Raw genomic sequence first — 57,671 nt, 5'->3', positions numbered from 1 at the left:
ATATAATACATGTATTTTTATCTGTAACTTTACTACATTTAATCTAAAAATAATAGTTAAAAATCAAAAATCATGAGCAATTTACTTTATACAATCGCAGTAATTTTAGTACTTTTTTGGGCAATTGGTTTCTTTGCATACAGCTTAGGATCAATAATCCATATACTCCTAGTTATTGCAGTTATTGCAGTTATATTGAGAATTATACAAGGCCGAAAAATCTAATATATCTACCATTAATTGACCTACGAAAACAAATCAAATATAAATCATTAAAAACTAGAAATCATGAGCAATCTTCTTTACACAATCGCAGTTATTTTAGTCATTTTTTGGGCTATTGGATTCTTTGCATTCAACGTAGGATCAATTATACACGTACTTCTTGTTATTGCAGTCATTGCAATACTATTTAGACTTATACAAGGTAGAGGTATCTAAATCAAATAAAAAACAATAAATTATATAATTATGAAAGCAGATAAAATAATATTAGGAGTTTTAGGAGGCGTAGCCGTTGGAGCATTATTAGGAGTATTGTTTGCACCTGAAAAAGGAGACAAAACAAGAAAAAAAATCATGGATAAAAGCAATGATTATGCTGATGAATTAAAAGACAAATTAGATACTTTATTGGGAACAATAAATAAAAAGTATGAAAAAATTTGGAGCGAAGGTGAAAATTTAATCGCTGAAGGAAAATCAAAATTTAGTGATGTAAAACAAGATGGTGAAACTTTAATTGCTGAAGGAAAATCAAAATTTTATGATGCAAAAAACGAAATTAAAAATACAAATATCTAGTACGATATTCAATTATTAAAATTTCAATACAAAGTAAATTTACAATTTATATCATGGAAAACACAGCAACAACAATAGAAATGCTTTTTGAGAAAGCAGAGGATTACACTAGAACAACCGTAGAATTGGTGAAGTTACATGCAGTAGATACAACTGCTGATGTTTTATCCTCGCTTCTTTCTCGATTAACTGTTTCTATTGTTTTTGTTATGTTTGCCTTCCTTGCTAACATTGGGCTTTCCTTATGGATAGGCGAATTATTAGGTAAAGTATATTATGGTTTTTTTATAGTATCCTGTGCTTATTTAGTAATTGCAATAGTGCTATACATTTTTAAAGATCAATGGCTTAAAATGCCAATCAGCAATTTTATCGTTGTCAAAATGCTTAAAAAAAGTTAATATGAAAACCATTAACGAGACAGATACTCTTAAGAAAACGATACAATTGCTTAAAATAAAGCAAGCTAATGAATTAGTACATCTTAAAGACCAGTATCATCATAGCTATGAAAGTTTAAAACCTTTAAATATAATCAAAAATGCTTTTGGACAAATGGCTACCTCCTCTGATTTTAAAGGAAATATACTGAGTAATGTTATTGGCATTTCAACTGGCTATTTGACTAAGAAAATTTTATTAGGATCAACTCATAATCCAATCAAAAGGATATTGGGTACACTCTTGCAATTTGTGATTACTAATGTTGTTACAAAACATTCCGATACTTCAAAATCCTAACTACGGCACACTTTAGTTTTGAATTGATATATTAAAATGCAATAATTCTCTATAAATCGAAAATCCCGTATAAACTATTTATTTGTTGTTTTTAAATAAGCCCAAAAACAAAGGGTTTAATCTGGTTATGTATTTTATTTAGGATAATCTCTCTTGAAAACTAATTTGAAAGAGCATGGGAAAAAGATTTAAAAAAGAAGCGTTAATAATCGTAAACCGAGAACTTGCTTTTCAAAACTTAGAAAAGGAAAAACGTGCCGCTGAATTAATTATTGCCAATAAAGAACTTGCTTTTCAAAACTTAGAAAAGGAAAAACTTGCCGCTGAATTGATTATTGCCAATAAAGAGCTTGCGTTTCAAAATCAAGAAAAAGAAAAACGTGCCGCTGAATTGATTATTGTCAATAAAGAGCTTGCGTTTCAAAATCAAGAAAAAGAAAAACGTGCCGCTGAATTGATTATTGCCAACAAAGAACTTGCGTTTCAAAATCAAGAAAAAGAAAAACGTGCCGCTGAATTGATTATTGCCAACAAAGAACTTGTGTTTCAGAATGATCAAAAAGAAAAGCAATCAGGTGAATTGATTGTTGCAAATCAAGAACTTAAAAGAGCTGAAGAATACCAAATAGAATATATAAAAGGACTGGAAGAAATAATGTATATGACTTCTCATAAAGTGAGACAACCCATTGCTAATATATTAGGTTTATCTTATTTACTACATCATCAATCTGTAAATTCACCAGAAGAACTCAAAGAATCTTTAGATTACATCAAACAATCTGCTTTAAGTCTTGATACTTTTACAAAAGAGCTTACCCAATTCATTTTTAACTTGGGAGAAAAAGGGAAAATTATATTTAAATAAAACATTTAGGATAGTACGTTTTAGCGGCAAGCAATTTCAGAAAAATGCTCCAGTTTAAAATGCTAGGGTTTAACTTTAATTAAGAGTTAAACCCTGGCATTTTATGCTTTTTATACTATTTATGGATGTTTTGTTCTTCAAAATATTTCTGATGCAATCTGTTTCAGATTAAAATTTTTATAAATTCTCAAATATTTGAAGAAGTATCAAATAGTGCCATACCACATTTAATATCAATTAAATACAAATTGACTTACAGGATGTTTTTAAAACTTAACATTTCAAATAAGTGAATTTCACAACTTCTATTATTAATTATATAACACCTTTCGCTAACAACTAAACCATATTTGCTGGGTAGAATATTTAATCCCCTAAAATTAATAAAATGAAAACTAAAAATTTACTATTAACCTTTGCAATACTATTTATTGCATTAATTTCTGGTTGTGCTAAAGACGATTTTGAAGAAATCGAAGGCGTATGTCCAGTTGTGTTATCTACAGATCCTGATAATGGAACTATTAATGTTCCACTAGATAAATCGATTACAGTAATCTTCAATGAAGAAATGAATGCTGCCACTTTTAACCAATCGTCTTTTACTTTACAAGGAGCTACCGCAGTTGCAGGAACAGTTTCATTTAGCGGAACAACTGCTTCTTTTGTACCTACAAGTCCACTGGCGCCAAATACTACTTACACTGGCGTAATTAAAACATCCGTTAAGGATCTAATGGGTAATGCGCTACAAGCGGATTATGTTTGGACTTTTAGCACTGGTTCAACTATAACGCCTATGGTAGTATCAACAGACCCGGCTAATAATGCTACAAATGTATTCCTTAATAAAATAGTTGCTGTAAATTTTAATATGCCAATGAATCAGGCAACTGTAAGTGCAACAACTTTTACATTAAAACAAGGAACAACATCAGTAGCAGGATCAGTTTCATATAATGGAACAACTGCTTATTTTACTCCTACCGCTCTTTTAGCATCTAATACCATTTATACAGCTACTATAACAACCGGAGTCAAAAACGTTCAAGGCACAACAATCGCTAGTAATTATACATGGACTTTTACTACCGGATCTATTACAGCTCCTAACGTAACAGCTACTGATCCTACTAACAACGCTTCTGGGGTTGCCCTTAATAAAGACATTACAGCTAATTTTAGTATGGCAATGGACCCTTTGACTATTAGCGCTACTACATTTACTTTAAAAAATGGTTCAGCAATAATTACTGGAACTGTATCTTATTTAGGAACTACAGCTACATTTAATCCAAATAGTGATTTATTACCTGGAACTACCTATACTGCTACAATTAGCATGGGTGCTAAAAACCTAGCAGGTGTTTCTTTAGCGAATGACTTCGTTTGGAATTTCAGTACTAATTCAGCTGTAGTTGGAAATACCGTAAATCTTGGATCAGCGGAAAGATTTGGAATTCTAGCAGGTGTAGGAGTCAGTAATAATGCTGGTTTCAGTGTAATTAATAATATGGATGTTGGGATAAGTCCTGGAGTTCGTTCCTCAATTACAGGATTCCCTCCTGCAATTATAGTAAATGGGGCAATTTATGCTTCTGACGATATTGCGCCTGCAGGAGTAGCTGCAATGTTAACGCAAGCTAAATTAGATCTTACCAATGCCTATCTTTTTGCCGAAGGAGCTTCTTATAGCGCACCAATAACGGTATCTGGTGATCAAGGTGGAAAAACACTTGTTGCTGGTATTTATAAATCAACATCCACACTTTTAGTACAAAATGGCGATTTAACTCTTAGTGGTAGTGCAACTGACGTTTGGATTTTCCAAGTAGCATCTGCCTTCACAACTGTTGGTGGAGCTGGTGGAAGTATAAAACTTGCGGGAGGAGCACTTGCTAAAAATGTCTTTTGGCAAACAGGAAGTTCAGCAACTATTGGAAATTACACATCATTTGTAGGTAATATATTGGCCCTACAATCTATAACAATGGGAGCCTATTCAACCGCACAAGGTAGAATGCTTGCCAGAAATGGAGCAGTAGTAATGACTCATACTAACATAATCACAAAGCCTTAAAAAAATGAAAACTAAAACTAATTTTAAAAGTGGATCATGCGTTGCATGGTCCTCAAATAAACGGATCATTAAAAGTGTTGCAATAATTGCTTTAGCATGGTTAAGTAATCAAAATTCAGTTCAAGCTCAAGAAGTTCCCGCAATTAAATATGCGAAACCATCTTGGTACTTTGGTGTGGCTGGTGGAGCTAATTTCAATTTCTACGAAGGTTCTACTCAACAATTAAATGCTGGTTTTACATCTCCCGCTGCGTTTCATGATGGAAATGGCACAGGACTTTTTATTGCGCCACTTTTAGAATATCGTCCTGCGGATTCAAGATGGGGTGTAATGCTACAAGCAGGATATGATAGCCGCAAAGGTTCTTTTGACCAAATAGTAACAGCTTGTGATTGCCCAGCTGATTTATCTACCGACCTAAGTTACATCACAGTGGAACCAAGCGTACGCTTTGCGCCTTTTAAATCTAATTTTTATCTTTATGGAGGTCCACGATTGGCTTTCAACATGGACAAATCATTTAACTATCAATTAGGTATCAATCCAGCTTTCCCTGATCAAGCTCCTTCCCCTGCAGTAACCGGTGAATTTAGTGAGATTGAGAAAACTATTTTGTCAATGCAAATTGGTGCAGGATATGATATTCCGCTTTCTTCAGATAGCAACAAAACACAATTTGTATTGTCTCCTTTTGTTTCTTTCCAACCTTATTTTGGTCAAAATCCACGTGCTACAGAAACTTGGAATATAACTACAATTAGAGCAGGAGTAGCACTTAAATTCGGACAAGGAAAAGATATTCAAGAAGCAACCGATTTGTCTAAAGACCGAGAAGTTGATTTCACAGTAAATTCTCCGAGTAATGTTTCTGGAGAAAGAAGAATGACTGAAATTTTTCCACTTCGAAACTATGTTTTCTTTAATGAAGGATCAACAGAAATTCCAAATCGTTATGTTTTATTAACGAAAAATCAAGTAAAAGACTTCAAAGAAGATCAATTGGAAACATTTGCTCCAAAAAATTTATCAGATCGTTCGAAACGTCAAATGACTGTTTATTATAACGTACTGAACATCCTTGGAGATCGAATGCAAAAAAATCCTTCTGCAACGATCACTTTGGTCGGTTCATCAGAGAAAGGTCCTGCTGACGGGCTTGTTATGTCCGAGTCAATCAAGACGTATTTGGTAAGTGTATTTGCAATAAATCCAACTAGAATTACCACTAAAGGTCAAAACAAACCAAATATCCCATCAGAGCAACCAGGAGCAACATTAGAATTGGTTTTGCTACGTGAGGGAGATCGCAGAGTTTCTATCGAAAGTAACTCTCCTGATTTATTGATGGAATTTCAAAGTGGTCCTGATGCGCCATTAAAACCAGTACAGATTGTTGCTTCACAAGAAGCACCAGTTGAAAGTTATGTTACCTTTAACAATAAAGGAGCTGGTGAAGCATTATCATCTTGGTCTTTACAAATAACTGATGAGCAAGGAAAAGTACAGTCTTTTGGACCTTATACTCAAGACGAGGTAAGCATTCCTGGAAAAACAATTTTAGGTAGCCGTCCAGAAGGAGATTATAAAGTAAAAATGATTGGCCAGACTAAAAGTGGAAAAATTGTAGAAAAGGAAACTCCTGTTCACATGGTACTTTGGACTCCTGCAAAAATGGAAGAAGGTATGAGATATAGTATTATCTATGAATTCAATACCTCTAAAGCCATTTCAATGTATGAAAAATATCTAACTGAAGTAGTTACGCCGAAAATTCCTGTTGGAGCAACCGTAATTATCAAAGGTCATACGGATATTATTGGCGAAGAAGTTTACAATCAAGATTTGTCAGTCGCTCGTGCAAATGATGTGAAAAACATAATTCAAAACAGCTTAACTAAAGCGGGTAGAAACGATGTTAAATTTGATGTATCTGGTTATGGTGAAAATGAAAACAATTCTCCATTTGAAAACAAAACTCCTGAAGAACGTTTTTACAACCGTACCGTAATAATTGATATTATTCCTGCCGCTAAATAAGCCGAAATAACTGAATATCATTTAACCCATTATTAAAGAGGATAGAAACTTAAAAGTCTATCCTCTTTTTTTTTATCTAAAATTGAAAAACCATTTCCGAATGTAATCTAATGCTAATCAATCCTGAATTATTCTTGCTTTTCTTATAAGGAATAAATCATATCTAATTTTTTATATTCCTTTTTTAAAACATCATTTTTAACAAAAAAACATTATTTTTACTGATCACTTTATGTAGTTATGACCCCAAACGAAAAAAACCTCATTAAGTTCTATACCGCTTTTGCCAATGCCGATGCTACCACTATGTGTGAATGCTACCATTCTAAAATTGAGTTTCGTGATCCTGCGTTTGGTTTATTAAAAGAAAAGGATGTTTGTCAAATGTGGAAAATGCTTATTAAAAAAAGTAAAGGAAATATAAAAATTGAGTTCTCAGATATAAAAGCAGATCAATACACAGGTTCAGCACAATGGATCGCTACCTACAACTTTAGTAAAACTAATAGAAAAGTAGTAAATGTTATTCGTTCGCAATTTCAGTTTAAAGATGGATTAATAAAAAAACACACTGATGATTTCGACATCTGGAAATGGACCAAACAAGCTTTTGGAATTACTGGTTATTTATTAGGTTGGACTGGTTATTTTCAACATAAAATACAGCAACAAGCACTAGTATCATTAAAGAAATACAAACAAAATAAAAATGCTAATTGAAAGTTTAAAAACATTACTCAACCGAGATTTAAACCAACTAAAAACTGAAATTGAGTCGTATCAAAATGAAAGTGATATTTGGAAAATCCAAAAAGGGATAGCTAATTCAGCCGGAAATCTATGCTTGCATTTAGTGGGAAACCTCAATACGTACATTGGAGCCGAATTTGGGAAAACCGGATATATAAGAAATAGAGTTCTGGAATTTTCACTGAAAGATATTCCAAGAGCAGAATTAATACAAAAAATCGAAAAAACCATTGTCGTAGTTAACAATGCACTTAACACTATATCAGAAGCAGAATTAAAAATGGAATATCCTGTATTAGTTTTCAAAAACAAAACTTCAACTGAGTATATACTCATCCATTTGACTGTGCACCTAGCCTATCATTTGGGACAAATCAATTACCACAGACGATTATTGGAATCTTAAAACATTTTCAAGAATCGGCAATTTAGTAGCTAGTTACACGTTTTAGGTTCATACTTAATCGTTTATAAAGTAAGGAAGAGTAAGAAATAAAGCTTATAATACAACAATTATATGTCAGAATCTTCTAAAACACCCATTCCATTTCAATCCAACGGGAGATTTTCTGTGTTAGAAATTCTTCAGTTTATCGTATTGGCGGCTTTGATTCTATACTTTGGTAAAACATTATTTATTCCGTTAAGCTTTTCATTACTTATCAGCTTCATTCTGTACCCCATCTGTAAATGGATGGAAACAAAAGGAATTAACAAAGGACTTTCAATTATTATTTCTATTTTAGGTGTAACTCTTTTGGTAGGAGCTATAATTTATCTATTATTCGTGCAATTCTCCGAATTTCTTCAGGAATGGCAATCTTTGAGAACCAAACTAACCGAAACAGTAAACCAATTGAGCCTTTTTATTTCAGAACGATTTGATATTAGTTTGGAAAAACAAACGGAATTTATCAATAATACGCTCAACAACTCCGGTTCCCAAGCTTTTTCCATAGTACGAAACGCCGCATATTCGCTCTCTGAATCTGTGTTTTTTCTATTAATGATTCCTGTTTTTTCGGTATTGATACTTTTCCATCGCCAAATGTTATCGAATGCTTTGTATGAACTTTTCCCTCCCGAAAGAAAAAAAACCATTCACGAAATCCTTATCGAAACCATTCATGCGTATTACAATTTTATCAAAGGAATGCTACTGGTCTATTTAATAGTTGGATTATTAAACAGTATCGGACTATTGATTATCGGAGTACCACACCCATTTCTGTTTGGTTTTATAGCCTCAATCCTCACTTTTATTCCGTATGTAGGCATTATGATATCGTCGCTCTTGCCCATTGCAGTTTCCTGGATAACCTACAATTCAATTTGGTATCCGTTAGCCGTCATTGCTGTTTTTTCAGTTGTTCAAGCACTCGAAGCCTATATTATATTTCCTTTTGCGGTGGGAAGCCGTTTGAAAATAAACACACTGATCATCATTATTGTGGTAATCGTGGGAGGCATTTTATGGGGTGCTGCAGGAATGATTCTCTTCATTCCGTTCATCAGTATCATCAAATTGATTGCGGATCGCACACCAAGTTTAAAGACGCTATCCGTTTTATTGGGAGACGGTGAACAAAAGAAAACTACGAAATGATCTATTTCAAAAGAGCAAAATCAAACGCCCAATCCAAATCCTTTTTGTACCACAATTGCCCTTCTGAAACTTCCAGCGGACAGTCAAAATTATTGGCATAAAGCGCTCCGGTTCCTAATCCATGAGGCATCAAATTGTGCTGTAAAAAGGTCCATTGCGCAATGGCATTCAGTCCAATATTACTCTCTAAAGCAGAGGTAATCCACCACCCAATTTTATGCTTTTCAGCCAATGAAATCCATTCTTGTGTGCCTCGAAAACCACCGATAAAACTAGGCTTTAAAATGATGTATTGTGGCTTGATTTTTTCTAATAATTGTTCCTTTTCTATCAAAGTAAAAACACCAATCAATTCCTCATCCAAAGCAATTGGAAAAGGTGTGGTTTTGCATAGCTCTGCCATACTGTCAGTATGATTTTTTAATATTGGCTGTTCAATACTATGTAATTTAAATTCAGACAGTTGTATTAATTTATATAAAGCTAAATTTATATTAAAAGCGCCGTTTGCATCGACCCGAATTTCGACTTCTTCCGGCGTAAAATGTTCCCGAATAAACCGTAATAATTGCAATTCTTTATCGAAATCTATCGCTCCTATTTTAAGTTTAATGCAACGAAAACCCTGTGCTAATTTTTCTTCGATTTGTTGTTTCATAAACGACTCTTCGCCCATCCAAACCAAGCCATTAATGAGTATCGATTTTGTACCATTTGTAAAATCTGAAGGAAAGAGTAAAAAAGGGGTTTCACTCACTAAAGATTGGAACGCCATTTCAACTCCAAATTGTATCGAAGGAAAGGCAATCAAAGCTTCCCAAAGTTGGTCTTTTCCAAGATGGATATTGTCGCAGGTCCATTGTAATTTTTCTTCATAATCCGGTCGATCATCAATACTCAATCCACGAAGAATTCCGCATTCTCCTATTCCCTTTTTACCCTCATGCTCCAAGACGATAAACCAAGTTTCTTTTTCGGACATAACGCCGCGGGAAGTTCCTGACGGTCGTTTGAAGTTGAGGATGTATTTATGGTAGGTTGCTTTCAAAAAAATTATAAATTATGAATTATTTAAATCTGGTAACTTAAATCTATTTATCAATCAACTTCAAAACTCTTTCAAAATCATCATTTTTAATGCCGACTTTCTTAAAAGATTCGAAATCTTGTTTTATTTTTTCAGTCCAACTCAAACAATCGGTAACGTTTTGTGATTGGTATTCCTTGTAAATAGCTTTGGCCGAGGAATAGTTATCATTCAATAAATAGGCGTGTGCCAAATTCAGCTTTATCAACAACTCCGAATCATCGAGCTTCTCGCCTTCTTTTAAGAATTTAATCGCTTTACCGTATTGCTTAGTCAACACATAACTATTTCCTATAGCATTGTAATCCAATGCAACTGCTTTTCCATCATTGATAATTGTTGTCAGTTTCAGAATGGCTTCACCTTGTTTGCCTTGTTTTGCTGATACAGCAGCTTGTTTGCGCAAATCATCATAAACACTTTTTGAAAGACTGGTTTCCCCAAAACAACTGTTGCCAAAATCCTTAAACGCTTTAGCACGCTCTACAGCTAATAATTTTTGGAATTCCTTGAACTTGTATTTGGATTGTATTTTATCAAGGATACAAACGCAAAAATCATCTGAATTAGTCATTTTTTGCGCCATATTCGAGGTTTTGCATTGATCTATGATTGCTTTTCTGTTTTCAATTGTCCAACCTCGGCTGAGTTTGTTATCGACCCACGGTACGATTTCCAGGATGATTTTTTGATTCATGATCCAGTTTTTACTTTCGAAACCAAACCATAAGTTCCCCGAATTCGTTTTCATACAAGCCGATTTCTCTGTAGAAAGCCGTTTGGCATCTTTGCTAACCGGCGTATCCTGAACCAGACAAGCGTCATCAGTTTTTCCGTTTTCTTTGTATTTTAAAGCCAAATCATTGCTTGAAAAAACGGCATACTTACATTTATCATCTCCCGATATTTTAGACAATATAAAAACCGCTCCTGCTGAGCCTTGACTGATTCCTGTTGGATCTGGAATGGCTTTTAAAACCGAAACCAAACTACTTGCCATTTGCTGATTTTTATCCAAAAGTGTTATTCTATAAACGACTTCGGTGGTTCCTTCAGGCAAATCTTGCGTTTTAATAATGATCCTGTCTCTTGCGGCAACCGAAATTTCTTCAGTTGTTGCACGGGCTTTGTCCCAATAGCCGTCTTTTTGAGAAAAAACAGATTGAAATGAAATAATTGTTAATGCTATAAAAGCTATTTTTTGAATGTTCATTTTCTTGATTAACGTTTTTTAGCCCAGATTACTTCACTAAACTTTCATTTACATAGGAGTTCAGTGAACTTCGTTTGCAGTGAAAATCCTTTTTATCAGCTTTTTCGGCTGATAAAAAGATTGCAACGAATAGCTGGAGATTGCTTTGAAAAACTCGCAATGACTTTTTACAATTCGATGAAACTTCCTATTTCCAGTAGCATCAAATCTTTTCCTTTATCAAAGAATTCACGAATGGCAGCTTCATGATCGATTTCGATATAACCAAAAGTGTCGTAATGATACCCCAGAATTTTATCGCAATCCAAGAAATCAGAAGCAACAATAGCATCTTCGACATCCATAGTGAAATTATCGCCGATAGGCAAAATCGCCAAGTCAAGTTTGGTGCGCATAGGAATGAGTTTCATGTCCATGGTAAGCGCCGTATCGCCAGCAATATATATGTTTTTATGTTCGCCTTCAATGACAAAACCGCCCGGATTCCCACCGTAACTGCCGTCAGGAAAGGAACTGGAATGAATGGCATTTACATATTTTAGTTTCCCAAAGTCAAAATTCCAGCTACCACCGTGATTCATGGGATGCACTTGAAAACCTTTGGCGCCATAATGACCTGCAATTTCAGCATTAGAAACGATTACCGCATTCGTTCTTTTGGCAATGGCCTCGACATCCAGAATATGATCTCCGTGCGCGTGCGTTATCAAAATATAATCAGCTTTTAAGGTATCAATGTCAATATGAGCTGCCTTTGGATTCGCAGAAATAAAAGGATCTACAATGATGTGCTTGCCGCCAACTTCTATACCCAATGAGGCGTGACCGTAAAATGTTATTTTCATTTTTTTTAATTTAAGGTTTTAAATTGATTTTGAAATTGCCACTGATTTTTTTCAATAATTATTCACGATCAAATCCGAAAAGAAGAAAATCATACACAACGCCAGCAACACCGAAAGGGCAAAAGTACTGAGCGCCAGTTTTTTTAATTCAGGATCTAATTCCTTAGGGTTATGATTCTTATAAACGGTAATTAAATGTTTAGTTAAAGGAATATACGCCAATAAAAACAAGTATTGATCAAAGTGAAAATCATCTATGATTGCGAAAATCAACACCAAAATCATTGCGGTTACAATCAGAATATAATGGTATATTTTAGCTTTGGCTCCGCCGATTTTTACAACAATCGTATTTTTATTTGACTTTCTATCCGATGCTTCGTCACGCATATTATTCAGATTTAAAACGCCGACGCTCAATAATCCAATGGCTATTGCAGGTAAAACCAATTCAAAATCCAGTTGTTTTGAATATAAAAAATTCACTCCCAATGTACTCACCAAACCAAAAAATACAAACACAAAAACATCACCAAATCCACGGTATCCATACGCTGTATTTCCAACCGTATAGCGAATTGCTGAGACTATTGAAAGAATTCCCAACATCAAATAAAACAAGGAAAACCATAAATTTGTATCTTTAAACGCATAATAAATCAACAGCATCGCCGAAAGCAACGTCAATGCAGAGGTGATTATAATAGCGCGTTTCATGGCTTCCGGAGTAATTACACCGCTTTGTATCGCGCGTTTTGGCCCTACTCGATCTTCATTGTCTGTTCCTTTCATGCCGTCACCATAATCATTGGCAAAATTAGAGAGTATTTGCAATCCAAGTGTGGTCAATATGGCAAATCCAAATAAACGCCAGTTAAAGACTTCTGTTGGCGTTAATATATTATCTGTTGGGTGTGCCAAAGCATACATGCTTCCAACAATTATTCCCGATACAGATAAGGGTAAGGTGCGTAAACGTGCGGCTTCAATCCAATGCTTCATGTTTTTTTATTTAAAAGTTTGAAGTTTAAAACTTAAGATTTATGGTATAGAAAACTTTAAACCTTAGACTTTAAACCATTTTGTTTACATCCAATTACTATCGGAAGTTTCTATTTCGTACAACCAAAGGTTGACTTGTTGTTTTACTATTGAATAATTCCCTAACTGAAAAGTGATATTTCCTCCTGCAGTATGCAATATTATGGAACCAATATCCAACTTTTTATGCCAAAAAAGCTGCGACGTTGTAATCGCTTGGATTTTACTGGGGTCAATAATAGCATTGCTCACATCCCAAGCGCCACTTTGTTTTATTATAAAATGCTCATGGATGAATAATCGGTCATTTTTAAATTTAAAATATTGGATTAATCCAATAATAACTACATACACCGGCACTACATAACTGTATTCAAAAAATACTGGTTCAAGCCAATACCCAATCGCCAAAAATCCCAACAAAGGTACTCCTATTGAAAGAAAAACAGAAAAAACAAGTTTACGAAAATTAGGCTGAAGCATTAATCCTTTTTCAGGAATTTTATTAAACAATAATTTCAATATCGAATCTCTCTCAGTCTCATTGCATCCTGGAATTTCTATTACTGATTTTCGTTCTTCCTTTTCTCCACCGGTTGCTTGTTTGATTTTTAGTTCCAGAATTCCCATTTTCTTTTGGAAATAATTCCTTGTAACGGTCGTAATCTGAACTTTTTCAGGTTTGATGATGGTGCTTTTCGAATTCAACAACCCAAAAGACAATAGCAAAGACCCTTTTTGTCGGGTTATTTTATAATCATAATATTTGAAAACGATTCGTATTATATTTACAACTAATACAATTCCAAACAATAACAGTATCGACATTAAAATAGTTTGCAACACTAAGTTTTTATCGATGTAAGAACCTACTTTTTCTTTGTAAACATTGCTTTCGTCTCCAAAATTTTGAAAATTCTCATAAATCGTACTAAAGAAAATCACCAATAAAGCAATACTTCTACCATAATTAGAAGTTATTCCTACTTTCAGCAAACTCAAAAAACTTATTTTTATGAAAGGATGCGCAGCTTCAAATAGTTTTTGCTCAGTTTCCTCCAATGAAGTTTCTTCAGTTCCAATTGCATGCTGCGTTTCTTCATTTTCCAACAAACGGAATTTCAACTCCAAAGCCAATTCATGCGAAATCGCCTTGATAGCGCCTTCTTTTTTATTGCTTCCGGCAGTGTCTACATCCAATTCATAAACACCAATTAACTTTTGAATAAAAGACTGATTTATATTTACCTGTTGGATTTTACGCAGCTGAATCGCAGTTTTGGTTTTATTGAAAACGCCTTCTGTAATAATAAATTCCTCGTTTTCGGCATCCAAAAAGAAAGTGAAATTTAGGTATTTCAAATAGGAAACAACTCCAACACTTACAAAAACGGCTATCATTCCAAGGAAAAAATACAATTTATTAACCTCATCAAACTTAAAAATCCAAATCACAATCACAGGCCACAACGCTCTGGCATATTGCTGAAGCGTGTAAAAAAACATTACCAAAATTCCTACTGAAGATTGCCGCTGTGGCTGACTAAAATCGGCTCTCATTACAATTGTTTTTGTATTTTTCCCATCAACAATTGTTTAATATTTTCGGCTTGTTCTTTCTCAATTCCCGGAATTTCAATATCACTGGAACTACCGCCGGCAGTAAAAACTTCAATTTTGGCCAGACCAAAAAAACGCGAAATGAATCCTTCATGCAAAGCCACATGCTGTACTCTGTTATAAGGAATTACAATTGTGTTTGTAGCAATAATTCCGTGTCTAAAAAGCACATCGTGTTCCCTAAATGCAAATCCTTTTTTTTGGAATCCAATATAAGAAAATACAATAATCAAAAGTGAAAGTATCGGAATTACAATTCCTAAAATCAACCAGACTCTTCCTGAAAATAGCTCTGGCTTGAAAACAGAAATTAATACCGGAACAAGAATAAGTATTGCTATAATTATGGCAACATTCAGTAAAACCACTCTTAAATATTTAGGATGCAAATTCGTAAAAGCGACTTCCTCAAATTTAGGAAGTTGGCTGGTATTAATTGTTTCGTTTGTGAAATTTTCCATTTGTAAATTTTAGTTTAAAGTTTAAGGATTAAAAAGTTTAAAGTTCTTGATTGAAACAACTTTAAACCTTAAACCTTAAGCTTTTTTTCCATGTTTTGCGACTGAACACTAAAAACTGAACACTGATTACTGCCTTACGGCAACCACTTTTTCTCAAAATTCGGTTTTCTTTTCTCCAGGAATGCATTTCTACCTTCTTTGGCTTCTTCGGTCATATATGCAAGTCTTGTGGCTTCACCCGCAAAAACCTGTTGTCCTACCATTCCATCATCGGTAAGATTCATGGCAAATTTTAGCATTTTAATAGCCATTGGTGATTTTTGCAAAATTTCCTGTGCCCATTCATAAGCTGTATTTTCTAATTCTGCATGCGGAATCACAGCATTTACCATTCCCATATCCATTGCATCCTGAGCCGAATAATTACGCCCCAAAAAGAAAATTTCGCGTGCTTTTTTCTGCCCTACCATTTTGGCTAAATAAGCCGAACCATAACCACCATCAAAACTTGTCACATCAGCATCTGTTTGTTTAAAAATAGCGTGTTCTTTACTTGCCAAAGTCAAATCGCATACCACATGTAAACTGTGTCCGCCACCTACAGCCCATCCGGGAACCACAGCAATAACTACTTTTGGCATGAATCGAATTAAACGTTGAACTTCTAAGATGTTCAAACGGTGCTGTCCGTCATCACCCACATATCCTTGATGTCCCCGTGCGTTTTGATCGCCACCACTGCAAAAAGAATAAACCCCATCTTTAGAAGAAGGCCCTTCGGCAGAAAGTAAAACAACACCAATGGACGTGTCTTCTTGCGCATCATAAAATGCATTATACAATTCGGCAGTTGTTTTTGGACGGAATGCATTGCGCACATCCGGTCTGTTGAACGCAATTCTGGCAACGCCATTGCATTTCTTATAAGTGATATCTTCGTATTCTTTAGCAGTGATCCAATCCATTACAATTGATTTAAATTATTTTAGTGTAAAAATAAATCATTTTTTACATTTTATCTATTCTATTTAGCCAAGCTTATGGTAATCCTTCTCTGATTAAAGCCTTTAAAACGTTAAAAAAAAATTAAAAAACAGTATTTTAACAGTAGGCAATTCAAATTATTTTTAATTTTAGATCAAGCTAATCAGATTAATACAAATTATTTATCTTGATTAATTATTGATTCTTCACTGATTTATTAACCTAAAAAAAGAATGTATTGAATACCATTAAAAATGTTGTCGCTCCTTTTTCTACGGTAATAACTTATAAAAATATTTCAAAATCCCCGATTAACGAGTTAATGCAACAACCATTTGCCCCAGCAGTAAAAAATAAAAAGTAACACCTACGGTTAACTAAAGAGCTATTTTTCTTGTTCTTGCAAAAGTGAGACATTAATAAACAATTGTTTTAGAAAATTATCTTCCAATATATACAAAACCAACGGCCTTATCGTGAAATTATTTCTTAACTCGTAAGCAAGTGATTGTACATTTAAAGACAAAATATTCTTTAAAGTACTTACGCTTAAGTTATTGTTTTAAAAAATAGTATCGTGAATACTATTGTATTAGAGGCGAATAAAGCTACTTTAAATTTCACATTTATTTTAATGCTGTCAGAATTTAATATTCTGAAACAGCATAAAAAAGAGAAAGACTAACCGTTATGATTAGTCTTTCTTTTTTTATGTAATGAGGATTGTAGCCCATTCTACATTGTTTTTTCTATACCATTTTAAAAATTAAGCAGCATTTAGAATACGGTTTTTAACTAAATTTCCTTAATATCTTAATGGTTTCAAAAGATTAAACATAAAATAGTGTTTGTCTTTTTTTATTCCTTAACCAAGTAAATTCCGTCTTCCTTGATTTCAATTAATTTCTCTCGGTACAGAGCGCCAATGGCTTTCTTGAAGGTTTTCTTACTCATTTTCAAAACCGTCTTAATGTCTTCCGGATGCGAATTATCAGTTAAACGCAAGAAACCTCTGCTAGCTCTTAATTCGTCAAGAATTTTCTCGGCATTCGGTTCGATACTTTGATATCCTTGTACCTGCAATGCCACATCAATTTTATTATCCGGTCGAATCGTTTTGATGTATCCTCGCATGCGGTCTCCCGTACGAATCGCATCATCATAGACTTCATCTTTGTACATCAAGCCTTTGTACTTTTCGTTGATGATCACGTTAATTCCTAATTCAGTGATATGGGAAACGATTAAATCTACCTCTTCCCCTTTTTCAACCGTAAGGTGATCATTTTTTAAAAACTGATTTAATTTGCTGGAAGCGACCAAACGATTGGTTTTTTCGTCCATATAAAGGTACACCAAGTAGCGTTTTCCTTTTTCCATAGGACGCGCCTGCTCTTTGAACGGAACCAAAATATCCTTTTCCATTCCCCAATCCATAAAAGCACCAATCTGATTGGTATAATTCACACGCAAAAGTGCAAATTCATTCAACAATATATACGGCTCTAATGTTGTGGCAACGGGTCTTTCTTCGTGGTCTAGATACACAAAAACAATCAACTCCTCGCCTATTTCAAATTCGTTTGGTACGTATTTGTTTGGCAACAGAATGTCATGAATTCCTTCGGGATCTTCTTCTGGATTTCCCAGAAACAAACCCACTTTGGTATCACGTAAAATGGTAAGCGTATTGTATTTTCCTATTTCAATCATTTTCTTTCAATTTCTAAAGCGCAAAGGTACGAAGTTTGAAAATAGTAAATTAAGAAACTGTCTACAAAAAAACAAAGCTCAAATCCAATGGACATTTTCTTTTTTAGGAGCACTACTTTCCGTTTTTTCATTACGAGTTGTCCCGCTGTTCGCAGTATCTTTCCAGTCCTGAACTTGTTTCAGGATCCTGAAACAAGTTCAGGACTGGAAAGGATACTTGCTTCCATCAGGGCTAGATTAGGATGTTTTCGTTCTCAGAAGAATTAATTCTTCAAAATCTTAAACGCAATAAGCATCAACAAATGCTAAAATCTAATTTCCCCATAATTTCCTTTTCTTTTTACTAACTTTGAAAAAACTAAAAAATCCTATTAATGAAACCAACCTCAATTCTTTGTTTATTCCTACTACTATTCATTTCTCATACCAATTACGCACAAACCACCGTCGATGATCCGGAAATAAAAAAAATGGTCGCCGAAGTAAAATCGGAAAATATGGAAGCTACAGTTCGCAAACTCGTATCTTTTGGAACCCGCCATACGTTGAGCGACACAAAAAGTAATACCCGCGGTATTGGAGCGGCACAACGCTGGGTAAAATCAGAATTTGATAAATATGCTTTAACATCGGGCGGAAGACTGACTTCGGTTATTGACTTTTTCACCATCAAAGCCGATGGAAGACGTATTGCAATCGACAGCCAATTGGGCAATGTGATGGCAACCTTAAAAGGAACTGATCCTACAGATGATCGTGTATTGATTATAAGCGGCCATTTAGATTCCCGTGCTTCAGATGTTATGGATGCCAAATCAGATGCGCCAGGCGCTAATGATGATGCTTCAGGAGTAGCCGCCATGATGGAACTCGCCAGAATCATGAGCCAAAGAGAATTTCCTTTTACACTAATTTTTGTAGCTGTAGTTGGTGAAGAGCAAGGATTGTACGGAGCCAAACATTTAGCAGATGTTGCCAAAGATGGAAAGTGGAATGTTATTGCCATGATCAATAATGATATGATTGGAAACAGTTTGTCCAGCGGTACTTTATTACGCGACAATACTAAAGTTCGTGTTTTCAGTGAAACAATTCCATTCTTAGAAACGGAAGCCGAATCAAAAATGCGTAAATCGACCAATCGCGATAATGACAGTCCATCCAGACAATTAGCCCGATATATAAAAACGGTTACCAATCAATATGTAGAGCAACTGGACATTAATTTAGTATATCGCAACGACCGTTTCTTGCGTGGTGGTGACCACACTCCTTTCAGTCAAAATGGATTTACAGCCATTCGTTTTTGTGAAATGAATGAAAACTACGATCACCAACATCAAAACGTTCGAAAAGAAAATAACATCCAGTACGGCGATCTTGCCGAGTTCATGGACTTTGAATACATGAAGAAAATAACCTGTTCTAACTTGGCTACTTTCAGCAATTTGGCTTGGTCTCCAAAAGCGCCAACAAACGTAGGAATTGAAGTGAAGGATTTGACTAATTTCTCTACTTTAGTTTGGACTGCTCCTGAAGGAAAATCAGTTTATGGATATAACATTCTTATCAGAGAAACGTCATCACAACATTGGGAAAAAACAATTTTTGTAAAAGATACTAAAGCTGAAATTCCGTATTCTAAAGATAACTTTTTCTTCGCTGTTCAAGCTGTAGATGCATTAGGACATTCCAGTTTACCAGTTTTCCCAGTACCAATTCGTTAAAACACCAGAAGATTTTAAACCATACAGCCATTTAGATTCTGTACCATTTTAAATTTATACAATGAAATTTAGAGATTAAGAAAGTATTGAATAAATTATAGGAATAAGTATAAATAAAAAAGCGTTTGCCGAGGCAAACGCTTTTTTTATGACAGAATTTACAAATTAAATATTAATGGTAAACACTCTCTTTTTTGAAGTGAACGGTTAGTAAATAATAAACGACCACTCTGTATTTATTTTTATTGGAACGACCGTATTTTTCCATTACTGCATCTAGTGCTGCATCTAAATCCGGTCCATCTGCAAGTCCTAATTTCTTGATTAGAAAATTGTTTTTCACCGTATCTAATTCTACTTGCTGACTTCCGGCAACCGTTGCAGAATCATCATTATAAATTGACGGACCACAACCAATAGTTACTTTTGTCAACAAATCCATATCTGGATTTACGCCACATTTGTCTTTCAAATCGGCTACATACTTTACAATTAATTCGTCTCTTGCACTCATAAATAAAAGTTTACTGTTTGATTAATAGAATTTTACATATCCAAATTTAAACATTAATTCATTTCATTTAACGAACATCAAAAATTAATTAGATCAATTCTTTAAAATATTGCAATAAAATGCTGTCGTTTTTCAAGGTGGGTGTGAAAATTTCCAAAATACTTGGCCTATCATTTTGAGCATACAAAGCAGTCAAACTTGTTGCTAAATTTGCTTCATCGTTGGCAATCGCATATTCAAAACCATACATTTTAGCCAAATGTTCCGCTGTTAAACAATGAGAAGTTTCAAAGAAAGTATTAAAAACGGGACTTTCTTCATGTCCCGGTAAAATCCTAAAAATTCCGCCACCACCGTTATTGATTAAAATAATCTTGAAGTTTTTCGGGATATAATTGTTCCATAACGCATTGCTGTCATACAAAAATCCAACATCACCCGTTATAAAAACAGTCTGTTTAGCACTGGCAACAGCTGCACCAATAGCCGTAGAAGTACTTCCATCGATTCCGCTGGTACCGCGATTGCAATACACTTCAATCGAAGGATGAACGTCTATTAATTGCGCATAACGAATGGCTGAACTATTGCTGATTTGCAATTGACTGTTCGTTGGCAAAGTCTGAATCACTTTTTCGAAAACTTTAAAATCCGAAAACGGAATTTTGTCTAAATACATATCACTTTTTAGCTTTCGTAATGCTTTTACAACATCTAATTGCTGGAAATAATTACTTTCTATTTTGTTTGTAAGTGGCAAGAAAGTATCAAAAAATACATTTGGATCTACTTTAAAGTGTTTGGTCAAAGCGCCAAAAGTGTCATACGCTCTCCAAGAATCAATATGCCAATGGTGTCTTGGTTTGTATTTTCTTAAAAAAGCCTTGATTCGTTTCGAAACGACCATTCCTCCAAAAGTGATTAAAATTTCTGGACGAAAATTCTCAAAATCGGCATTCGTAAAAGGCGTAATTATCGTGTCTATCGTATTGATAAAAGAATCATGATGCAGGTTAGAAGTCGTTTCAGTCAACACTACAACCGACTCGTCCTTGGCGAAAGCATCAATTATTTTTTCGTTAATGGCGTTCGGTTCATTCACGCCAACCAAAATCATTTTTTTAGTAGAATTGCTCCAAATCGTTGCATATTCTGAAACGTCTTCGATAGAAATTGTCTGAGTAGCATTTGCGGAAGCGATAATATCCACAGTAACTGAAAGAGCTGAAACGGTTTCATACAACGGCTCTTCGAAAGGCGCATTGATGTGAACGGGCCCTTTTTGAATGATAGCCATATTAATCGCCTCATTAATTTTTAAATCATTTTCCGTCGAAACATACTCATGCAAATTAGCATTGTATAATGAATGGTTTTCGAATACATTTTCCTGCCGAATCGTTTGGCCATCTCCAATATCAATTTTATTTTGCGGTCTGTCTGCCGAAATTACAATCAAAGGAATCTGGCTGTAAAATGCTTCTGCAAAAGCTGGGTAATAATTCAATACCGCCGAACCGGAAGTACACACCAAAGCCACTGGTTGTCTCGTTTGTTGCGCTATTCCCAATGCAAAAAAAGCAGCCGCACGTTCGTCTGCAATACTGTAACATTGAAAGGCTGGATTATTTACAAAACCAATTGTAAGGGGTGCATTTCGAGAACCCGGAGATATAATTATGGTGGTGATTCCTTTGGCCAAACAAATTTCAATAATGCTTTGTGCTAAAGGTATTTTGGGGTAAATCATTGTTTTAGTTTCAAAGAAACAAAGATACAAAGTTGCAAAGGTTTTTCTCTAATCTTAAATAGTTTTCTTAAATTTGAAGGAAAATAAATTCTATATGGAAATCAAAATAAGACCAGCTGTTTTTACCGATTTAGATACAATATTGGAAATCATCAATCACCAAATACTGCACAGTACTTCGATTTATGATTATGAGCCACGTGATTTTGAAACCCATAAATTGTGGTTTGAAGATAAATTGGCCCAAGATTTACCTGTAATTGTTGCCGAAACCGAAAATGGAACAATTGGATACGCTACTTATGGAACTTTTCGTCATAAAATAGGCTACCGTTTTACAGTCGAACATTCTGTATATGTTGCGGAAGAATTTTTAGGAAAAGGCGTTGGGAAATTATTATTGGCCGAACTTATCCAATTGGCAAAAAAACAAAAATACCACACTATGATTGGCGTTATTGACTCCGAGAACAAAGGCAGTATTGCTTTTCATAAAAAATATGGTTTTGAAACCGTGGGTATTATAAAAGAATCCGGGTATAAATTTGATCGTTGGCTGAGCTCCGTTTTCATGCAGTTGATTTTAGAGTAAATCCATTTGTACCACAATTTGGTTCGTTTTCTACTATGTTTGACTTTAAAAACTTTATGACTTTAAGGCTTGAGACTTTGTAGTATATTTGCACAACTAAAAATTTCATGGACTATACCTTACTTTCATCGCCTTTACAGGGATTTACCGACTTTCGTTTTAGAAATGCCCAAAACAAAATTTTTGGCGGAATTGACACGTTTTACTCGCCTTACATCCGCTTAAATGGTAAAATGGTTATCAAACCGTCATACGAACGCGACCTGCTTCCGGATAACAATCTTGATTTAGAGGTGATTCCCCAAGTGATAACAAACGATGCCGATGAATTTTTATTTGTGGCCAAGTATGTTCGAGAGTTGGGTTATAAAGAATTAAACTGGAATTTAGGCTGTCCATATCCTATGGTCACCAAATCTGGAATGGGTTCCGGTTTGATCAGTAATCCTGAAAAAATCAATACTATTCTTCACAGAGCACACTCTGAATCAGATATTATTGTGTCAATGAAAATGCGTTTGGGCTATGAAAACAGTGAAGAAATTCTTGATGTTTTGCCTATTTTAGATACCTATCCTATTAAAAACATAGCGATTCATGCACGCATTGGAAAGCAACTGTATAAAGGTGGCGTAAATCTGGATGCGTTTCAGCTGTGTGTTGATAACACTAGGCATAAACTGTATTACAATGGTGATATAACCTCAGTGGCTAAATTTCATGAAATGCAACAACGATTTCCAACAATTGACCACTGGATGATTGGTAGAGGATTAATTTCGGATCCTTTTTTACCAGGCATGATCAAAAACAATACTTCAGAATATCCTGCAAACAAAATGGAACTATTCAGTACGTTTCATGATACATTGTATGCTATTTATAGCGAATCACTCTCTGGTTCAACCCATATTTTATTGAAAATGTACCATTTATGGGAATATTTTTCGGCTACGTTTTCAAACCCACATAAGGTATTGAAAAAAATAAAAAAAGCGCAAAGTATTCGGAATTACGAAGCTGCTGTTGCGGAAATTTTCAAAAACGAAAAAATTTGATTTTTTATATTCTGTATTACTTCCAGTTCATCATTCAATATTAAGGTTCAATACTGAATATCTCTTAATTTTTTTGGATGAAAATTGAAGAATTGAATAATCCCTTCCCTATTTAAAAAAAAATGAGATTCTCATTTGATTGAGGATCTCATTATACTATTTTAAAGCAATTCGTAACGTTACGATAGTGGCAAAATTATCCTTTCACCCAACTTACAATTTTTTCATCAGTAGGTTCTACTGCAGAAAGATATACTTTTTCTAATTCCCCTTTTTCATTAATTAAGTATTTTTGAAAATTCCATTTTACATCTGAATCTTGTAATCCATTTTTGGCTTTTTGAGTTAAAAACTGATAAATTGCTGCCATATCTGCCCCTTTTACAGAAACTTTATCCATCATAGGAAAAGTTACTCCATAATTTAATTTACAAAATGTTGCAATATCTTCATTAGTACCAGGTTCTTGTGAAGCAAAATTATTTGCAGGAAAACCTATTACTACTAAACCTTTGTCCTTATATTCTTTGTACAAAGCCTCTAACTGTTCATATTGAGGCGTATACCCACATTTTGAAGCTGTATTTACAATAATGATCTTTTTCCCTTTAAGGGTAGAAAAATCAAAAGTATTACCTGATAAATCTTCTACTTTGAATTGATATATCGTCTCTTTGGCTATAGGTGTTGCAGTCATACTTTTTTCAGATTTTTTGGGTTGTGCCTGGTTTTGGCAACTAAATAAAATTAAAGCACAAGTGGCTATAAATACTAGATTTTTCATAGTTTGAATTTTTTATAAAAATAAAACAAATATTTGTCTCATAAAAATTTATTTTAGTTAAACAGCTGTTAAAAAAGAAACCTGGAATTATTAAAATCCCAGGCTTCCAAACAAATAAACAACAAACCTTTATGCGGTATTAAAATGTATAAGTAATTTTTCCTTTCATAAAAAAAGGTGTTCCTGGTGTTAAGTGAATTTCTTCAACACTTTCTGTTTCATTTTGAAGTCTTGATTCAGTTGCAAATTGTGTTTCATTCCATTCCGTATTAAAAAAATTCTCAACAGCTATCCCAAAATTTACATTCTTATATTGATAATTAACATTTAAGTCCGAAACAAAATAGCCTTTGGCGACAATAGAATTATCCTCATTTGCTGGACGGCTTTTTAAATAACGATACCGTATTCCTCCAGAAAAACCATTTATTTTTTGAAAACTTACCCCTCCGGTTGTTGTAAAATCTGGTGCTAGCGGAATGTAATATTGCCCTTTTGGTTCATCAATACTTCTGGCGTAGGTATAATTGGCATCAGCATCAAAATAAAACCAATCATTCAGTTGGTAACGGAACCCAAGCTCTGCTCCCATGCGTCTTGATTGACCGCTTGGCTCAATGATTCCGGCATCTCCCACATAAACAAATTCCTGCTCTAAATACAAATGCCATAAAGCGGCGTTGACTATCATTTTTGGAAATGGTTTCCAAATAGTACCAACATCGGTTCCAATAGCCGTTGGTAAAATTTGTTTTCCACTGTTTTGAACCACCACACGAGCATCATTCGAATGGAAACCCATTCCTGATTTTATAAAAAACTGCAAATTGTTGTTTTGCGAATAAATCAAATTCAGTTTTGGAGAAAACTTGAATTTAAATTCAGATTGAGTCTTATAATTCGCAGTCAACTTGTCTTGATAATTGAATTTAAAATAATCCAATCGAATGGCCGGATTAACCATCAGTTTCCCAAAATTGAATTCTGAATTCATATATGAAAACATATTAGACTCATCAATATCCCCTAATTTTATATTTTCAAGAACAGTTCTTCTGTTCAAAGTATGTGAAAGCTCCGTATCTTTTGTGGCATCAGCACGAAAACCAGCTCCAAATTGCAACAAAACATCTATCTCATTTAATTTCATTTTTTTGTTCAATTCAGCATTCATTCCATAAATATCCCTATTTTCTTTCTGTTTAATTTGGTCACCGTTTATTGGATCTTCCAAGAAGAACGTAAAATTAGAATACAATTCAAATTGATAATTAGAATAAAAAGCATTGGCTTTCAAGAACGTATTTTCATCTATAGGCTTGCTTAAACTTGCATTAAAATTAGTTCGAGAGGTTTTTCCGCCCTCGGTATCATCAACAGCTCCAAATCTAGAAATCGTTCCATTATCTATCAACCGTTGTGGTATTTGTCCAGAAGCATCCCATTTACTGGAAAAGCGAGAAGCTGAGATTGAAAATTTACTATTATCATTCAAAATAGCGGAATATTTACCTAACAGATTGATTCTATTAAAATTTTGGGGAGAATCAAAAGGACCATCTGTTAGAATATATTCTGTGGCAATGTAAGCGCTTTGTGTTTTTTGGTTACCCAAAAGATTAAACAATCCTACCGTTCTCATCGTATTGAATTGTCCTATTTCGAGACCAATACTACTTTTTTCTATTTTATCTTTAGTTTGGAAGGCAACGTATCCTGCTGTAGCAAAATCCCCTTTGTTAGCATAATACGTTCCTTTTCCAAAATCTATTTTTTCTACCGTTTCCGGTATTACAAAGTGTAAATCAGCATAGCCTTGACCGTGTGCATGGGAAACCATATTTACTGGCATTCCATCTACTGAAATGGCGATATCAGTACCATGATCGATATCAAAACCTCTTAAAAATATTTGCTCTGCTTTACCACCACCAGCATGTTGCCCAATAAACAGTCCAGGTACTTTTCTCAAAATTTCCTGAGAAGAATTAACTGGTGTCGTTTCTAAATCAATTTTTGAAATAACGTTCATCGCCGAAAGTTTCGGTTGGATTACTATCTCGTTCAATCTAAAAATATCATCTTCCAAAATAATAATAGCATCGGAAGAAATAATGGTGAAATTTGACTTTTTGTATCCTAGCGCCGTTATTTTTATAACATCTCCCACAACAGTTTTATCTAAACTAAAAGCACCAAATTCGTTTGTATGTGAGTGACTTTCAGAATTTGTATTTACCAAATAAGCGTTTTCTAGAGGATTCCCATCACTATCTAAAATTTTTCCTTTTTGAATCTGGCCATAAGAAGAAAACCCAAAAAGGAAAATTATCATTAAAACAATATTTTTCATGTGCTATAACTGATTCACTTTTTGTTCAAAATTAGGACCTAATTCATACAAACTAGACAACAACTCTTCTTTGATAGGTTTAGTTTTGAGCACTAGATTATTGGATTTGTAAATCATGGCCAAATGGTACTGCACTTTTGGTTCAAATGACTTTCCAACCACATGTTTTTGAGCAATGCGTAATGCTTTTTCATGCTGACCTAAGTTCAAATAAGACCAAGCTAATAAATCATAAGAATCAGCTGTAGGTCTATGATTGACCTCTATTTTTGCAATTTCCAATGCTTTTTGAGCCGTTTGTTTGTCATCAGCGTATATCAAGACATTGTATTTGTTATACATTGCCCCGTAATTATTATTCTCCATCATCGAGAAATAAGCGTTTCTGTTTTTTATTTCCTCGCTTTTATTTCCTTCAAATTGAGCAATTTGAGATTTTAATAAGTAAAAATCTGGCGTATTATGAGTTACTGCAATTGCATCAATAATTCGATTAGCTTCCTTTGTATTTCTTTCTTTGGAGAAAACAATCCAGGCAATTCCTTTTAAGGCGTAAGAATAATTAGGATCAATCGCTAACGTCTTTAGGAAACTATTGTATGAATCCTCAATTCTTCCCGCATGACCGTAAAAATCACCTAAATTAGAATAAGACCAAATTTTTAAGGTCTTGTTATCATATTTTTCAGCAATATCTCTGGCTTTTTCCATAAAAGTTATTGCAGTGTCCAGATCGCCTTTATGATCATTCCACTTTGCTAGGCGAATTAAATAATCAAAATCAGTCATGTCTCGAATAGCGTTCAAATTTTTAATAGCTTCAGGATAATTTCCTAATTCCATTTGAACGTCAAAAAGTAACTTTTGGGTTTCTTTTTTCCCTTCCCCTATTGCTAAAGATTTGTTAGCTAGTGCCAATGCTTCTTTAAAACGATGTTGGGAAATATAATTTCTTGCCAAAGATCGAATGGTTGAAACTCTCGAGTAATCATACGCTTCATTCGATTTTGTTAATAATTCTTCTGATTTATACAAATGACTGATATTGCCTGTATATTCAAAAAGAGTACTGTAGTTAGAGGATAATTGACTTAAATAACTAATTTGGTTGGGAGCTGCATCGAATTTTTTTTGCCAAAAATCAATTTCATTTTGTGCAAAACTCAATGATTTATTATCTTTTATTGTCAAATATTTATTATAGTCTTCTGTATGCGTAATTTGTTTTGATTTAGTCTCGCAACCGAATATAAATAGGATTGTGAAAACTAAAAATGGGATTATTTTTAAAGTTTTCATGCTCTAATCGTTTTGTTTGTTTGTTTGTTTGTTTGTTTGTTTGTTTGTTTGTTTGTTTAAAAAAAAAACAGAGCGAAGATTACCATGTAAACGCTCTGTTTTTTTTAAAATAATACTACCAAGCAGTAGCTAAGTAAGGAAAAGTTGTTCCAAATGCTTTATCATTTGCATTTACGTTGTCTTTTGTAAGACGAGGATTAGATGATCCAGCAGACCCTCCAAAAATTAGCAACAATTCTACATCAATTACATCATCTGCCAATGCTCTTCCTGTTAAAACATTTGTTCCATCAAAGAACGTTGTTTTAGCAATTTTTGATACATTTAATACATCTGTAGACAAAAGACCTGTAAGCTGAGCTGCAGTTTGTCCCAAGGCATTAGTTGTAAAACCTGAATTTAGAGCCGATAATCTTGATTGAAAAATGGATTGATATTTAGCTCCCATTGCTGAAGGAATTGCAGCATTAAAATCATCTTTAGGCTGTCCTGAAGCAATGAAAACAGTATTAATTGCTGGTCTTGCCATTTGATCTTGCTGAACGAATGTTCCTGTAAAATTAAGACTAGCTTCAGGATTACCGTTTGAATCGTCGTTATCACAATTTACTGAAACAACTGCGGCTATTAATGCGATTGTTATAATTTTGAATTTATTTGTTTTACTCATGATGTTTGTATTTAAGTTTTTTTGAGAAATCGAGAATCTGCGATTTCATAATTTAAATTTAAAATGTTATTGTTTTTTCTTTGTTTCAGCCCAAACGTTTACTGTGTTTGAGGTCCCTAACATTGCTTTTGGAACTTCTACGATCAATGACATAACATTAGTTCCTGCAAAAGTATCTACACCTGGACTATTAAATCCTGTTGCAGTACCAGCAAGAATAGCTTTGAATTGACCTAAATCAAAGAAAAACGGATCGTCTCTTGGTCCAGCAAAAAATTTCATTCCATTTTTTTCAGCAGTTAATGCTGTAGCACCATAAGATGAGATTGTTACACTTCCTGAAGCAGCAGCCGTTTTAATAGTGCTTGTAGTTCCTGTAGTACCTGGAGCAACTGGTCCAAAGAAGTACATTTTGTCATCTCTTTTGATGGCTTGAATTACTAGGTCTTCTACATTATCACCGTTATTATCAATGTTGATTTCAATCATTACGTTTTCATCGAATTTTGCAGCAGCAGTTGCACCTGGACTTAACAATCCTTGTGTGTTTACAGCAAATACTAAATTACTAGTGTTTTGACCTTGAAAAGCATACACATCAGTAATATCGATAGCACTTCCTGATGCTGTTAATGGAGCATCAATGTGATCCGCAGCTACTAAAATTAAGCCTGAAACCGCCACTAGCGATAGACCTAAAATCATTTTTGTTTTTTTCATTTTGATAAAATTAAAAGTTTATACGAGCATTTACGGGTAAGTATTCGATTTGGTTTTAGAAAACATAAAAAAAAACTAATATTTTTACCAAATTATTGATAAACAATACCTTACAGTATTAAAAAAAATACAATTATTTTAATTTAAAATTTATTTTAATGATGGTAATCATAAAATATGTCATTTGTAAATAAGAATGTATAAGTTTGTAGTAGAAAAATTATAAGATATGAGCCAAGAAGAATTGTTAGTATTAATTTACAAGAAAGACGAGAGAGCATTTACACATCTATATGACATGTATTCTAAAAGTTTATTTTCGGTTATTAATGTTCTTGTAAAAAACAGAGAAGAAGCGGAAGATGTACTTCAGGATGTATTTGTCAAAATTTGGAAAAACATTGATTCTTATCATGAAAGCAAGGGAAGATTTTACACTTGGATTCTAAATATTGCCCGAAATACTTCTATTGATAAACTGCGTTCTAAAAATTTTAATAACAGTCAAAAAAACCTTTCCTCTGATAATTTCGTAAATCATTTTGAAGACAGTTCTAAACTGGTTGACAAAGTGGATACAATAGGTTTACAGGAATTTGTAAAAAGGCTAAAACCAAAATGTATTCAAATAATAGATTTACTGTTTTTTAAAGGCTATACCCAACAGGAAGCTTCGGACGAATTGGCAATTCCTTTAGGAACAGTAAAAACACAAAACAGGAATTGTATTAATGACTTAAGAAATTATTTGAAAGTATAATGGAAACAAAAGAATATATAGAATCAGGAATCCTGGAACTCTATGTTTATGGTTTACTTAGTGAAACCGAAAACGAAGAGGTAAACACCATGGCAAAAAACAATCCGGAAATACAGGCGGAAATCATCGCTATTGAAAAAGCAATTGTTGCTTTATCATCGAGTTTTTCACCGTTTCATTCTGTGGCTAATTATGAAAAAATTAAAGCTAAACTAGAACTGAAATATAGTGGCGTGATCCAATTGGAACCTACTAAAAACAAGTCGCACTATATTGGTTGGGCAGCAGCTATTTTATTATTAGTGGGTATTGGTTACCAATACAATCAATTGGATCAAACCATTACTCAAGTAGCCAATACTGAAATTGAAAAAACAAAATTAGAGAAAGAGTTTAATGTCTTAAAATTAAAAAATACGGCTAATGAAACCAGTTTAGCGGTTGTAAGAGACACTAAAAACACTGTTGTAGCACTTGGTGGACAAGCAGTTGCTCCAGAATCATTTGCAAAAGTATACTGGAATCAAGACACTAAAGTAGTTTACATAGATGCTGCCGGATTACCAGAACCTCCAGAAGGAATGGTATACCAAGTTTGGGCATTAAAATTAAGCCCTTTGACTCCTACAAGCATTGGATTATTAGAAGACTTTGATGTAAATGAGCAAAAATTATTTGCAGTGAATAATGCTAATGAAGCAGAAGCCTTTGGAATTACACTTGAGCCTAAAGGTGGAAGTTTATCCCCTACAATGGAACAATTATATACGTTAGGAAAAGTATAAAAAACATATTCTCTTAGATATTAAAAAAGGTTCAACTACAAAGTTGAACCTTTTTTTTATGGAAAATAACCAATTTTTATTTCTTATAATACTTCTTGTATTTTGGATACGAAGCAGCACCAAATAAAGTGATTACGCCTAATGAATACCATATCCAATTCAAAGAATGCGCTTCTCCACTAGCATACGAATGCAATCCTACCAGGTGAAAATTCACTCCATAATACGTGAAGAGAATAGATATAAAGGCAAACATACTCATTAAATTAAAGACCCATTTTCCACGTAAAGAAGGTACAAATCGGGCATGAATTACAAATGCATACACCATAATACTGATTAAGGCCCAAGTCTCTTTTGGATCCCATCCCCAGTAACGTCCCCAGCTTTCATTGGCCCATTGTCCTCCTAAGAAATTTCCAATAGTCAACATTATCAAACCTATCGTTAAAGCGAGTTCATTGATATAGGTAATTTCCTGAATATTCAAATCCATTTTGGCTTTGTTCTTTTCATTGGTAAACAAAATCAATAATAACGAAACTGCTCCTAAAATCATTCCTAATGCAAATGGTCCATAACTCGCCACAATTACTGCCACGTGAATCATTAACCAATACGAATTCAGTACCGGCTGTAAATTTGCAATTTCAGGATCAATCCAGTTCATGTAGGCTGCAGCTAAAATCATCGCTGTTACAAATGCTGAGGATGCAACGGTTAACTTCGATTTTCTATCAAAAGCCAAACCAAAAAACATGGTTGCCCAAGCTACATATATGATAGATTCATACGCATTACTCCAAGGCGCATGTCCCGAAATATACCATCTGGCAATCAATCCTAAAGTGTGTAATACAAACAATCCAATTACAACAATGTGCATGAAATTAACTAAATAATTCAATGCCTTTCTTTCTTTGAAGATTTGTAAAATCGTAAAGAACAACATCAAAATCGATGCGAAAATGTACCAATACGGAAGTTTTTTGAAAACATCATACTTATTATACAATACCTCAGAGGTTATTCTTTCTTCACTTGGTCTCACTTTGCTGCCAAATCGTTTTTGAAAACCATTCATACTTTCCAATAACTCATCGGCAGTTTTATAATCATTCGAAACAGAAGCATTAGCCAAAGAACCAAAATACAAAGGCAGTACATTTTTAGTATACGTAGCCTCCATTCCTTTCAAACCTGATTCATTCAATTCTAAGTATGAAATCCATTTGTTATTTTTATCCTCTGGAATTGGAAAAATCTTTAATATTCGTCCGCTCAAAGCCGATTCCATTAGGTTTACTTTTTTATCAGTTTCGATAAAGTCTTTTTCGAACTGATTTGGATTCGCTGATTTGAATGCTTCTTCTAAGTATTTAGAAAACTTATAATTTCCTTTTTCATCAAAGAAAGATACGAAAGGAGCAAATTTTGCCGCTTTATCAATTCCAATTATTTTACGAATGCTATCGTTCCCACTTTTGATGTAGATAATTGGAATTTCTATCCAATAACTTGCATATTGTGTCATGGACAAAAATACCTGATCAGAATTCATTCCCTTATAAGAATCATCATGGCTTACTTTTCGCAATAATTCCGAAGAAAACGTATTGATAGGTTTCATTCTACCGCCAGCATCCTGAATAACTAATCTTCCAAATTTTGCCGCATGAACTTCTGGAACTTTATATTTAGTAATCAAAGTATTTAGTTCGTCTTGGCTCAATACTTTTTTAGTGTGATTTGCATGAGCGGCAGGCGCAGCTTCGATTTCCGTGTGAGCATGCCCTTCATGATCTGCGTGATTATGCTCTTGTTCTTGCGCAAAACTATTGAAACTGAACAACAAAATCAAAATCGTCAAGAGTTTAGATTTCTTCATTTTTACAATTTCTAATTTGCGTTTAATATCCGCAAAACGGGAATATTTAGTAAACATAATCGCCATCATTGCAAAATACAACATAAAATAACCGCTATACGTAATTGCAGTTCCCCAGAAATCGTGGTTTACAGATAAAATAGTTCCCTTTTCATCAGGATCGAAACCCGATTGAAAAAAGCGATATCCACCATGATCCAAAACGTTATTCATAAATATTCTGGCATCAAAAGATTCTTTGTCCTGAACCGTAACTTTACTCTCAAACGAAGAATAACTTTTCTCTGTTCCTGGATATTTCTGCGCAATAAAATCATTCAATTTTATCTTGAAAGGTAAAACGTAGGCTTTACTTCCGTAAAAAAAGGTATAGTCTATTTTACCTATTTTCACTGTTTTAGAATCGCCTAACTTCCCTTTGGATCCTAGAACAGTAACCGTTTTTTCTTGCCCTTCGGCAGAGATTTTTATGGACAACGCATCTTCATGGTTCTTTGCTTTAAAATCATTTTGAGACTCATAATCAATAACACCTTTTACCGCAGGATCAGGAAATACAAATCGCATTTCGCCAATGGTATATAACGAACGCATCATCAAGGGCTGACTGTTATCTTTGATAACTTTACCTTGAAATTTATCAGCCATTCGCATAAATGCTCCTTCAAAAGGCGTTTGAATAGTATAAGCACTTCCTGAAGTGTTGATATTTATGGCTCCATCAGTATATTTATTTAAAGCAAACAATACATTATGAATATTTTGAACTTCCCCATCTTTCAAAAAGTGCTCTTCACGTCCACCATCTCCGGCTTCGACTACTTTTAAATACAGTGTTCCTTTAGAATCAGGCTTAATGTATTCCTTAGCTCCCATGATAAAGTTTTCATAGTTTACCTCAAAGGGTGTATCAGCAAACTTATCAGAAATACTGAAATTATTGTTGGTAGCAGGAGAAAGCAATATTTGTTTTTCAAAAACCCTGCGTTTCATTTCGCCTTTATATTCGCCATCTACAAAAACAGTCAGAAACGTTTTATCTGAAAAAACTTGATTTTCAGCAGCGCCTTCGCGAATAGGCATCATCCCTTCATAACTAATGTAACGGGTTACAAAAGCGCCCGTAATAATGAAAATAAAAGATAAATGGAGTAATAAAGTAGCCCATTTTTCTTTTTTTAATAGCTGATAACGCTTAATATTTCCAATGAAATTGATCATAAAAAATACATGTATGGCCTCAAACCACCAGGCATTGTAAATTAAAATTTTTGCTGTGTCGGTATTGTACTTGCTTTCGATAAAAGTTCCAGTAGCCATGGAAACTGCATATACAATAAATAAAAAAGCCATTAATCGAGTAGAAAACAAAAAAGAAAATATTTTTTTATCCATTTTTAAGGGATTATGTTTTTATAAAAGTGCCACAAAAGTACTTAAAAATGTTGACTTCTATATTCGCACATTTGTTAATTTAATCCAAAATTAAGAGGTTTCGCTTTCTGGAATAATAGTATATTTTAATTGAAGTTAGGGTTTGTTTGCCAATTAAAAATTGAATAAAACTCTTAATATTTTTTTGCTAATTTTGTCACATGACTAAAGTTATTATTATTGGTTCTGGAAATGTAGCACAACATCTGATTGCGGCATTTCAAAATTCCCAAAATTTGGGAAGTGAAATCGAGTTGGTTCAAGTTTTTTCGAGACACGTAGGAAGCGTCTCTCACCTACTCGATTTAAGTCAAATTACAAATGATTTAGATACTTTGGCTGAAGCGGACTTATATATCATTGCCGTTTCCGATGATGCTGTTGCCAGCATATCTTCGCAACTTCCTTTCAAAAATCGCTTGGTAGTTCATACCTCCGGAAGTGTTCCTTTGAACGTTTTAGATGATAATAATCGAAAAGGAGTTTTCTATCCATTACAGACTTTCACTAAAAACAAGCCGGTTGATTTCAGAACAATTCCAATATGTTTAGAAAGTGAAAATGCAACCGATTATCAATTATTGGATAAAGTGGCCAAATCAATTTCTGACAAAATATTCGCTATCAACTCGAAACAGCGAAAAGCCTTACATGTTGCGGCCGTTTTTGTCAATAATTTCACGAATCATTTGTACCAAATAGGTCAGGAAATTTGTCAGGAGCATCAGGTTCCTTTTGAAATTTTGAATCCTTTAATTGCCGAAACAGCTCAGAAAATAATGTTACTTTCGCCATCAGAAGCTCAAACTGGTCCGGCTAAACGCAATGATACTGCAACTATCGAAGCGCATGAGGCTTTTTTATCCAATGAAAATCACCTTGAAATTTATAAAACACTAACACAATCTATACAATATAATGGCAAAAAGTTATAAAGAAATAATGAATGATATTACTACGTTTATATTTGACGTAGACGGCGTACTTACTGACAGTTCTGTTTTTGTAACCAATGAAGGGGAAATTCTTCGGACCATGAATATTCGTGATGGTTACGCCATGAAAGCCGCGGTAGAAAGCGGATATAACGTTTGTATAATTTCGGGAGGAAGCAATGAAGGGGTGCGCGTTAGATTACGAAATCTTGGCATTACAGATATCCATTTAGGCATACCAAACAAAGTAGAAACATTTGATGAATATACTGATGTTTACAATATCGATCCAGAACACGTTTTGTACATGGGCGATGATATTCCTGATTATCACGTGATGAAATTAGTGGGATTACCGGCTTGTCCTCAAGATGCGAGCCCTGAAATTAAAGCTATTTCCAGATATATTTCACACAAAAACGGAGGAAAAGGAGCTGCTCGTGATGTTATTGAACAAGTGATGAAAGCGCAAGGGAAATGGATGACACATTTTGACGGAAAACACGATTGATTAGTATTCAGTGGTCAGTTTTTAGTAATCAGTTGCAATGATTATTAAAAAGTAATTAATTTCTGTTTTTTCTGAACACTGAATTTTACATGAACCATAATTCCGAAGCGTCGGGACTGACTACTGAATACAATATCCTTCAATCTGAACACTAAAAACTGAACACTGAACACTAAATATGAAGTTCCTAAAACTAATCCGATACCAGAACCTACTCTTGCTTGCTTTTATGCAGCTTATTTTCCGGTATGTTTTTTTTAACTTTCAGAACATTCCTTTGGCATTAGCCGATTGGCAATATGGATTATTGGTTTTATCAACCATTTTAATCGCTGCGGGAGGGTATGTTATTAATAATATTTTTGATCAAAATACGGATACTATCAACAAACCAAACAACGTAATTGTAGGCAAAACCATCTCTGAAACCAATGCCTATAATCTATACATTGGGCTTACTGTTACTGGTGTGGCAATTGGCTTTTATTTGTCAAATGTTATAGTAAAACCTGGTTTTGCTTCTATTTTTATTCTAATTGCTGCTACGCTTTATTTGTATGCGACAAGCCTGAAACAAATGATGGTTATTGGTAATATTATTGTGGCATTGTTGCTTTCTTTTAGTGTGATAATCATTGGAATTTTTGATTTATTCCCAACGGTTCATGAAGGGAATCAACAACAAATGGGAGTTCTTTTTTCTATTCTTTTAGATTACGCATTATTTACTTTCTTTCTTAATTTTATGAGGGAAATAATTAAAGATATTGAAGATGTTGATGGTGATTGCAACCAAGGAATGAATACTTTGCCAATTGCAATAGGCAAATCGAGAACTGCAAAAATAGTTTTTGCATTGAGTTTTACCCCTATTGTTTTTATGCTTTATTACATCAATAAATACCTACTTGAGTTGGTATTTACAACGGTATATTTATTGCTGTTTGTTGTGGGACCATTGCTTTATTTTACCGTAAAAATTTGGACTGCAAAATCTAAAAAAGAGTTCCATACACTGAGCCAGCTGTTAAAATGGGTCTTGTTATTTGGAATTCTATCTGTTATTATTATTAGTTTAAATATAAAATACAATGCTTAAAAATAAATTAAAAAAGTACACTTTAATTCTGGCTTCGGGTTCACCAAGACGCCAGCAATTCTTCAAGGATTTAGACTTGGATTTTGAAATTCGATTGAAAGAAATTGAAGAAATTTATCCTCCAGAATTGAAAGCGGAAGAAATAACTAATTATCTAGCTGTTTTGAAAGCCAGTGCTTTTGAAGGAGAATTAAAAGTAAATGAAATTCTGGTAACCAGCGACACCATCGTTTGGCATAACAATACGGCTTTGGGTAAACCAAAAGATGAGCAAGATGCTTTTGAAATACTGAAATCATTATCAAATACCACGCATGAAGTAATCACTTCCGTTTGTTTTAAAACCACTGAAAAAACAGATGTATTGCATGAAATTACTAAAGTTACTTTCAACGAGTTAAGCGACGAATCGATTCGCTATTATTTAGAAAATTACAAACCTTATGATAAAGCCGGCGCTTATGGGATTCAGGAATGGATTGGTTTTACAGGTGTTACAAAAATTCAGGGTTCGTATGCCAATGTCATGGGAATGCCTACAGATAAAGTGTATGAATATTTAAGTAAATTAGATTAATTACATTATGGATATAGCTTTTTTTCAAGAATACATAAGAGAACTAATTGCAACTGGAATTTTGGGGATTTTGCTGATTTTATTTCGGATCCTTTCAACAAAACTGGTACGACGCTACGCAAAATCAAATCAAAATCTGGAGCATAGAACCAATTTAGTGATTAAATACATTCACTTATTTATCAATATTTTGGTAATTATTGCTTTAATAATAATTTGGGGTGTTCAGACCAAAGATATTTTTATTGCACTTTCTTCTATCACAACCGTTGTGGGTGTTGCTATGTTTGCCCAATGGTCTATTTTGAGCAACATTACATCAGGTGTTATTTTATTTTTTTCCTTTCCGTTTAAAATAGGTGACGTCATAAAAATCCATGATAAAGATTTTCCTATTGAAGCAGAGATTGAGGATATTGGTGCTTTTCATGTGTATCTGAAAACCATTGACGGAGAAAAAATTATTTATCCTAATAACCTGCTTTTGCAAAAAGGGATTTCAATACTGAAAGACCATTTTGATGATAAAGAATTCATGGATTAATTATAATTTTATAAAAAAAATAATTATCAATTCCTTTTATTATGCAAATCAATTCATTAAAAGTGATAATCTTACAACTATTGATGAGAAATATATAATACTTTAATTTCTATAATTTTTCATATTTGTCAATTAGAAATCCTGCGATTCAAAATTGAATTGTAAATTCGTTATTTAAAAATAAGAGAATATGAATGACATCTTAAAATTTCCGTTTTACGCCAAACTAACCTTGGTTTTATTAGGTTTAATAGCTCTTACTTTTATTTTTTATATTGGTCAGGATATTTTGGTTCCAATAATGATGTCGTTTTTATTTGCTATTTTATTGTATCCTATCGTTCAGTTTTTTAAATCAAAACTCTATTTTCCGCATGTTTTGGCGGTGATGTTGGCAGTGCTTTTATTTGTATTGATTTTCATTGGACTTTTTGTTTTTCTGTCTTTTCAAATTAGTGATTTTGCAGCTGATTTTGATAAAATTGAGAGAAACATCAACATTCATCTCCGTAACATTCAAGGATTTGTCAGGGACAATTTTCATTTAAGTTCTTGGGAACAGAAACAATATATTGATACCGCTACTGAGGATTCCATGGAAAAAGGAAAAGAATTGATTGGTACTACTTTAATGTCGTTTACGGATACTTTAATAAATTTGACATTAATACCTATTTATACTTTTTTAATCCTTTTGTACAGAACTCATTTTTTACTGTTTTTATCCAAGTTATTCAAAAAAGAGAATCATGTACAGTTAAAAGATATATTAACCAATATTAGGGTAGCCATCAACAGTTACATCGTGGGTTTAATTATTGAAATGATTTTAGTCTCTACAATGACAACCCTTGGATTTATGCTCATTGGTGTAAAATATGCTGTTTTGCTGGGAATTATCACTGGAATCTTAAACCTGATTCCTTACATAGGAATACTTTTTGCAGGAGTGCTCAGTATTGTGGCTTCACTTACAGGTTCTCCGGATTTATCGATAATTGTTGGGGTAATCGTCATTACCATAATTGTTCAGTTAATTGACAATAACATTTTAGTTCCTTTGATTGTAAGTTCCAAAGTAGAAATAAACGCATTCGTATCAATTATTGGAATTATTATAGGTGGCGCAATTGCTGAAATTTCCGGTATGTTTTTAGCGCTTCCTATCCTGGCAGTCCTTAAAGTAATTTTTGACAGAGTTGAATTTTTAGAACCTTGGGGATATCTGATGGGAGATCATTTACCAAAAACATATACCTGGCGTAATATTAAATTACCGTTGTTTGATTCTGAATCAAAACCAAAAAAAATAGTTATCAAAACGGATATCGTAGTTCCCGTATTTACTGAAACTACAACTGAAAATGATACCAATAAAACCAATGAATAGTTTCTAAAATAGTATCTTCGACTATTCAAATTCTAAATTTTGTTAATTCGAACTAATCTAAAAGATTTTTCTTTTTGTATCGTTAGCGATGTTTAAAATTATTTTTTTATCATGTTTAAAAAACAAAGACTGGTTTTAATTATTTTGATCTTCAGCTGCTATCAAATTTCTTTTTCTCAAGTAGACAAAAAGAGAAAGGATTCTTCGGAAGTGTATAAACAAATCCAGAATTATTCCAAGAAAAATAAATTCACAAAACTCCTTCATAAAGTGGTTTTCAGACCTGTTAATGTCAAAGCCAAAAAGAACAAAGTGGTCCCCAAAAAATTTAAAAATTTTGAAGGAAAAATTATTAGAAACATCAATATTGTTACTTTAGACCCATTTGGGTATTCAGAAATTGACACTACAAAAAAAGCTAGAAATTGGGCTGAGCGAACCGGAAATAGAATTCACATAAAAACAAACAGGCTTGCCATCAGGAATTTATTGCTTATCAAAAAAAATAAACCTTTAGATTCCTTATTAGTAAAAGAATCTGAACGTTTAATACGAACACAGAGATATATCAGCCGTGTTGATGTAACACCGCAATTAATAGAGAACAATAAAGATTCTGTAGATATCTACATTCGGGTTTTAGATTCCTGGAGTATTATTCCAAAGGGATCTATATCAAGCTCTGGAAGCAGTTTTGAACTAAATGATCGCAATATTCTAGGTTCTGGTCATGAATTCAATACTGAATTCAGAAATAGATTCAGTGATGGGAAAAATGCTTATGGCGTGGCGTACAGTGTTCCCAACTTCAAAAATACATTCATTAAAACTACTGTAAATTACCGTATTGATTTAGATGATTATTATGGTAAAAGTATAAAAATTGAACGCCTGTTTTATTCTCCAGTTACAAAATGGGCCGGAGGGATCTATTTAGACAAACAGTTTAGGAAAGATACACTTCCTGATAGAAATGCTGCATTTGCTTACCAAAATTTTAAATACAATTCACACGATTTATGGTTTGGTCGTGCATTTAGAATTTTTAAAAGTAATACGGAGAGTGGCAGAACTACAAATTTTATAGTTGCCGGTCGGTTTTTGAATGTAAAATACTTGGAGAGTCCTGTACTTGAATATGATCCTGATGATTTTTATTCTGATGAAAAATTTTCTCTCCTAGGAATTGGTATCACTTCCCGTAAGTTCGTTCAGGATAGTTATATTTTCAAGAATGGAATTATAGAAGATGTACCCATTGGAAAAATATTTGGAATAACTTCGGGCTATCAACATAAGAACAATCAAGGGCGTTACTATTTAGGAGCGAGGGCAGCTTTTGGAAATTTTTACAAATGGGGATTTCTAAGTGCTAATTTTGAGTTGGGTACTTTTTTTGAAAAATCAAATACGAAACAGAATGCTTTTTCTTTTCAGGCTAATTACTTTACTAATTTGATGAGTATTGGAAAATGGAAATTGCGACAGTTTATTAAACCACAACTAATTATTGGTTCCAATCGCGTAAATATCATTGGCGATCAGCTTAATATTAACGAAAATTACGGTATTCAAGGATTTAATAGTGCTGATTATGGAACCGAAAAAGCGATCCTTACTCTGCAAACTCAAGCTTATGCACCTTGGAATCTTTGGGGATTTCGATTAAACCCCTATTTTAATTACTCGGTTGCTATGCTGGGAAATCCAGAGAAAGGATTATTAGAGAATAAAGCATATTCTAAAATTGGGATTGGATTAATAATAAATAATGATTTTTTAGTATTTAGCGCTTTCCAAATTTCACTTTCGTACTACCCATCAATACCGGGTAATGGTGAAAATATTTTTAAAACAAACTCCTTTGAAACTACTGATTTTGGGTTTCAGGATTTTGAATTTGGCAAGCCACGAACAGTTATTTTCAAATAACAAATATGAATTCAGTCCGAACCACTTGGAACAAAATCAATTTAAAACTCTAATTTCAAAAACATTACAATACCACTAATAATCCGGTAGTGTAAATTATATAATTTAATAATATAATTATATAAGATTACATCTGTTAATATTGCTTACATTTATATTGTATTAAATTAATAACTAAAACCAAAAAGAAATGAAAAAAGTTACCTTTTATTTAATGATGATGGTATTATCATTAAGTGTTGTTCCAACTCAAATGTTAGCCGCAGAAAAAAACCCAACTTCGGTTTCAAACAACCCAAAAGAAGTTCCTGCAGAAGTTAAAGTATTGCTGAATCGTCTAGACGAAATAAAAGCAATGGATAAATCCTCTTTGAATTCTTCAGAGAAAAAAGAGCTACGTAAAGAAGTACGTGCCATCAAAGCAGAATTAAAATCTACAGGAAATGGTGTTTATTTATCTGTAGGTGCAATTATAATAGTTATCCTTTTATTGATCCTTTTATTGTAAATAAATTTATAACTGTAGAAAAAGGAAACGAACATTCGTTTCCTTTTTTTATGAAGTAAAAATAACACGAGTAAATGTTAATTATTTGACATTGGCACAATTGTTGAATTTACCATAAAATGAAATGAAATAGTACCTGAAAATCACTAGCTATTAATTACTAATTAAAATTTGAAAAATGAAAACATTAAAATTAATCATCGCAGGAATTATACTTTTTGCATCCTCTAATACGATGCAAGCACAAGTTTCAGTAAACGTAAATATAGGCAGCCCTCCAGCTTGGGGTCCCTCTGGTTATTCCGCTGTAGATTATTATTATTTACCGGATATTCAAGCTTATTATGATATTAGAGCCACGCAGTTTATTTATTTTGGTGGAGGAAAATGGATTCGTTCAAGAAACCTGCCCAATCAATACCGAAACTATAACTTATACAATGGTTATAAAGTAGTCTTAAACGATTACCATGGTTCAAGACCATATAGCAACTATAATAATCATAAAGTAAAATATTACAAAGGATATAAAGGAAAACCTCAAAAATCAATAGGTTCCAATCGCGGTAATGACAACAAAGCATATAAAAGTAATGGAAATGGTAACAAAGGTGGAAAAGGGAATAATGGCCATGGAAACGGAAAACATTAGTACTGATTTCATATAATTTATAAAGAGAGTCTCAGCAATGAGACTCTCTTTATTTTAGCGCATTAACTCTTAATTAAATGTTACCTTTTTTGTTTTGGCACAGTTGTTGAAATTATTCAAAAAGCATCGTGATAACGAGCTATTATAAAAATTATCATTAATTAAATATTAAAAAATGAGAACATTAAAATTAATCGCCATAGGAATAATACTTTTTGCATCAAGTACAATACATGCACAAGTCTCAGTAAGTTTGAACATCGGTACTGCTCCATCTTGGGGACCTGTGGGGTATGCAGAGGCAGAATATTATTATTTACCGGATGTAGAAGCTTATTATGACGTAAGATCCACACAATTCATTTATTTTGGTGGAGGAAGATGGATACGATCCAGATACCTACCAAATCAATATAGAAACTATGATTTATATGGTGGATATAAAGTAGTCTTAAACGATTATCATGGTTCAAGACCTTATAGTAATTTTAAGAATCATAAAGTAAAGTATTACAGAGGATATCACGGAAGAGAACAAAGAAATATTGGACATAACAATAACCGTAGAGTATATGTAAACGAAAGAGGGAATGATGATCGTAGAAGATATGATAATGATGACCGCAGAGAATATAAAAAACATGATAACAGAAATAACGGAAATGGACATAAAAATGGAAACGGACGTGGAAAAGGAAACGGACATGATAGAGATTAATCATCCGTTTATTTAAAAAAGAGAGAGAGAACTAAAATTAGTTTTCTCTCTCTTTTTTATTATTAAAGAAATTCAAAAACATTTCAGAAAAAATTATTTAATTCCTACATTTGAAGTTACTGCAAATTAAATTTAAAAAAATGCAAATAAAATACGGATCATCTATTCTAATATTTCTTTTATGTTGCCAAATAACAATTGCGCAACAACCCCAAAAACCAAATTCTGTTGAAATTTACAATCAAATTCAAAAGCTCAATTTTTTAGGTTCTGTACTTTATATTGCAGCGCATCCTGATGATGAAAACACCCGATTAATTTCTTATTTGTCCAATGAACAAAAAGCAAGAACAGGCTATTTATCCTTGACACGTGGGGATGGTGGCCAAAACTTAATTGGTACACAATTACGGGAATTATTGGGAGTGATACGAACACAAGAACTTATCGAAGCCCGAAAAATTGACGGAGGAGAACAGTTTTTTTCCCGTGCCAATGATTTTGGATTTTCTAAAAATCCAACAGAAACATTAGCGATTTGGGATAAAGAAAAAGTATTGGCAGATGTTATTTGGGCCATCCGAAAATTTCAACCCGATGTAATTATCAACCGATTTGATCATCGCTCTCCAGGAAGTACACACGGCCATCATACTGCATCGGCAATGTTGAGTGTAGAAAGCTTTGAACTGGCTAACAATCCAACTATTTTTCCCGAACAATTACTATATGTAAAACCTTGGCAAACCAAGCGACAGTTTTTTAATACTTCTTGGTGGTTTTATGGAACTATCGAAAAATTTAATGCCGCTGATAAAAAGAATTTAATTGCAGTAGAAACTGGCGTGTATTATGCCGGAATAGGAAAATCAAATCAAGAAATAGCAGCATTAAGCCGCAGCCGTCATCAATCACAAGGTTTTGGAAGTACGGGCGCGCGGGGTGAAGAAACAGAATATTTAGAGTTTATTAATGGAGATGTTTTAAAAGAAAAAAAATCTCTTTTTGAAGGAATTGATACTTCTTGGAACCGAGTAAAAGGAGGAAAATCCATAGGAGAATTATTGACAACCATTGCAGCTGACTACAACCACAATAATCCTGCAGCAAGTATTCCAAATTTGGCGAAAGCCTACTCCATGATGAAAGCTTTGGACGAAAATCATTGGGTACCACTGAAATCCGAAGCCATAAAAGAAATTATAGCGGCTTGTTCCGGCTTGTATCTCGAAGCTGTTGCCCAAAATCAAGAAGCGACTCCCGGAAGTACAATAAAATTGAAACTCGAAGCCATTAACAGAAGCTCAGCACCCATACAATTATTGAGTGTGACCGCTTTACCCAATCAAATTACTACACCTCAAAATAGGGATTTAAAAAATAATATTCTAAATAACATCAATTTAGATTTAAAATTACCGGAATCTATTAACTACACACAACCGTATTGGTTAAAAGAAAATGGAACCGTTGGAATGTATGCCGTAAATGAGCAACAAAACATAGGGATTCCAGATATTATTCGGGAAACTAAAGTGGTATTCAACGTTCAAATCAACGGAATAGAAATCCCCTTTGAGCGAACTGTTGTTTATAAATATAATGATGATGTAAAAGGCGAAGTGTATAATTATCTGGATATCGTTCCGGAAGTTACCACATCCATTTTGGACAAAGTACTGCTTTTTAAAGATACCAAAATTAAATACGTAGGTGTAAAAATTAAAGCGGGAAAAGATGCCGTAAAAGGAAATTTACAGCTTGAACTGCCTAAAAATTGGAGTGTTTCTCCAAAATCAATTCCTTTTAACATTCAAAAAAAGGGAACCGAGCAAGTGGTCTATTTTGAAGTAACTGCGCCAAATAAATCGGATGAAGCTGTAGCCAAAAGTGTGGCGATAATTGATAATAAACGATATGACAAAGAACAAATCATCATTGATTATGACCACATCACCAAGCAGCAAGTTTTAAAATCGGCTGAAGCCAAATGCATCAAAACGGATTTAAAAACGAATGAAGAGAGAATTGCATATATCATGGGTGCCGGAGATGAAGTTCCAAGCAGCTTGACCCAATTAGGGTACACCGTTACACTGCTTAAACCCGAAGAAATAACACCTGAAAAATTAGAAAATTTTGATGTAGTCATGACTGGTGTTCGTGCTTATAATACCGTTGCAGCATTGGCAAATAAGCAAAACATTCTTTTTGATTTTGTAAAAGGTGGAAAAACAATGCTTGTTCAGTACAATACTCCCGGTGATCTTGTAACCGAAAATATTGCACCTTATCCATTAAAATTGTCGCGTGACCGTGTGACAGAAGAAGATGCAGAAGTTCAGTTTTTAGCACCAAACCATCCCGTTTTGAATTTCCCAAACAAAATCACCGTCAAAGATTTTCAAGGTTGGAAACAAGAACAAGGATTGTATTACCCAAGTGAATACGACAAAGCCTTCACTCCTATTCTATCTTCCAATGATAAAGGAGAAACACCAAAAAATGGTGCTTTGCTAATTGCTCCTTACGGAAAAGGGAATTATATTTATACGGGCTTAAGCTTTTTTAGAGAATTACCTGAAGGCGTTACTGGTGCCTATAAATTAATTTCCAATATCATTTCGTTGCAATCATCTGAAAAAATTCCTGTTCAAAAAATCAAGCCCTAACACAATCTAAAATGGAAACAAAAAAAATAAAAACCTGGAAGAAGAACTATACCTGGGTGCTTGTAGCCAATGCTATTTATATCTTGATCTTTTGTCTCATCATGAAATTATACGCTTAAATTATGCAATTATTTGATTGGATTATACTCATAGTTACTTTACTTTTTATCGTAATTTACGGTGCTTGGAAAACAAAAGGAAGTAAAAATGTGGAGGACTTTATCCTGGGTAGCAATGAAACACCTTGGCACATTGTTGGACTTTCTGTTATGGCAACACAAGCCAGTGCAATTACGTTCCTTTCCACTCCAGGACAGGCTTATCATGACGGAATGGGTTTTGTGCAATTCTACTTTGGATTGCCTATTGCCATGGTAGTAATCTGTGTCACCTTTATCCCTTTGTATCACAAATACAAAGTGTACACGGCTTATGAATACCTGGAAAAAAGATTTGATTTAAAAACCCGTTCCCTTGCAGCCATTCTTTTCTTGTTCCAAAGAGGTTTAGGAACCGGATTAACCATTTATGCGCCAGCGATTATTTTGTCGGCAATATTGGGTTGGAATCTTACCTACATGAATATTATTATTGGTGTATTAGTTATTATTTACACCTTTTCGGGCGGAACCAAAGCAGTCAATGTAACTCAAAAACAGCAAATGTTTGTGATTATGTCCGGAATGTTAACCACCTTTTTTCTCATATTACATTATTTACCAAATGATATGACTTTCTCTAGTGCGTTGCATATTGCTGGTGCAAATGACAAAATGGATATTGTCAATTTCTCTTTAGATCCAGAAGAAAAATATACATTTTGGAGCGGAATCACGGGTGGTTTTTTCTTAGCATTAGCTTATTTTGGAACGGATCAATCTCAGGTAGGACGCTATTTATCAGGAAAATCCGTTCGGGAAAGTCAAATGGGACTGATTATGAATGGTCTTTTAAAAGTACCGATGCAGTTTTTCATTTTACTTACCGGAGTTATGGTTTTTGTTTTTTTTCAATTCAATCCTGTTCCGTTAAATTTTAATCCAAACAATAAAGCCATGATTGAAAAATCGGCTTACAAAGGGGAGTACAATGCTTTGGAAAAAAAATTAGACGATTTATCCGAAGATAAAAAAGTAATTAATCTATTGTACATTGATCAGCTCAATCAAGATTATGACAATCCAATCCTTCGCAAAGAATTAGTGGCTTTGTCCAATAAAGAAAAAGACTTAAGAGATCGAGCCAAAGAAATAATCCTTAAAGCCGATAGCAACAGTGAAACCAACGATAAAGATTATGTATTTTTTCACTTTATCCTTAATTATTTACCCAAAGGACTTATCGGTTTATTGCTGGCTGTTATCATTTCAGCCGCCATGTCCTCTACCGCTTCGGGATTGAATGCATTGGCATCTACTACAGCAATTGATATTTATAAACGCAATCTGAAAGAAGAAAAATCAGAAAAACATTATCTCTATGCCACAAAATTCTTTACATTATTATGGGGAGTAATCGCAATATTATTTGCGTGTATTGGAACGCTGTTTGAAAATTTAATTCAATTGGTAAACATTATTGGATCTATATTTTATGGTACTGTATTGGGAATTTTCCTCGTTGGTTTTTACATCCACAAGGTGCAATCTAAAGCTATTTTTTACAGCGCCGTAGTAAGTCAGATTACTATTTTTATAATTTATTATTATGCCATATATATCTTCCCGAGTGGTGAAGAAAAACTGGGCTATTTATGGCTAAATTTCATTGGAGCGATGTTAACGATTGTTATTTCTTTACTACTGCAATGGACTATTTTTAGGAAACAGAAAGCAATTACAGCCTAAGTAAAAGTCGTTTTACTCTTTTATTGCAGGATGAATGTGTTTTAATTTATAAACCGCAGATTCGCAGATTATCAATATAAAATCTGTGAATCTGCGGTTCTTTTTTATGACTTCTGCCTATTCTGTATATGAGCTATCTTGAGAGGATTCTTCCTTCGTCGGAAAAAATAATACTATGGATATTTATGTTTTATATTTAAAACATAATTTCTTATTTTACAAAAAAATCCCGTCTTGATTTAATTTATCAAGACGGGATTTTTTACATAAAACAGGTAGAAAATTTAGTTCTTACTCCATTCTGCGATACTGTCTTTATTCATTTTTACGTAATCTTGGTTTTTAGCAATTTCAGCCGCTGCAAGAGATAATTTAGCTGTTTCGATAGCGCCTTTTTTATCTCCAAGTTTAGCTTGAATCAATGACTTCAATCGGTTAAACCAAAACGGTTTGTCTTTAGACATATCCAACGCTTTGTTTACATAAACCAATGCTTTTGCATTGTCACCATTCGATTGAAACAAAAATTGAGCAGCAGAAAAATAATCTGCGGCAGTTGGTCCCGCTAATGCTTTCTCGATATTAGCAGTTGCTTTTTGTTGTGTAGGCACTTCAAATTTTAGAGCTGCATACGAGTTCTCCCAAGACATTTCTAAAAACGCAAAGTTGTTATCTAAACCACTAATTCCAATAGTAAATGTTTCGACACGTCTATTCATTGTTTCTGGTTTAACTGTAGCTCTTAGTGCCACGTTTTCTTCTTTCCACTCTTCTGGATTTCCCCAGTTATCAGTAGTTTTATAAAATATTATTTCCCAACTTTCTATTTTTGGAATAGTATACAATGAATATTTTCCTTTTTTCAAGGTTTTTCCATCAATCACAACGTCATCACTAAAAGATATGGTTGTATTTTCATTTGCTCCAGTTCTCCATACTTTTCCAAAAGGGATTAAATTACCAAAAACGGCTCTTCCTCTTGCACTTGGTCTTGAATAATTAATCTCTACATCTGTCAAACCTACGGCTTGTATAATCGTAGATTTTGGACTTGACTGAGGAGTTTTCACTTGTGCCTCAATGGTAAAATTTGCTATAATAATGGCAAATACAATGATTATTTTTTTCATTTTTTAAATTTTTATGATTTCCAAATTTACAAATTCAGTGGCATTCAAATGTTAATTATTCCTTAATTTAGAATCAATGTTCTTAACGGCATTATAATCTAATTCGTTAAAATCATTAATCACAACATCAGCTTCCGATAAATCTTGTGCCTCAGAGTGAAGACTGTTGTAACCCACGCATAAAATTCCGGCAGCTTTTGCCGCTTTTATTCCGTTCGTGCTGTCTTCAATTACAATACAGCTTTCTTTTGGTGCAACGGATAAACTTGCGGCATGTTCAAAAATAGCTGGATGTGGTTTCGATTTAGGAAAATCTTCACCGCTTACCACATGTGTAAAATAGTCGTGTAACTTAAACCTGCTAAACACACGTTCAATAGTAACTTTGGATGCCGAAGAAGCCAGAATCAATTGCATACCATTTTGATGTAATTCTTTAATAAGATTTTCAACACCTTGCAATAATTCTAAATCAGCTTTACTGTCAAAAGCATCATTAAAGATATTCCTTTTTCGTTGAATTAAATCCTCTACTTCGTGTTCTATCACGAAAATTTCTTTTAATTTCTGAAACGTATTTCGAGTAGAAAAACCAGTAAATGAAGTATACATTTCCTCCGTAACAGTAATATTTAATTCCTTGAATTGTTTGAAATAAGCATAACGGTGCACAGGTTCAGTATCGACAATTACACCATCCATGTCAAAAATTACGGTTTGTATCATTTTTTTTTAGATTTTTTAGATTTTAAGACTTCTCAGATTTTTAGAACTGAATACTAAAAACTGAACACTGAACACTATTTTTTAAGTAAATAGCGAATCACGGTTTCTGCGGCATACAAACCAAATAATCCTGGCATGTAACTATTGGTTCCGTAAAATGATTTTTTGAAATTGGATCCATCAGTCATTTTTAAACTCGTTTCGTCCTGAATTTCAGAAGAAAAAACCACTTTCAATTTATCAATTTTCACTTCTTTTAATCGTCTTCGGATGGTTTTGGCAAAGAAGCAATTCACAGTATTCGTAATATCCGTAACTTTTACCTTTGAAGCTTCCATTTTTCCGCCGGCGCCCATGCTGCTGATAATTTTTACTCTTTTTCGCTTGGCGCCAATAATCAAATTCAACTTAGGAGTTACACTGTCTATGCAATCCAAAACATAATCAAATTCCTCCGAAACAATTTCGAAAGCACGCTCCGGCGAAAGAAATTCCTGTACACGAGTCAATTTCAATTCTGGATTTATGTCCATTAATCGATCCCCAACAACAGTCACTTTAAATTGTCCCACAGTCGAATGCAAAGCGGGTAATTGTCGGTTTATATTGGTAATATCAACTACATCACCATCTACAATAGTCATGGTTCCCACTCCTGCTCTTACCAGAAATTCAGCCGCAAAAGATCCAACACCGCCCAATCCAACGACCAATACGTTTGCATTTTTCAAATTATCTAAACCTTCTTTTTTGAATAAAAGTTCGGCTCTTTCTGTCCATTCTGCCATTTTCTTTAGTTTATTGTTTATAGTTTGTTGCTCTCAAAAATCTGAAATCAACAATCGTTACTCTACATTCTTAAATCAATTATAGTTCAATCTTGAATACTTCCAAAAAATTACTATTCACTATTTCCTGTAATTCATTGACTGAAATTCCTTTATATTTTGCAGCCAATTCATAAACTGCCTCTATTCCTTCATCCATCGTATCTGTTTCCAGAAAAAATCGATTATTGGGTACGCTTTTAAAAACAGTTTCTAGTTCCTTATTGAGCAATAAATACTTTCCAAACGAAATATAACATCCATTGTCCAGTAATTGTTTAGCAACTTGAGTATTTTTGGAAAATCCATGAATCAACATTGGTACTGAAATATTCATTTTTTTCTTAATTGCAACCAATTCCTGAAAAGCCGCGACACAATGTATTACTACTGGTTTTTGATATTGCTGTGCCAAAAGCAATTGTTTTTCGAAAACCATTTGTTGCAATTCCATGTGAATATCGATGCGTTTGTCTAATCCACATTCGCCAACAGCGAGACAATTTGCCTCTTGCAATTTACTTTCGATTACCGCCAAATCAGTTTCTATTCGCTCTTCAACGATAAACCACGGATGAATTCCGATGGAATAATACGGAATTGTGGCATCAAATTCCTGTGGATATTGATTCACTAATTCCAACACATTATGCTGATTAGTCCATTTATGCGTATGCAGATTAAAGAATTCCATTAGTCGTGAAACTTTTTAACCCCAGCTTTTATCTCGATATTCAAATCATTTTCCAACGGGACTTTTGGACAGGAATATTTAGGATTATAAGCGCAAAACGGATTGTATGCTGTATTGAAATCAATCAAAATCGTATTTCCTTTTGGAATCCTTAAATCGATGTATTTCCCGCCAATGTAACTTTCCTTTCCAGAAGTCAAATCTGAAAACGGCAGAAATAAATAGTCTTTATATTCCTTCTTTTTCGAAAGCTCAATATTTTTATAGGCATTCAATTTAAAATTCCGTCCATTAATTGTAAAAGAAAGTTCGCCATATTTTACGTACAATGGTTTTCTATCGGTTGACGTTTTCATTTCAAAAGGCTTCTCTTTTTTGGTTCTCACAAATTTCGCTGAAACAAAAAACTTCCCGTCAATAGGATAAAAATCAAGCGTTTTGAATTCTGCTAAATCTTCTACTGTCAAAGGACTTGTCTTTGCATCCGCATATTCTGTATTTAATTCCTTTTGAAATTTGGCCACAGCTGAAACGTCAAATTTGTCTTGGCCACAGCCAAAATAGAATTGCAATAAAAGAATGAAAGTAGATAGTGTTTTCATGTTTCTATTTTTATGCAAAAATAGTTTAAAAGTTACTAGGACACAAAGACGCATCGGTACAAAGTTTTCTACCTTTGTAAAATTATAACTTTATATATGCTCAAAACTGCTTTTCAACGCTACATAAATAATTTCAGAGGATTTACAAGAGAAGTTTGGATTCTTACACTGATTACTTTCATCAATCGTGCCGGGACGATGGTTTTGCCTTTTTTATCCAAATATTTGAAAGAAGATTTAAGTTTTTCCTATGCTCAAGTAGGATGGATTATGGTATCTTTTGGTTTTGGTTCTATGCTGGGATCATGGCTTGGCGGTAAATTATCCGACAAAATCGGGTTTTATAAAATTATGGTGTTCAGTTTATTTACCAGCGGAATTCTACTTTTTTTCGTACAATATATACGAACTTTTTGGGGATTGTGTTTTGCAATGTTCTTCATTATGACCGTTGCAGATATGTTTCGTCCCGCCATGTTTGTATCGCTGGGAACGTATGCAAAACCTGAAAATCGCACCAGAGCATTGACTTTAGTTAGATTAGCGGTAAATTTAGGGTTTACTGCAGGGCCCGCTTTGGGAGGTTTAATCATTATGAATTTAGGTTACAGCGGATTATTCTGGGTAGATGGAAGTTCCTGTATTGTATCTATTTTGATTTTCACCTTATTGGTAAAAGAACGCAAAAAACCAGCTGATTTGAATACGGCAGATAGCGAAACCGAAATACCTGCTTCTGTTTTCAAAGACAAGATATTCTGGATTTTTCTCTTTATCTGTTTCATAACGGCGATGCTTTTCTTTCAACTTTTTACCACTTTACCCTTGTATCACAATGAAAAATTTGGGCTGACTGAATTTCAAAGTGGACTTTTATTATCCTTAAATGGACTGTTGATTTTCTTTCTGGAAATGCCAATTGTGAGTATCAGTCAAAGAAAAAACATCGATAAACTCAAAATTATACTTTGGGGTTCGTTGCTAATGTCAATCAGTTTCTATGTTTTAATGATTAATGTTTGGGCAGGGATATTAATTGTGAGTATTATATTTATCACTTTTGGAGAAATGTTCATCTTCCCTTTCTCCAATTCATTCGCCTTGAGCCGAGCTCCAAAAGGTCACGAAGGACGCTATATGGCTTTATTTACGATGAGTTTCAGTTTAGCGCACATAGCGAGTTCCAAAACCGGACTGGAAATCATTGCTGCCTTTGGTTACCAAACCAATTGGTTTGTCATGGGAAGCTTAGGAATTCTTTCGGTAGGCGGTTGTATTTGGCTTCAAAAATTAATCCAACAGGAAAACAAATAAGTAAGTCAAAAGTTTAAACGTCGTAAAGTCAAAAGGCGCAATATTGTAAACAGTCGATTAAAATCAATCTGTTGTGCCATTTTGCCTAATTTTTAAACACAACGTAATATAATGGTTGTTACTTAGTTCCTGAATAAACTTGTTTGACTTTGATGTTTTTATGCTAAAATAAATTTGATCTCAGCACTAAACCTGTTTTTTTAGTTAATTAACTATATTTTTAGTTGTGTAACTAAAAATATAGTTGTATTTTTGATTCAAATAAAGAAATCATGCAAAAACTGACAAACAAAGAAGAAGAAATCATGCACATTTTATGGAAGCTCAAAAAAGCATTCGTAAAGGAAGTCATGGCAGAAATCACTGAAGAGCAACCCCATTATAACACGCTTTCTACAATTGTGCGTAATCTGGAAGAAAAAGGCTTTGTATCCCACAATGCCTTTGGGAACACGCACCAATACTATCCTATCGTGAGTTTAGAAGACTATAGAAAACGATTCATGAACACGGCTATCGATAATTATTTCAATAGCTCCTATAAAAATATGGTTTCTCATTTTGCCAAAGAAGAGAAAATTTCTGCAGCCGAATTACGCGAGATTTTAGCAATGATTGAAACTCAAAAAGAAGAAAAATAATCCTTCTTTAAAAAAACAACTCCAGAATAAAATCAAGAATCGTATGGAAGCATTATACATCTACCTTATCAAATCCAGCGGAATAATCGCACTGTTTTATTTGGCTTATTATTTTATGCTGCGTAAAGAAACCTTTTTTACGAGTAATCGTTGGTTTCTCTTATTGGGTTTATTCACTTCTGTTGTTTTGCCGTTAGTCGTTTATACCAAAATAATACTGGTAGCGCCAAGTTCTAAAAATATTGACTGGTCGAGAATTCCTATGACAAATAGTATTGAAAATGACCCTTTTGAGATCAATTGGTATTTAATATCTGGAATTACATACGCAATTGGAATAGTTTTATTTCTGGGAAAATTTGCTTTCGATTTTTATAGTTTGCGTATCGTTTTGAAAGGAAAAACCATTCAAAGTCAAGCCGATTTTAAATTTATAGATACCACTGAGAACGTTGCTCCATTTTCTTATTTTAATACTATCGTTTATAATTCTTCATTATACAGCAGCTCCGAATTAGAGAATATTTTGGAACACGAAAAAGTGCATAGCGATCAAAATCATACCGTTGATGTATTGATTTCAAGACTATTTTGTATTCTTTTTTGGTTCAATCCGTTCATTTGGTTGTACAAAAAGGCGATTTTACAAAATCTGGAATTCATAGCCGATAACGAAGCCACAAAAAAAATATCCGACAAAAAAGCATATCAGTTTACGCTTTTAAAAATAACAACACACGAAAATGGTGTTGCCATTACCAATCATTTTTATCAATCATTAATCAAAAAACGAATCGTTATGTTAAACAAAAATCAATCAAAACAATGGAATTCCTGGAAGTATGTAGTAATAATTCCCGCTTTAGTGGCATTTGTGATGCTTTTCCAAGTAAATGTAATTGCGCAGGAGAAAACAGCTGTCCAAGCAACAACAGAAATCATAGAAGCAAATGAAAAATCAGTTGATGTTTACAAAATAAATAAAAATACTACTGATGAGGAATTAAAAGAAAAATCTAGCAATTTAAAAGATAACTATGCCATAATCGCTACTTTTTCCGGAATTAAAAGAAATTCCAAAAACGAATTAACCGCTATAAAAGTTGATTTGAAAAAGGGAAAAGAAATTGCACAGAAAATGGAAACAAAAGGAACTGAGGCAATAAATGAATTTGGAATTATAGTATCTAAAGACGATAATGGAATGCTTACTGTAAATTTTGGCTCGGATGAAACAATTATCAATCAAAAAAGTATTGTTATTGCTCCAAATGCACCGTCAGTAACTGAAAAAGAAATCTTTATTAATGGAGAAAAAGCAAGTCAAAATGATTTAGATAAATTAGACCCTAATGACATTGAAAGTATGGATGTGATTAAAAATACTAACAATCAAGAAATTCGTATTGTTACAAAAAAATATTCTAAAACACTTAACGAAAATGATATCTATGTCAATGACGAAAAAGTAAGTAAACATGATTTATTACTATTAGATCAAAGTACAATTGAGAGAATGGATGTTGATAAGAATAAAAAAACAATTAGAATTCTTACTAAAAAAAGCATTAAATCTTCAAATGAAAAAGACATTCCAACACCACCAAACCCTCCTGTATTCCCTGGTGGACCAATACCAAACCTACCTGAAATTGATATGTCAAAAATGCCAACTCCACCAGTTCATCCAGTTAATGCAAATGACAAAAAGACGATGATAAAGTTTAAAAAAGAGATGAAGGAATTTGAAGCTAAAATGAAAGTTTTTGAGCCAGATTCCAGTGCTCATGAAAAAGCAATTGAAGACGAAATGGCAAAACGAGCAGTTATATTCGAAAAACAAATGGACGAATATGAAGATGCAATGAAGCGATATAGAGAAACAATAAAAAAAGAATAATTCCATTAAATACAAAAAAGACGTTCCTTATCAGAGGGCACTGAAAAACTACCTATAAATAAAAGGGCTTAAACTTTAAATCAGTTTAAGCCCTTCTCTTTGCTATATTTTCATACTTAAAAGTTTTTAAACTTGATTAAGCGATTCTCAGAGCGTTTATTCCGTTTTTCCATCAAGATTTTGTAGGAATTTTTTCTAGCGGGACTTTTTCAGTGCCCTCTGATAAGGAACGTCTTTTTTTATATCTTTGTTCAAAACAAAACCGTATGTATAAAATCCTGGCACAAATTAACAAAGTCATTTTACCTAGTTTTACCAAACAGCGATTGGATTTGGCGAAAGCCAAGAAATGGCAAATGGCAATAATTGGTTTCAGGTATTACGTAACCACACGTGCGCTGGTTTAATACATAATTGCGGCACCCAATTGTTCCTCCAGTTACTAAAACATCATCAGGAATCAAAATTCGGTCTCCTTTTTGAATCGTATCGGTATGAATTTCTAAAGTATCTATTCCATATTCTAAATCATACGTTGCAGAAATGGTTTCATAAGGCAACTTGTTCGGCTTTCGAACCAGAATAAAACCAACATTCAATTCCTGAGCAATCAACATTCCAAAGAAAAATCCACGACTACTACTCCTATTTCCCTTGTCATTTTTTTTTATCTTTTAAGTATTAAACCAATATCTCAAGGCATTTATACCATGTTTTGTGCTCAATTAGCAACGGAGTTATGTCTTTAAAAAAAATCCTTATTTTAGAAATCCCTGAATATCAAGTATATAATTATTTAGTGGCATATTTTTTTATTTTTTTATAAATTTAGACTTGCAAATTACACAATTATCCTTATATTTGCACCCGCATAAAGGCCTTGTGGCGCAACTGAATAGCGCACTTGATTACGGCTCAAGAGGTTACTGGTTTGAATCCAGTCAAGGTCACAAAACCCCAACAAAAGTTGGGGTTTTTTTATGGTTATATCCCAATATTCTTACTACATTCGAGTTAGTATTGTCAATTAAAAAAGTACCCAAAAAAATAAATACTATTCCTTTTTAGAGGATGGATATGCAATCCAAACCTATAAATAGTAATTTTACAGCATCAATATATAAATCTATGTTATTTTTAATCTTAAGTATTATTTGCAGTGTAACGGTGGGTGTGATATTTAAAGTCGCTCGTAAATATACTATTAGCCACACCCAAATAGTCACTTGGAATTATGTGTTTGCATGTATATTTTGCTATCTGTCATTCAGCCCAAATAGCAATACCGTTGATAGTACAGCACCTTGGTGGCTTTATATAACCATTGGTGTTTTATTACCATCTATATTCCTTTTTTTGGCCACATCCATCAAACACATGGGAATTATAAAAAACCGACGCGGCCCAACGACTCTCGATATTTATTCCTATCCTTGCAGCTTGGTTACTATTTAAAGAAGAATTCAGTACGCTGAAAATTTTAGCTTTTGTATTAGCAATACCAGCACTATTTCTTATTCTCACTAAAAACACTGAAAACACTAAAAACAAATGGGGATATCCAACTGCAGTTTTGATTGGCTTTGGGGTAATAGACATTCTATTCAAACAAATTGCCTCTTATACCAGTTTGCCCTACACGACTTCATTATTTATTATCTTGGCAATAGCAATGACAATAATGATTACTGTGGTTGCTTATGAAGTACTTTTTAAAAAAGTACGATTAAACCTCCAAAACATTCTTTTTGGAGGTTTAGTCGGTATTTTCAACTTTGGAAATATTCTTTTTTACCTTAAAGCACATCAGGAATTTTCAAACAACCCCTCAACCGTTTTTGCCGGTATGAATATGGGAGTCATTATTATAGGCAGTCTTGTGGGTGTTTTAATTTTTAAAGAAAGACTAAGTAAAATGAATCTTCTAGGACTATTTTTAGCTTTAATAGCGATTATTTTGATCGTACGTTCGCAGCTCTAAAAAGCAAAATCTGCAACTGTTTACCTCACTGCACTCACCTTCTTTATATCGACATGCAAGCGATATAAAACTTACCTAGCGTTGAGAATCAATCTTAAATAAATATTGTTTTGGGCTCCTTAGCATTTTATAATACGTACCTAAAAATCACAAAAAAACCATCCCGAATTGAACTGCCCCCAAATAATTAGACATTATCTGGGGGTATTTTTATGGAAAGAAAAGTCAGTTACAATTATGAATTTAAACTTCGCTGTGTAAATGAAGTTTTAAAAAATCGTCAATC

Annotated in this window: 56 protein-coding genes, 1 tRNA gene and 1 pseudogene; 36 read left to right on the top strand and 22 right to left on the bottom strand. The window is 33.6% G+C overall.

Going from position 1 to position 57,671, the window contains the following annotated elements:
• The first annotated feature begins 72 nt into the window (after positions 1-72).
• From ACNQGD_RS12800 to ACNQGD_RS12750, 11 genes are all read left to right on the top strand, one after another.
• Entirely contained in the window at positions 73-225 is a 153-nt protein-coding gene (locus tag ACNQGD_RS12800; RefSeq protein WP_417994604.1) for a lmo0937 family membrane protein, read from the top strand.
• A 63-nt stretch (positions 226-288) separates the two neighbouring features.
• Positions 289-441, top strand: a complete 153-nt coding sequence (locus tag ACNQGD_RS12795) for a lmo0937 family membrane protein (protein ID WP_417974696.1) — start codon at positions 289-291, stop codon at positions 439-441.
• Between the two features lie 30 nt (positions 442-471).
• Positions 472-804, top strand: coding sequence for a YtxH domain-containing protein (locus tag ACNQGD_RS12790; protein ID WP_417994603.1), 333 nt, complete (start codon positions 472-474; stop codon positions 802-804).
• 53 nt (positions 805-857) lie between these two features.
• Positions 858-1,205, top strand: a complete 348-nt coding sequence (locus ACNQGD_RS12785; protein ID WP_417997323.1) for a hypothetical protein — start codon at positions 858-860, stop codon at positions 1,203-1,205.
• A gap of 1 nt (position 1,206) precedes the next feature.
• On the top strand, positions 1,207-1,545 hold the full coding sequence (locus ACNQGD_RS12780; protein ID WP_417997324.1) for a hypothetical protein: 339 nt from the start codon (positions 1,207-1,209) through the stop codon (positions 1,543-1,545).
• Positions 1,546-1,720: 175 nt separating this feature from the next.
• Positions 1,721-2,413, top strand: coding sequence for a histidine kinase (locus ACNQGD_RS12775; protein ID WP_417999555.1), 693 nt, complete (start codon positions 1,721-1,723; stop codon positions 2,411-2,413).
• A gap of 388 nt (positions 2,414-2,801) precedes the next feature.
• Positions 2,802-4,493 (top strand): Ig-like domain-containing protein, encoded by a 1,692-nt coding sequence (locus ACNQGD_RS12770; RefSeq protein ID WP_417999554.1) that lies wholly within the window; start codon positions 2,802-2,804, stop codon positions 4,491-4,493.
• 4 nt (positions 4,494-4,497) lie between these two features.
• Positions 4,498-6,531 carry an OmpA family protein gene (locus ACNQGD_RS12765; protein WP_417999553.1) on the top strand — a complete coding sequence of 678 codons (2,034 nt, stop codon included), beginning with the start codon at positions 4,498-4,500 and terminating at the stop codon, positions 6,529-6,531.
• 240 nt (positions 6,532-6,771) lie between these two features.
• The gene (locus ACNQGD_RS12760; protein WP_417999552.1) at positions 6,772-7,251 is read left to right on the top strand and encodes a nuclear transport factor 2 family protein; all 480 of its coding nucleotides are present in this window, start codon (positions 6,772-6,774) and stop codon (positions 7,249-7,251) included.
• Positions 7,241-7,687, top strand: a complete 447-nt coding sequence (locus ACNQGD_RS12755) for a DUF1572 family protein (RefSeq protein WP_417997329.1) — start codon at positions 7,241-7,243, stop codon at positions 7,685-7,687. The genes ACNQGD_RS12760 and ACNQGD_RS12755 overlap by 11 nt, the downstream gene beginning before the upstream one ends.
• Before the next feature lie 111 nt (positions 7,688-7,798).
• Positions 7,799-8,887, top strand: a complete 1,089-nt coding sequence (locus ACNQGD_RS12750; protein ID WP_417997330.1) for an AI-2E family transporter — start codon at positions 7,799-7,801, stop codon at positions 8,885-8,887.
• Between the two features lies 1 nt (position 8,888).
• Here ACNQGD_RS12750 and ACNQGD_RS12745 read toward each other — a convergent pair whose 3' ends face one another.
• The 7 genes from ACNQGD_RS12745 to ACNQGD_RS12715 all read right to left on the bottom strand — a co-directional run bounded on the left by ACNQGD_RS12745 (position 8,889) and on the right by ACNQGD_RS12715 (position 16,119).
• The gene (locus tag ACNQGD_RS12745) at positions 8,889-9,935 is read right to left on the bottom strand and encodes an o-succinylbenzoate synthase (RefSeq protein WP_417999551.1); all 1,047 of its coding nucleotides are present in this window, start codon (positions 9,933-9,935) and stop codon (positions 8,889-8,891) included.
• Positions 9,936-9,978: 43 nt separating this feature from the next.
• Positions 9,979-11,187 carry a tetratricopeptide repeat protein gene (locus tag ACNQGD_RS12740; protein WP_417999550.1) on the bottom strand — a complete coding sequence of 403 codons (1,209 nt, stop codon included), beginning with the start codon at positions 11,185-11,187 and terminating at the stop codon, positions 9,979-9,981.
• A 167-nt stretch (positions 11,188-11,354) separates the two neighbouring features.
• Positions 11,355-12,032 (bottom strand): metal-dependent hydrolase, encoded by a 678-nt coding sequence (locus ACNQGD_RS12735; RefSeq protein WP_417994592.1) that lies wholly within the window; start codon positions 12,030-12,032, stop codon positions 11,355-11,357.
• Between the two features lie 51 nt (positions 12,033-12,083).
• Positions 12,084-13,034: a 1,4-dihydroxy-2-naphthoate octaprenyltransferase gene (menA, locus tag ACNQGD_RS12730; protein WP_417994591.1), complete on the bottom strand. Its 951-nt coding sequence runs from the start codon at positions 13,032-13,034 to the stop codon at positions 12,084-12,086.
• A gap of 84 nt (positions 13,035-13,118) precedes the next feature.
• Positions 13,119-14,633, bottom strand: coding sequence for a PH domain-containing protein (locus ACNQGD_RS12725; protein ID WP_417999549.1), 1,515 nt, complete (start codon positions 14,631-14,633; stop codon positions 13,119-13,121).
• Positions 14,633-15,154 carry a PH domain-containing protein gene (locus ACNQGD_RS12720; RefSeq protein WP_417999548.1) on the bottom strand — a complete coding sequence of 174 codons (522 nt, stop codon included), beginning with the start codon at positions 15,152-15,154 and terminating at the stop codon, positions 14,633-14,635. Before ACNQGD_RS12720 ends, ACNQGD_RS12725 begins: the two co-directional genes overlap by 1 nt.
• Positions 15,155-15,288: 134 nt before the next feature.
• Positions 15,289-16,119, bottom strand: a complete 831-nt coding sequence (locus tag ACNQGD_RS12715) for a 1,4-dihydroxy-2-naphthoyl-CoA synthase (protein ID WP_126459908.1) — start codon at positions 16,117-16,119, stop codon at positions 15,289-15,291.
• A 257-nt stretch (positions 16,120-16,376) separates the two neighbouring features.
• Between ACNQGD_RS12715 and ACNQGD_RS12710 the strand changes: the two genes are divergently transcribed.
• Positions 16,377-16,502 carry a hypothetical protein gene (locus ACNQGD_RS12710; RefSeq protein WP_417999547.1) on the top strand — a complete coding sequence of 42 codons (126 nt, stop codon included), beginning with the start codon at positions 16,377-16,379 and terminating at the stop codon, positions 16,500-16,502.
• A 494-nt stretch (positions 16,503-16,996) separates the two neighbouring features.
• Here the strand turns inward: ACNQGD_RS12710 and ACNQGD_RS12705 are convergent, their stop codons facing one another.
• Entirely contained in the window at positions 16,997-17,851 is an 855-nt protein-coding gene (locus ACNQGD_RS12705) for a CvfB family protein (RefSeq protein WP_091208223.1), read from the bottom strand.
• Positions 17,852-18,225: 374 nt separating this feature from the next.
• On the opposite strand from ACNQGD_RS12705, the gene ACNQGD_RS12700 reads away from it, so the two are divergent.
• Entirely contained in the window at positions 18,226-19,578 is a 1,353-nt protein-coding gene (locus tag ACNQGD_RS12700) for a M28 family metallopeptidase (protein ID WP_417999546.1), read from the top strand.
• A 172-nt stretch (positions 19,579-19,750) separates the two neighbouring features.
• On the opposite strand, the gene ACNQGD_RS12695 is transcribed toward ACNQGD_RS12700, so the two are convergent.
• Complete coding sequence (locus ACNQGD_RS12695) at positions 19,751-20,092, bottom strand: DUF2853 family protein (RefSeq protein ID WP_417999545.1); 342 nt, start codon at positions 20,090-20,092, stop codon at positions 19,751-19,753.
• 88 nt (positions 20,093-20,180) lie between these two features.
• Complete coding sequence (menD, locus tag ACNQGD_RS12690) at positions 20,181-21,842, bottom strand: 2-succinyl-5-enolpyruvyl-6-hydroxy-3-cyclohexene-1-carboxylic-acid synthase (protein ID WP_417999544.1); 1,662 nt, start codon at positions 21,840-21,842, stop codon at positions 20,181-20,183.
• Positions 21,843-21,936: 94 nt separating this feature from the next.
• On the opposite strand from menD, the gene ACNQGD_RS12685 reads away from it, so the two are divergent.
• Positions 21,937-22,434: a GNAT family N-acetyltransferase gene (locus tag ACNQGD_RS12685; protein ID WP_417994584.1), complete on the top strand. Its 498-nt coding sequence runs from the start codon at positions 21,937-21,939 to the stop codon at positions 22,432-22,434.
• Between the two features lie 107 nt (positions 22,435-22,541).
• Positions 22,542-23,492, top strand: coding sequence for a tRNA dihydrouridine synthase (locus ACNQGD_RS12680; RefSeq protein WP_417999543.1), 951 nt, complete (start codon positions 22,542-22,544; stop codon positions 23,490-23,492).
• A 196-nt stretch (positions 23,493-23,688) separates the two neighbouring features.
• Here the strand turns inward: ACNQGD_RS12680 and ACNQGD_RS12675 are convergent, their stop codons facing one another.
• The 5 genes from ACNQGD_RS12675 to ACNQGD_RS12655 all read right to left on the bottom strand — a co-directional run bounded on the left by ACNQGD_RS12675 (position 23,689) and on the right by ACNQGD_RS12655 (position 29,318).
• Complete coding sequence (locus tag ACNQGD_RS12675) at positions 23,689-24,276, bottom strand: glutathione peroxidase (RefSeq protein WP_417997341.1); 588 nt, start codon at positions 24,274-24,276, stop codon at positions 23,689-23,691.
• 139 nt (positions 24,277-24,415) lie between these two features.
• Positions 24,416-26,611, bottom strand: a complete 2,196-nt coding sequence (locus tag ACNQGD_RS12670; RefSeq protein WP_417999542.1) for a TonB-dependent receptor — start codon at positions 26,609-26,611, stop codon at positions 24,416-24,418.
• A 21-nt stretch (positions 26,612-26,632) separates the two neighbouring features.
• Positions 26,633-27,928: a tetratricopeptide repeat protein gene (locus ACNQGD_RS12665; protein WP_417999541.1), complete on the bottom strand. Its 1,296-nt coding sequence runs from the start codon at positions 27,926-27,928 to the stop codon at positions 26,633-26,635.
• 115 nt (positions 27,929-28,043) lie between these two features.
• Complete coding sequence (locus ACNQGD_RS12660; protein ID WP_417997344.1) at positions 28,044-28,598, bottom strand: DUF4331 family protein; 555 nt, start codon at positions 28,596-28,598, stop codon at positions 28,044-28,046.
• A gap of 66 nt (positions 28,599-28,664) precedes the next feature.
• Positions 28,665-29,318 carry a DUF4331 family protein gene (locus ACNQGD_RS12655; protein WP_417999540.1) on the bottom strand — a complete coding sequence of 218 codons (654 nt, stop codon included), beginning with the start codon at positions 29,316-29,318 and terminating at the stop codon, positions 28,665-28,667.
• 229 nt (positions 29,319-29,547) lie between these two features.
• Here ACNQGD_RS12655 and ACNQGD_RS12650 point away from each other — a divergent pair, with 229 nt between their 5' ends.
• Together ACNQGD_RS12650 and ACNQGD_RS12645 are read left to right on the top strand one after the other, a co-directional pair.
• Entirely contained in the window at positions 29,548-30,078 is a 531-nt protein-coding gene (locus ACNQGD_RS12650; protein ID WP_417959707.1) for an RNA polymerase sigma factor, read from the top strand.
• The gene (locus tag ACNQGD_RS12645) at positions 30,078-30,863 is read left to right on the top strand and encodes an anti-sigma factor (protein ID WP_417999539.1); all 786 of its coding nucleotides are present in this window, start codon (positions 30,078-30,080) and stop codon (positions 30,861-30,863) included. The genes ACNQGD_RS12650 and ACNQGD_RS12645 overlap by 1 nt, the downstream gene beginning before the upstream one ends.
• Positions 30,864-30,939: 76 nt before the next feature.
• On the opposite strand, the gene ACNQGD_RS12640 is transcribed toward ACNQGD_RS12645, so the two are convergent.
• The gene (locus tag ACNQGD_RS12640; RefSeq protein ID WP_417999538.1) at positions 30,940-34,146 is read right to left on the bottom strand and encodes a cytochrome c biogenesis protein; all 3,207 of its coding nucleotides are present in this window, start codon (positions 34,144-34,146) and stop codon (positions 30,940-30,942) included.
• A 200-nt stretch (positions 34,147-34,346) separates the two neighbouring features.
• Between ACNQGD_RS12640 and ACNQGD_RS12635 the strand changes: the two genes are divergently transcribed.
• From ACNQGD_RS12635 to ACNQGD_RS12580, 12 genes are all read left to right on the top strand, one after another.
• Entirely contained in the window at positions 34,347-35,120 is a 774-nt protein-coding gene (locus ACNQGD_RS12635) for a Rossmann-like and DUF2520 domain-containing protein (protein WP_417999537.1), read from the top strand.
• On the top strand, positions 35,104-35,631 hold the full coding sequence (locus ACNQGD_RS12630) for a KdsC family phosphatase (protein ID WP_417999536.1): 528 nt from the start codon (positions 35,104-35,106) through the stop codon (positions 35,629-35,631). Before ACNQGD_RS12635 ends, ACNQGD_RS12630 begins: the two co-directional genes overlap by 17 nt.
• 178 nt (positions 35,632-35,809) lie before the next feature.
• The gene (locus tag ACNQGD_RS12625; RefSeq protein WP_417999535.1) at positions 35,810-36,730 is read left to right on the top strand and encodes a geranylgeranylglycerol-phosphate geranylgeranyltransferase; all 921 of its coding nucleotides are present in this window, start codon (positions 35,810-35,812) and stop codon (positions 36,728-36,730) included.
• Positions 36,723-37,307 carry a Maf-like protein gene (locus ACNQGD_RS12620; protein ID WP_417999534.1) on the top strand — a complete coding sequence of 195 codons (585 nt, stop codon included), beginning with the start codon at positions 36,723-36,725 and terminating at the stop codon, positions 37,305-37,307. Before ACNQGD_RS12625 ends, ACNQGD_RS12620 begins: the two co-directional genes overlap by 8 nt.
• Before the next feature lie 7 nt (positions 37,308-37,314).
• Positions 37,315-37,851 (top strand): mechanosensitive ion channel domain-containing protein, encoded by a 537-nt coding sequence (locus tag ACNQGD_RS12615; RefSeq protein ID WP_417994571.1) that lies wholly within the window; start codon positions 37,315-37,317, stop codon positions 37,849-37,851.
• A gap of 190 nt (positions 37,852-38,041) precedes the next feature.
• A complete protein-coding gene (locus ACNQGD_RS12610) occupies positions 38,042-39,241 on the top strand; it encodes an AI-2E family transporter (protein WP_417994570.1) in 1,200 nt (399 codons plus the stop codon).
• A 111-nt stretch (positions 39,242-39,352) separates the two neighbouring features.
• Entirely contained in the window at positions 39,353-41,173 is a 1,821-nt protein-coding gene (locus ACNQGD_RS12605) for a hypothetical protein (protein WP_417999533.1), read from the top strand.
• A gap of 190 nt (positions 41,174-41,363) precedes the next feature.
• On the top strand, positions 41,364-41,681 hold the full coding sequence (locus ACNQGD_RS12600) for a hypothetical protein (protein ID WP_099715266.1): 318 nt from the start codon (positions 41,364-41,366) through the stop codon (positions 41,679-41,681).
• Between the two features lie 178 nt (positions 41,682-41,859).
• Complete coding sequence (locus ACNQGD_RS12595; protein WP_417994568.1) at positions 41,860-42,333, top strand: hypothetical protein; 474 nt, start codon at positions 41,860-41,862, stop codon at positions 42,331-42,333.
• A gap of 175 nt (positions 42,334-42,508) precedes the next feature.
• Positions 42,509-43,051 carry a hypothetical protein gene (locus ACNQGD_RS12590; protein ID WP_417994327.1) on the top strand — a complete coding sequence of 181 codons (543 nt, stop codon included), beginning with the start codon at positions 42,509-42,511 and terminating at the stop codon, positions 43,049-43,051.
• Positions 43,052-43,191: 140 nt separating this feature from the next.
• Positions 43,192-45,723 (top strand): PIG-L family deacetylase, encoded by a 2,532-nt coding sequence (locus ACNQGD_RS12585; protein ID WP_417999532.1) that lies wholly within the window; start codon positions 43,192-43,194, stop codon positions 45,721-45,723.
• A gap of 122 nt (positions 45,724-45,845) precedes the next feature.
• Positions 45,846-47,570 (top strand): sodium:solute symporter family protein, encoded by a 1,725-nt coding sequence (locus ACNQGD_RS12580; protein WP_417999531.1) that lies wholly within the window; start codon positions 45,846-45,848, stop codon positions 47,568-47,570.
• Positions 47,571-47,854: 284 nt separating this feature from the next.
• Here ACNQGD_RS12580 and ACNQGD_RS12575 read toward each other — a convergent pair whose 3' ends face one another.
• The 5 genes from ACNQGD_RS12575 to ACNQGD_RS12555 form a co-directional block, all read right to left on the bottom strand.
• On the bottom strand, positions 47,855-48,700 hold the full coding sequence (locus ACNQGD_RS12575; protein WP_417999530.1) for a DUF2911 domain-containing protein: 846 nt from the start codon (positions 48,698-48,700) through the stop codon (positions 47,855-47,857).
• Positions 48,701-48,751: 51 nt separating this feature from the next.
• On the bottom strand, positions 48,752-49,426 hold the full coding sequence (locus ACNQGD_RS12570) for an HAD family hydrolase (RefSeq protein ID WP_417994331.1): 675 nt from the start codon (positions 49,424-49,426) through the stop codon (positions 48,752-48,754).
• Positions 49,427-49,500: 74 nt separating this feature from the next.
• Positions 49,501-50,214 (bottom strand): tRNA threonylcarbamoyladenosine dehydratase, encoded by a 714-nt coding sequence (locus tag ACNQGD_RS12565; protein WP_417994332.1) that lies wholly within the window; start codon positions 50,212-50,214, stop codon positions 49,501-49,503.
• Between the two features lie 79 nt (positions 50,215-50,293).
• Complete coding sequence (locus ACNQGD_RS12560; RefSeq protein WP_417999529.1) at positions 50,294-50,947, bottom strand: TatD family hydrolase; 654 nt, start codon at positions 50,945-50,947, stop codon at positions 50,294-50,296.
• The gene (locus ACNQGD_RS12555; protein WP_417999528.1) at positions 50,947-51,549 is read right to left on the bottom strand and encodes a DUF1684 domain-containing protein; all 603 of its coding nucleotides are present in this window, start codon (positions 51,547-51,549) and stop codon (positions 50,947-50,949) included. Before ACNQGD_RS12555 ends, ACNQGD_RS12560 begins: the two co-directional genes overlap by 1 nt.
• 96 nt (positions 51,550-51,645) lie before the next feature.
• Here ACNQGD_RS12555 and ACNQGD_RS12550 point away from each other — a divergent pair, with 96 nt between their 5' ends.
• From ACNQGD_RS12550 to ACNQGD_RS12535, 4 genes are all read left to right on the top strand, one after another.
• Positions 51,646-52,863, top strand: a complete 1,218-nt coding sequence (locus ACNQGD_RS12550) for an MDR family MFS transporter (RefSeq protein ID WP_417999527.1) — start codon at positions 51,646-51,648, stop codon at positions 52,861-52,863.
• 272 nt (positions 52,864-53,135) lie between these two features.
• The gene (locus ACNQGD_RS12545) at positions 53,136-53,504 is read left to right on the top strand and encodes a BlaI/MecI/CopY family transcriptional regulator (RefSeq protein ID WP_099715255.1); all 369 of its coding nucleotides are present in this window, start codon (positions 53,136-53,138) and stop codon (positions 53,502-53,504) included.
• A 43-nt stretch (positions 53,505-53,547) separates the two neighbouring features.
• The gene (locus tag ACNQGD_RS12540; RefSeq protein WP_417999526.1) at positions 53,548-55,404 is read left to right on the top strand and encodes a M56 family metallopeptidase; all 1,857 of its coding nucleotides are present in this window, start codon (positions 53,548-53,550) and stop codon (positions 55,402-55,404) included.
• Positions 55,405-55,670: 266 nt separating this feature from the next.
• A complete protein-coding gene (locus ACNQGD_RS12535; RefSeq protein ID WP_417997790.1) occupies positions 55,671-55,811 on the top strand; it encodes an SsrA-binding protein in 141 nt (46 codons plus the stop codon).
• Positions 55,812-55,832: 21 nt separating this feature from the next.
• Here the strand turns inward: ACNQGD_RS12535 and ACNQGD_RS12530 are convergent.
• A pseudogene (locus tag ACNQGD_RS12530) lies at positions 55,833-56,210 on the bottom strand (adenine phosphoribosyltransferase); the annotation flags it as partial.
• Positions 56,211-56,280: 70 nt separating this feature from the next.
• Between ACNQGD_RS12530 and ACNQGD_RS12525 the strand changes: the two are divergent.
• The 3 genes from ACNQGD_RS12525 to ACNQGD_RS12515 all read left to right on the top strand — a co-directional run bounded on the left by ACNQGD_RS12525 (position 56,281) and on the right by ACNQGD_RS12515 (position 57,385).
• Positions 56,281-56,354 (top strand) — tRNA-Arg (locus ACNQGD_RS12525).
• A gap of 178 nt (positions 56,355-56,532) precedes the next feature.
• Complete coding sequence (locus ACNQGD_RS12520) at positions 56,533-56,859, top strand: hypothetical protein (protein WP_417999525.1); 327 nt, start codon at positions 56,533-56,535, stop codon at positions 56,857-56,859.
• Positions 56,860-56,977: 118 nt separating this feature from the next.
• Positions 56,978-57,385: an EamA family transporter gene (locus ACNQGD_RS12515; protein ID WP_417999524.1), complete on the top strand. Its 408-nt coding sequence runs from the start codon at positions 56,978-56,980 to the stop codon at positions 57,383-57,385.
• Positions 57,386-57,671: the final 286 nt, after the last annotated feature.

This window comes from Flavobacterium glucosi (assembly GCF_048286535.1).
GTDB lineage: Bacteria > Bacteroidota > Bacteroidia > Flavobacteriales > Flavobacteriaceae > Flavobacterium.
This window is presented reverse-complemented; position numbering and strand designations above follow the sequence as displayed.

Coding starts and splice junctions, on each gene's coding strand:
- ACNQGD_RS12705 (WP_091208223.1), bottom strand. CDS start 17,851: ATGATTGAAATAGGAAAATACAATACGCTTACCATTTTACGTGATACC.
- ACNQGD_RS12605 (WP_417999533.1), top strand. CDS start 39,353: ATGTTTAAAAAACAAAGACTGGTTTTAATTATTTTGATCTTCAGCTGC.
- ACNQGD_RS12580 (WP_417999531.1), top strand. CDS start 45,846: ATGCAATTATTTGATTGGATTATACTCATAGTTACTTTACTTTTTATC.
- ACNQGD_RS12545 (WP_099715255.1), top strand. CDS start 53,136: ATGCAAAAACTGACAAACAAAGAAGAAGAAATCATGCACATTTTATGG.
- ACNQGD_RS12665 (WP_417999541.1), bottom strand. CDS start 27,928: ATGAAAACTTTAAAAATAATCCCATTTTTAGTTTTCACAATCCTATTT.
- ACNQGD_RS12695 (WP_417999545.1), bottom strand. CDS start 20,092: ATGAGTGCAAGAGACGAATTAATTGTAAAGTATGTAGCCGATTTGAAA.
- menD (WP_417999544.1), bottom strand. CDS start 21,842: ATGATTTACCCCAAAATACCTTTAGCACAAAGCATTATTGAAATTTGT.
- ACNQGD_RS12540 (WP_417999526.1), top strand. CDS start 53,548: ATGGAAGCATTATACATCTACCTTATCAAATCCAGCGGAATAATCGCA.
- ACNQGD_RS12595 (WP_417994568.1), top strand. CDS start 41,860: ATGAAAACATTAAAATTAATCATCGCAGGAATTATACTTTTTGCATCC.
- ACNQGD_RS12720 (WP_417999548.1), bottom strand. CDS start 15,154: ATGGAAAATTTCACAAACGAAACAATTAATACCAGCCAACTTCCTAAA.
- ACNQGD_RS12655 (WP_417999540.1), bottom strand. CDS start 29,318: ATGAAAAAAACAAAAATGATTTTAGGTCTATCGCTAGTGGCGGTTTCA.
- ACNQGD_RS12650 (WP_417959707.1), top strand. CDS start 29,548: ATGAGCCAAGAAGAATTGTTAGTATTAATTTACAAGAAAGACGAGAGA.
- ACNQGD_RS12700 (WP_417999546.1), top strand. CDS start 18,226: ATGAAACCAACCTCAATTCTTTGTTTATTCCTACTACTATTCATTTCT.
- ACNQGD_RS12615 (WP_417994571.1), top strand. CDS start 37,315: ATGGATATAGCTTTTTTTCAAGAATACATAAGAGAACTAATTGCAACT.
- ACNQGD_RS12585 (WP_417999532.1), top strand. CDS start 43,192: ATGCAAATAAAATACGGATCATCTATTCTAATATTTCTTTTATGTTGC.
- ACNQGD_RS12630 (WP_417999536.1), top strand. CDS start 35,104: ATGGCAAAAAGTTATAAAGAAATAATGAATGATATTACTACGTTTATA.
- ACNQGD_RS12570 (WP_417994331.1), bottom strand. CDS start 49,426: ATGATACAAACCGTAATTTTTGACATGGATGGTGTAATTGTCGATACT.
- ACNQGD_RS12735 (WP_417994592.1), bottom strand. CDS start 12,032: ATGAAAATAACATTTTACGGTCACGCCTCATTGGGTATAGAAGTTGGC.
- ACNQGD_RS12600 (WP_099715266.1), top strand. CDS start 41,364: ATGAAAAAAGTTACCTTTTATTTAATGATGATGGTATTATCATTAAGT.
- ACNQGD_RS12575 (WP_417999530.1), bottom strand. CDS start 48,700: ATGAAAAAAATAATCATTGTATTTGCCATTATTATAGCAAATTTTACC.
- ACNQGD_RS12550 (WP_417999527.1), top strand. CDS start 51,646: ATGCTCAAAACTGCTTTTCAACGCTACATAAATAATTTCAGAGGATTT.
- ACNQGD_RS12770 (WP_417999554.1), top strand. CDS start 2,802: ATGAAAACTAAAAATTTACTATTAACCTTTGCAATACTATTTATTGCA.
- ACNQGD_RS12755 (WP_417997329.1), top strand. CDS start 7,241: ATGCTAATTGAAAGTTTAAAAACATTACTCAACCGAGATTTAAACCAA.
- menA (WP_417994591.1), bottom strand. CDS start 13,034: ATGAAGCATTGGATTGAAGCCGCACGTTTACGCACCTTACCCTTATCT.
- ACNQGD_RS12780 (WP_417997324.1), top strand. CDS start 1,207: ATGAAAACCATTAACGAGACAGATACTCTTAAGAAAACGATACAATTG.
- ACNQGD_RS12760 (WP_417999552.1), top strand. CDS start 6,772: ATGACCCCAAACGAAAAAAACCTCATTAAGTTCTATACCGCTTTTGCC.
- ACNQGD_RS12715 (WP_126459908.1), bottom strand. CDS start 16,119: ATGGATTGGATCACTGCTAAAGAATACGAAGATATCACTTATAAGAAA.
- ACNQGD_RS12645 (WP_417999539.1), top strand. CDS start 30,078: ATGGAAACAAAAGAATATATAGAATCAGGAATCCTGGAACTCTATGTT.
- ACNQGD_RS12520 (WP_417999525.1), top strand. CDS start 56,533: ATGTTATTTTTAATCTTAAGTATTATTTGCAGTGTAACGGTGGGTGTG.
- ACNQGD_RS12680 (WP_417999543.1), top strand. CDS start 22,542: ATGGACTATACCTTACTTTCATCGCCTTTACAGGGATTTACCGACTTT.
- ACNQGD_RS12765 (WP_417999553.1), top strand. CDS start 4,498: ATGAAAACTAAAACTAATTTTAAAAGTGGATCATGCGTTGCATGGTCC.
- ACNQGD_RS12750 (WP_417997330.1), top strand. CDS start 7,799: ATGTCAGAATCTTCTAAAACACCCATTCCATTTCAATCCAACGGGAGA.
- ACNQGD_RS12635 (WP_417999537.1), top strand. CDS start 34,347: ATGACTAAAGTTATTATTATTGGTTCTGGAAATGTAGCACAACATCTG.
- ACNQGD_RS12800 (WP_417994604.1), top strand. CDS start 73: ATGAGCAATTTACTTTATACAATCGCAGTAATTTTAGTACTTTTTTGG.
- ACNQGD_RS12725 (WP_417999549.1), bottom strand. CDS start 14,633: ATGAGAGCCGATTTTAGTCAGCCACAGCGGCAATCTTCAGTAGGAATT.
- ACNQGD_RS12535 (WP_417997790.1), top strand. CDS start 55,671: ATGTATAAAATCCTGGCACAAATTAACAAAGTCATTTTACCTAGTTTT.
- ACNQGD_RS12560 (WP_417999529.1), bottom strand. CDS start 50,947: ATGGAATTCTTTAATCTGCATACGCATAAATGGACTAATCAGCATAAT.
- ACNQGD_RS12620 (WP_417999534.1), top strand. CDS start 36,723: ATGCTTAAAAATAAATTAAAAAAGTACACTTTAATTCTGGCTTCGGGT.
- ACNQGD_RS12660 (WP_417997344.1), bottom strand. CDS start 28,598: ATGAGTAAAACAAATAAATTCAAAATTATAACAATCGCATTAATAGCC.
- ACNQGD_RS12790 (WP_417994603.1), top strand. CDS start 472: ATGAAAGCAGATAAAATAATATTAGGAGTTTTAGGAGGCGTAGCCGTT.
- ACNQGD_RS12625 (WP_417999535.1), top strand. CDS start 35,810: ATGAAGTTCCTAAAACTAATCCGATACCAGAACCTACTCTTGCTTGCT.
- ACNQGD_RS12640 (WP_417999538.1), bottom strand. CDS start 34,146: ATGGATAAAAAAATATTTTCTTTTTTGTTTTCTACTCGATTAATGGCT.
- ACNQGD_RS12740 (WP_417999550.1), bottom strand. CDS start 11,187: ATGAACATTCAAAAAATAGCTTTTATAGCATTAACAATTATTTCATTT.
- ACNQGD_RS12565 (WP_417994332.1), bottom strand. CDS start 50,214: ATGGCAGAATGGACAGAAAGAGCCGAACTTTTATTCAAAAAAGAAGGT.
- ACNQGD_RS12775 (WP_417999555.1), top strand. CDS start 1,721: ATGGGAAAAAGATTTAAAAAAGAAGCGTTAATAATCGTAAACCGAGAA.
- ACNQGD_RS12685 (WP_417994584.1), top strand. CDS start 21,937: ATGGAAATCAAAATAAGACCAGCTGTTTTTACCGATTTAGATACAATA.
- ACNQGD_RS12610 (WP_417994570.1), top strand. CDS start 38,042: ATGAATGACATCTTAAAATTTCCGTTTTACGCCAAACTAACCTTGGTT.
- ACNQGD_RS12785 (WP_417997323.1), top strand. CDS start 858: ATGGAAAACACAGCAACAACAATAGAAATGCTTTTTGAGAAAGCAGAG.
- ACNQGD_RS12675 (WP_417997341.1), bottom strand. CDS start 24,276: ATGAAAAATCTAGTATTTATAGCCACTTGTGCTTTAATTTTATTTAGT.
- ACNQGD_RS12590 (WP_417994327.1), top strand. CDS start 42,509: ATGAGAACATTAAAATTAATCGCCATAGGAATAATACTTTTTGCATCA.
- ACNQGD_RS12795 (WP_417974696.1), top strand. CDS start 289: ATGAGCAATCTTCTTTACACAATCGCAGTTATTTTAGTCATTTTTTGG.
- ACNQGD_RS12670 (WP_417999542.1), bottom strand. CDS start 26,611: ATGATAATTTTCCTTTTTGGGTTTTCTTCTTATGGCCAGATTCAAAAA.
- ACNQGD_RS12555 (WP_417999528.1), bottom strand. CDS start 51,549: ATGAAAACACTATCTACTTTCATTCTTTTATTGCAATTCTATTTTGGC.